The 56,533-nt window shown below is 69.6% G+C and carries 50 protein-coding genes (2 of these 50 cut by a window edge); 15 read left to right on the top strand and 35 right to left on the bottom strand.

Going from position 1 to position 56,533, the window contains the following annotated elements; translation table 11 throughout:
• From IBL26_RS03205 to IBL26_RS03195, 3 genes are all read left to right on the top strand, one after another.
• Positions 1-140 carry the end of a DUF2585 domain-containing protein gene (locus IBL26_RS03205; RefSeq protein WP_187782996.1) on the top strand. Its footprint begins 445 nt before the window's first position, so the window shows 140 of its 585 coding nt (coding positions 446-585); the start codon falls outside the window, past its left edge; it ends in the stop codon at positions 138-140.
• A gap of 157 nt (positions 141-297) precedes the next feature.
• Positions 298-2,598 carry a molybdopterin-dependent oxidoreductase gene (locus IBL26_RS03200; protein WP_187782995.1) on the top strand — a complete coding sequence of 767 codons (2,301 nt, stop codon included), beginning with the start codon at positions 298-300 and terminating at the stop codon, positions 2,596-2,598.
• Positions 2,598-4,184, top strand: coding sequence for a PhoX family protein (locus IBL26_RS03195; protein ID WP_187782994.1), 1,587 nt, complete (start codon positions 2,598-2,600; stop codon positions 4,182-4,184). The genes IBL26_RS03200 and IBL26_RS03195 overlap by 1 nt, the downstream gene beginning before the upstream one ends.
• Before the next feature lie 32 nt (positions 4,185-4,216).
• Here the strand turns inward: IBL26_RS03195 and IBL26_RS03190 are convergent, their stop codons facing one another.
• Together IBL26_RS03190 and nhaA are read right to left on the bottom strand one after the other, a co-directional pair.
• Positions 4,217-4,576: an MmcQ/YjbR family DNA-binding protein gene (locus IBL26_RS03190; protein WP_187782993.1), complete on the bottom strand. Its 360-nt coding sequence runs from the start codon at positions 4,574-4,576 to the stop codon at positions 4,217-4,219.
• Entirely contained in the window at positions 4,569-5,732 is a 1,164-nt protein-coding gene (gene nhaA / locus IBL26_RS03185; protein ID WP_187782992.1) for a Na+/H+ antiporter NhaA, read from the bottom strand. Before nhaA ends, IBL26_RS03190 begins: the two co-directional genes overlap by 8 nt.
• 141 nt (positions 5,733-5,873) lie before the next feature.
• Here nhaA and IBL26_RS03180 point away from each other — a divergent pair, with 141 nt between their 5' ends.
• The 3 genes from IBL26_RS03180 (at position 5,874) to IBL26_RS03170 (ending at position 8,689) form a co-directional block, all read left to right on the top strand.
• On the top strand, positions 5,874-6,923 hold the full coding sequence (locus IBL26_RS03180; protein WP_187782991.1) for a phosphotransferase: 1,050 nt from the start codon (positions 5,874-5,876) through the stop codon (positions 6,921-6,923).
• Positions 6,924-6,934: 11 nt separating this feature from the next.
• Positions 6,935-8,248, top strand: a complete 1,314-nt coding sequence (locus IBL26_RS03175) for an aspartate aminotransferase family protein (protein ID WP_187783076.1) — start codon at positions 6,935-6,937, stop codon at positions 8,246-8,248.
• Positions 8,249-8,458: 210 nt separating this feature from the next.
• Positions 8,459-8,689, top strand: a complete 231-nt coding sequence (locus IBL26_RS03170; protein WP_187782990.1) for a hypothetical protein — start codon at positions 8,459-8,461, stop codon at positions 8,687-8,689.
• Positions 8,690-9,086: 397 nt separating this feature from the next.
• Here IBL26_RS03170 and IBL26_RS03165 read toward each other — a convergent pair whose 3' ends face one another.
• From IBL26_RS03165 to IBL26_RS03145, 5 genes are all read right to left on the bottom strand, one after another.
• A complete protein-coding gene (locus IBL26_RS03165; RefSeq protein WP_187782989.1) occupies positions 9,087-9,788 on the bottom strand; it encodes an ABC transporter ATP-binding protein in 702 nt (233 codons plus the stop codon).
• Positions 9,788-10,543, bottom strand: coding sequence for an ABC transporter ATP-binding protein (locus IBL26_RS03160; RefSeq protein ID WP_187782988.1), 756 nt, complete (start codon positions 10,541-10,543; stop codon positions 9,788-9,790). Before IBL26_RS03160 ends, IBL26_RS03165 begins: the two co-directional genes overlap by 1 nt.
• Positions 10,540-12,387 (bottom strand): ABC transporter permease, encoded by a 1,848-nt coding sequence (locus IBL26_RS03155; RefSeq protein WP_187782987.1) that lies wholly within the window; start codon positions 12,385-12,387, stop codon positions 10,540-10,542. Before IBL26_RS03155 ends, IBL26_RS03160 begins: the two co-directional genes overlap by 4 nt.
• Positions 12,388-12,393: 6 nt before the next feature.
• Positions 12,394-13,632, bottom strand: coding sequence for an ABC transporter substrate-binding protein (locus tag IBL26_RS03150; RefSeq protein WP_187782986.1), 1,239 nt, complete (start codon positions 13,630-13,632; stop codon positions 12,394-12,396).
• Between the two features lie 166 nt (positions 13,633-13,798).
• Entirely contained in the window at positions 13,799-14,983 is a 1,185-nt protein-coding gene (locus tag IBL26_RS03145) for an aminotransferase (protein WP_187782985.1), read from the bottom strand.
• A gap of 183 nt (positions 14,984-15,166) precedes the next feature.
• On the opposite strand from IBL26_RS03145, the gene IBL26_RS03140 reads away from it, so the two are divergent.
• Together IBL26_RS03140 and IBL26_RS03135 are read left to right on the top strand one after the other, a co-directional pair.
• The gene (locus IBL26_RS03140) at positions 15,167-15,946 is read left to right on the top strand and encodes a response regulator (RefSeq protein ID WP_241748945.1); all 780 of its coding nucleotides are present in this window, start codon (positions 15,167-15,169) and stop codon (positions 15,944-15,946) included.
• Between the two features lie 7 nt (positions 15,947-15,953).
• Positions 15,954-17,294, top strand: a complete 1,341-nt coding sequence (locus IBL26_RS03135) for an ATP-binding protein (RefSeq protein WP_187782984.1) — start codon at positions 15,954-15,956, stop codon at positions 17,292-17,294.
• Positions 17,295-17,372: 78 nt separating this feature from the next.
• Here IBL26_RS03135 and IBL26_RS03130 read toward each other — a convergent pair whose 3' ends face one another.
• The 4 genes from IBL26_RS03130 to gltX all read right to left on the bottom strand — a co-directional run bounded on the left by IBL26_RS03130 (position 17,373) and on the right by gltX (position 21,536).
• Positions 17,373-18,143, bottom strand: coding sequence for a DUF6065 family protein (locus IBL26_RS03130; RefSeq protein WP_187782983.1), 771 nt, complete (start codon positions 18,141-18,143; stop codon positions 17,373-17,375).
• Positions 18,144-18,443: 300 nt separating this feature from the next.
• Positions 18,444-18,905 carry a hypothetical protein gene (locus tag IBL26_RS03125; RefSeq protein WP_241748944.1) on the bottom strand — a complete coding sequence of 154 codons (462 nt, stop codon included), beginning with the start codon at positions 18,903-18,905 and terminating at the stop codon, positions 18,444-18,446.
• A 36-nt stretch (positions 18,906-18,941) separates the two neighbouring features.
• On the bottom strand, positions 18,942-20,135 hold the full coding sequence (locus IBL26_RS03120; protein ID WP_187782981.1) for a M20 aminoacylase family protein: 1,194 nt from the start codon (positions 20,133-20,135) through the stop codon (positions 18,942-18,944).
• A 12-nt stretch (positions 20,136-20,147) separates the two neighbouring features.
• Positions 20,148-21,536 (bottom strand): glutamate--tRNA ligase, encoded by a 1,389-nt coding sequence (gene gltX, locus IBL26_RS03115; protein WP_187782980.1) that lies wholly within the window; start codon positions 21,534-21,536, stop codon positions 20,148-20,150.
• A gap of 110 nt (positions 21,537-21,646) precedes the next feature.
• On the opposite strand from gltX, the gene IBL26_RS03110 reads away from it, so the two are divergent.
• Positions 21,647-23,857, top strand: a complete 2,211-nt coding sequence (locus tag IBL26_RS03110) for a ComEC/Rec2 family competence protein (RefSeq protein ID WP_241748942.1) — start codon at positions 21,647-21,649, stop codon at positions 23,855-23,857.
• Positions 23,858-24,017: 160 nt separating this feature from the next.
• Here IBL26_RS03110 and lexA read toward each other — a convergent pair whose 3' ends face one another.
• From lexA to IBL26_RS03070, 8 genes are all read right to left on the bottom strand, one after another.
• A complete protein-coding gene (gene lexA, locus IBL26_RS03105; protein WP_187782979.1) occupies positions 24,018-24,746 on the bottom strand; it encodes a transcriptional repressor LexA in 729 nt (242 codons plus the stop codon).
• Between the two features lie 101 nt (positions 24,747-24,847).
• Complete coding sequence (locus IBL26_RS03100) at positions 24,848-26,053, bottom strand: molybdopterin molybdotransferase MoeA (RefSeq protein ID WP_187782978.1); 1,206 nt, start codon at positions 26,051-26,053, stop codon at positions 24,848-24,850.
• A gap of 1 nt (position 26,054) precedes the next feature.
• The gene (gene moaC, locus IBL26_RS03095; protein WP_367615360.1) at positions 26,055-26,546 is read right to left on the bottom strand and encodes a cyclic pyranopterin monophosphate synthase MoaC; all 492 of its coding nucleotides are present in this window, start codon (positions 26,544-26,546) and stop codon (positions 26,055-26,057) included.
• Between the two features lie 2 nt (positions 26,547-26,548).
• Complete coding sequence (gene trpC / locus IBL26_RS03090) at positions 26,549-27,355, bottom strand: indole-3-glycerol phosphate synthase TrpC (protein ID WP_187782977.1); 807 nt, start codon at positions 27,353-27,355, stop codon at positions 26,549-26,551.
• A 66-nt stretch (positions 27,356-27,421) separates the two neighbouring features.
• The gene (gene trpD, locus IBL26_RS03085; protein WP_187782976.1) at positions 27,422-28,438 is read right to left on the bottom strand and encodes an anthranilate phosphoribosyltransferase; all 1,017 of its coding nucleotides are present in this window, start codon (positions 28,436-28,438) and stop codon (positions 27,422-27,424) included.
• Positions 28,435-29,043: an anthranilate synthase component II gene (locus IBL26_RS03080; protein WP_187782975.1), complete on the bottom strand. Its 609-nt coding sequence runs from the start codon at positions 29,041-29,043 to the stop codon at positions 28,435-28,437. Before IBL26_RS03080 ends, trpD begins: the two co-directional genes overlap by 4 nt.
• A 13-nt stretch (positions 29,044-29,056) precedes the next feature.
• Positions 29,057-30,565: an anthranilate synthase component I gene (gene trpE, locus IBL26_RS03075; protein WP_187782974.1), complete on the bottom strand. Its 1,509-nt coding sequence runs from the start codon at positions 30,563-30,565 to the stop codon at positions 29,057-29,059.
• Positions 30,562-32,469: a peptidyl-prolyl cis-trans isomerase gene (locus tag IBL26_RS03070; protein WP_187782973.1), complete on the bottom strand. Its 1,908-nt coding sequence runs from the start codon at positions 32,467-32,469 to the stop codon at positions 30,562-30,564. The genes trpE and IBL26_RS03070 overlap by 4 nt, the downstream gene beginning before the upstream one ends.
• A 126-nt stretch (positions 32,470-32,595) precedes the next feature.
• Between IBL26_RS03070 and tpiA the strand changes: the two genes are divergently transcribed.
• Together tpiA and IBL26_RS03060 are read left to right on the top strand one after the other, a co-directional pair.
• Entirely contained in the window at positions 32,596-33,342 is a 747-nt protein-coding gene (gene tpiA / locus IBL26_RS03065; protein ID WP_187782972.1) for a triose-phosphate isomerase, read from the top strand.
• Positions 33,343-33,397: 55 nt separating this feature from the next.
• Entirely contained in the window at positions 33,398-34,837 is a 1,440-nt protein-coding gene (locus IBL26_RS03060; protein ID WP_367615359.1) for a dipeptidase, read from the top strand.
• Positions 34,838-34,926: 89 nt separating this feature from the next.
• On the opposite strand, the gene IBL26_RS03055 is transcribed toward IBL26_RS03060, so the two are convergent.
• The 13 genes from IBL26_RS03055 to hutC form a co-directional block, all read right to left on the bottom strand.
• Positions 34,927-35,994 carry a threonine aldolase family protein gene (locus IBL26_RS03055; RefSeq protein ID WP_187782971.1) on the bottom strand — a complete coding sequence of 356 codons (1,068 nt, stop codon included), beginning with the start codon at positions 35,992-35,994 and terminating at the stop codon, positions 34,927-34,929.
• Positions 35,995-36,030: 36 nt separating this feature from the next.
• The gene (locus tag IBL26_RS03050; RefSeq protein WP_187782970.1) at positions 36,031-36,261 is read right to left on the bottom strand and encodes a hypothetical protein; all 231 of its coding nucleotides are present in this window, start codon (positions 36,259-36,261) and stop codon (positions 36,031-36,033) included.
• A gap of 39 nt (positions 36,262-36,300) precedes the next feature.
• Positions 36,301-36,783 carry a type II toxin-antitoxin system RatA family toxin gene (locus IBL26_RS03045; protein ID WP_187782969.1) on the bottom strand — a complete coding sequence of 161 codons (483 nt, stop codon included), beginning with the start codon at positions 36,781-36,783 and terminating at the stop codon, positions 36,301-36,303.
• Positions 36,783-37,865 carry a lipoyl synthase gene (lipA, locus tag IBL26_RS03040; RefSeq protein ID WP_241748940.1) on the bottom strand — a complete coding sequence of 361 codons (1,083 nt, stop codon included), beginning with the start codon at positions 37,863-37,865 and terminating at the stop codon, positions 36,783-36,785. Before lipA ends, IBL26_RS03045 begins: the two co-directional genes overlap by 1 nt.
• Positions 37,866-37,973: 108 nt before the next feature.
• A complete protein-coding gene (gene lpdA / locus IBL26_RS03035) occupies positions 37,974-39,368 on the bottom strand; it encodes a dihydrolipoyl dehydrogenase (protein WP_187782968.1) in 1,395 nt (464 codons plus the stop codon).
• A 16-nt stretch (positions 39,369-39,384) separates the two neighbouring features.
• The gene (locus IBL26_RS03030; protein ID WP_187782967.1) at positions 39,385-39,873 is read right to left on the bottom strand and encodes a GNAT family N-acetyltransferase; all 489 of its coding nucleotides are present in this window, start codon (positions 39,871-39,873) and stop codon (positions 39,385-39,387) included.
• Positions 39,870-41,216: a pyruvate dehydrogenase complex dihydrolipoamide acetyltransferase gene (locus IBL26_RS03025; protein WP_187782966.1), complete on the bottom strand. Its 1,347-nt coding sequence runs from the start codon at positions 41,214-41,216 to the stop codon at positions 39,870-39,872. The genes IBL26_RS03030 and IBL26_RS03025 overlap by 4 nt, the downstream gene beginning before the upstream one ends.
• A gap of 14 nt (positions 41,217-41,230) precedes the next feature.
• Positions 41,231-42,646, bottom strand: coding sequence for a pyruvate dehydrogenase complex E1 component subunit beta (locus IBL26_RS03020; protein WP_187782965.1), 1,416 nt, complete (start codon positions 42,644-42,646; stop codon positions 41,231-41,233).
• Between the two features lies 1 nt (position 42,647).
• Positions 42,648-43,706, bottom strand: a complete 1,059-nt coding sequence (pdhA, locus tag IBL26_RS03015; RefSeq protein ID WP_277817283.1) for a pyruvate dehydrogenase (acetyl-transferring) E1 component subunit alpha — start codon at positions 43,704-43,706, stop codon at positions 42,648-42,650.
• 270 nt (positions 43,707-43,976) lie between these two features.
• Positions 43,977-45,161: an imidazolonepropionase gene (hutI, locus tag IBL26_RS03010; protein ID WP_187782964.1), complete on the bottom strand. Its 1,185-nt coding sequence runs from the start codon at positions 45,159-45,161 to the stop codon at positions 43,977-43,979.
• Positions 45,161-46,666, bottom strand: a complete 1,506-nt coding sequence (hutH, locus tag IBL26_RS03005) for a histidine ammonia-lyase (protein WP_187782963.1) — start codon at positions 46,664-46,666, stop codon at positions 45,161-45,163. The genes hutI and hutH overlap by 1 nt, the downstream gene beginning before the upstream one ends.
• Positions 46,663-48,339, bottom strand: coding sequence for a urocanate hydratase (hutU, locus tag IBL26_RS03000; protein WP_187782962.1), 1,677 nt, complete (start codon positions 48,337-48,339; stop codon positions 46,663-46,665). Before hutU ends, hutH begins: the two co-directional genes overlap by 4 nt.
• A gap of 14 nt (positions 48,340-48,353) precedes the next feature.
• The gene (gene hutC, locus IBL26_RS02995; RefSeq protein ID WP_241748937.1) at positions 48,354-49,085 is read right to left on the bottom strand and encodes a histidine utilization repressor; all 732 of its coding nucleotides are present in this window, start codon (positions 49,083-49,085) and stop codon (positions 48,354-48,356) included.
• A gap of 65 nt (positions 49,086-49,150) precedes the next feature.
• Between hutC and IBL26_RS02990 the strand changes: the two genes are divergently transcribed.
• On the top strand, positions 49,151-50,530 hold the full coding sequence (locus IBL26_RS02990) for a formimidoylglutamate deiminase (protein ID WP_187782960.1): 1,380 nt from the start codon (positions 49,151-49,153) through the stop codon (positions 50,528-50,530).
• On the top strand, positions 50,527-51,372 hold the full coding sequence (locus IBL26_RS02985) for a GNAT family N-acetyltransferase (protein ID WP_187782959.1): 846 nt from the start codon (positions 50,527-50,529) through the stop codon (positions 51,370-51,372). The genes IBL26_RS02990 and IBL26_RS02985 overlap by 4 nt, the downstream gene beginning before the upstream one ends.
• A 38-nt stretch (positions 51,373-51,410) precedes the next feature.
• Here IBL26_RS02985 and IBL26_RS02980 read toward each other — a convergent pair whose 3' ends face one another.
• From IBL26_RS02980 to IBL26_RS02970, 3 genes are all read right to left on the bottom strand, one after another.
• Positions 51,411-52,436, bottom strand: a complete 1,026-nt coding sequence (locus IBL26_RS02980) for a dipeptidase (protein ID WP_187782958.1) — start codon at positions 52,434-52,436, stop codon at positions 51,411-51,413.
• Between the two features lie 180 nt (positions 52,437-52,616).
• The gene (locus IBL26_RS02975; protein WP_187782957.1) at positions 52,617-54,194 is read right to left on the bottom strand and encodes an ABC transporter substrate-binding protein; all 1,578 of its coding nucleotides are present in this window, start codon (positions 54,192-54,194) and stop codon (positions 52,617-52,619) included.
• 167 nt (positions 54,195-54,361) lie between these two features.
• On the bottom strand, positions 54,362-55,447 hold the full coding sequence (locus IBL26_RS02970; protein WP_187782956.1) for a serine hydrolase domain-containing protein: 1,086 nt from the start codon (positions 55,445-55,447) through the stop codon (positions 54,362-54,364).
• A gap of 109 nt (positions 55,448-55,556) precedes the next feature.
• On the opposite strand from IBL26_RS02970, the gene msrA reads away from it, so the two are divergent.
• Both msrA and IBL26_RS02960 read left to right on the top strand, forming a co-directional pair.
• Positions 55,557-56,114, top strand: coding sequence for a peptide-methionine (S)-S-oxide reductase MsrA (gene msrA / locus IBL26_RS02965; RefSeq protein ID WP_187782955.1), 558 nt, complete (start codon positions 55,557-55,559; stop codon positions 56,112-56,114).
• Between the two features lie 255 nt (positions 56,115-56,369).
• Positions 56,370-56,533: the beginning of a GntR family transcriptional regulator gene (locus IBL26_RS02960; protein WP_187782954.1), read on the top strand. Its footprint extends 583 nt past the window's final position; only the first 164 of its 747 coding nucleotides appear in the window; it begins with the start codon at positions 56,370-56,372; its stop codon lies beyond the right edge, outside the window.

Raw genomic sequence — 56,533 nt, 5'->3', positions numbered from 1 at the left:
GGCTGCCGGTCTGGGTCTCGGTCGGGCTTGGCGTGGCGATGGAGCTGGTGGCGCTGCTGGTCATCCGGGACAACCTGACGCTCAACGTACTGATGCTGCTCTGGCCGGTGGACGCCATCCGCGTCTGGCAGGCGGGCTGACCATCCACGCTGCCGGCCCCGGCGCGTAGCCGCCAGGGCCGGAAATGGCGGCAGGCGGCAGGTCGCGCGGGCAAACATGGCATGGGCGCGCGATCGCGGCTTCTACCGGCGCGGCGCACGGCTTAAATCTGCCCGACGCGCGCAGGAGACGTCCGCCATGGCCGAGATCAAACCGCATTCCGCCCATTGGGGCGCCTTCGATGCCGTGGTGGAGAATGGCCGCGTCACCGGCGTGCGGCCCTTCGCGCTGGACCCGTATCCCGGCGCGCTGATCCAGTCGGTGCCGGATGCGGTGCATTCGAAGGTGCGGATCGACCAGCCCTATATCCGCGCCGGCTGGCTAAAGGGCGAGCGGCGCGGCGCCACCCGCGGCGGCGACGCCTTCGTGCCCGTGTCCTGGGACAAGGTGACGCGCATCCTGGCCGAGGAGGCCGGCCGCATCCGCGCCGAACATGGGCACACCTCCATCATGGGCGGTTCCTATGGCTGGTCCTCCGCCGGGCGGTTCCACCATGCGCGCAGCCAGTTGCAGCGCTTCCTGGGGCTGGGCGGCGGCTACACCACGCAGGTGACCAACTACTCCTACGGCGCCGGCATGACGCTGATGCCGCATATCGTCGGCACCAACGACATCATGCAGGGCCCGGTGACGGACTGGCCCAGCATCGCCAAGCACACCAGGCTGATGCTGTGCCTGGGCGGGCTTCCGCTGAAGAACGCTCTGGTCACCGCTGGCGGTGCCGGCGCGCATGAATACGTGCCCTGGCTGAAGCAGGTGGCTGCGGCGGGCGTGCGCTTCGTCAACATCTCGCCCTTCAAGGGCGATACGCCGGACTTCCTGGATGCCGAGTGGATTCCGATCCGCCCGAATACCGACACCGCGCTGATCCTCGGCATGGCGCACGCCATCCTGGCGGCGGGGCTGGAGGACCGGGACTTCCTGGCCACGCGCTGCGTCGGCTGGGACAAGCTGCGCCCCTACATTCTGGGTGAGACGGACGGTACGCCGAAGACGCCGGAATGGGCCGCCGCCATCACCGAGGTGCCGGCCGAGACCATCCGCCGGCTGGCGCTGGAAGCCGCCGGCGTGCCGACGATGCTGACCGCCACCTGGTCCATCCAGCGCGCCGAGCATGGCGAGCAGCCCTGGTGGATGCTGGTGGCGCTGGCCGCCATGCTGGGCGGCATCGGCCAGCCGGGCAGGGGCGTTGCCTTCGGCTATGGCAGCCTGAACGGCATGGGCACCCCGCGCTGGGAACTGCCTTCCGTCTCCCTGCCCGCCACGCGCAACCCGGGCGGCGTCGCCATCCCCGTGGCGCGGGTGACGGAGTTGTTCGAGCGTCCGGGCGAGATCCTGCAATATAACGGCCGGGATATCGTGCTGCCGGATATCCGCATGATCTGGTGGGCCGGCGGCAACCCGTTCCATCACCACCAGGACCTGAACCGCATGCTGCGCGGCTGGTGCCAGGCGGAGACCATCGTGGTGCAGGAACCGTGGTGGACCTCCCCGGCGCGCCACGCCGACATCGTATTGCCGGCGACGACGACGCTGGAGCGGAACGACATCGGCTCCTCCTCCCGCGACCGTTTCATCCGCGCCATGCACCAGGCCATCCCACCCATCGGCCAGGCGCGCAACGACCACGACATGCTGGCGGACATCGCCGAGGCCAGCGGCTTCCGGGACCGCTTCACGGAGCAGCGCAACGAGGATGCCTGGCTGCGCCACATGTACGACCGCTGGCGCACCGCCTGCGGCCGCATGGGCTTCGACGCGCCGGATTTCGACCGCTTCTGGGCGGAAGGCCATGTCGAGGTGCCGCGCCCGGCCGAGGATTTCGTCCTCTTCGGCGATTTCGCCCGGGACCCGGAGGCGCACCCGCTGAACACGCCCTCCGGCAAGGTGGAGTTGTTCTCCGAGACCATCGCCGGCTTCGGTTATGAGGAGATCGGCGGCCATCCGGAATGGAAGGCGCCGCAGGAGTATCTCGGTGGCGCGCTGGCGCAGCGCTTCCCGCTGCACCTGTTGTCCTACCAGCCGGCCACGCGCCTGCATGGGCAGCTGGACCAGGGGCGTGTCGCCGCCGCCAGCAAGATCCAGGGGCGGGAGCCGATGCTGATGCACCCGTCCGAAGCCGCCGCGCGCGGGCTGCGGGATGGCGATGTGGTGCGGGTGTTCAACGACCGCGGCGCCACCCTGGCGGGCTTGCGCGTCTCGGACGGCATTCGCCCCGGCGTCGTCGCCATGGCCACCGGCGCGTGGTGGGACCCGGTGGGGGACGGGCTGGACCGCCACGGCAACCCGAATGTGCTGACGGCGGATCTCGGCACCTCCCGCCTCGGCCAGGGCTGCGCGGCGCAATCCTGCCTGGTGCAGGTGGAGGCGTTCACCGACGCCCTGCCGCCCCTGACCGTGACCGAACCGCCCGCGCGGCTTGAGGAAGTCCTGGCCTGATGCTCTCCCGCCGCCTGCTGCTCGGCAGCGTTGCCGCGCTGCCGCTGCTGCCCGCCGCCGCGCGGGCGCAGACCACCACGCTGGACATGCCGCCCCAGGCGCTGCCGGTGAAGCTGGATGACAGCGTGGCCCCCGGCTACCGCCGCGCCGTGGCGATGCGGTGGGGGGACCGGGTGATGTTCGACGCGCCCGACTGGAACCCGGCCAGCCCGACGCCGCAGGCCGCCGCCACCCAATTCGGCTGGGATGCGCGGCTCTGCGCCATCGTCACGCCGCCTGCAGCGGCGGATGGGGTGCAGCGCGCCATCCTGGCCATCGCCCACCCGACGGTGGAGGCGGCGATGGCCTTCCCCGACGGGCGGGACCGCCCCGCCGTGGCCGCCGCGATGCAAGGCGCCACGTTGCTGAATGTCGAGGCACGCGGCCAGGCTTGGCTGGTGACCGATGGCGGCTACCAGTCCCGCCGGCTGACGGCGGACACCCTGTGCTGCATCACCGGCCCGGCCGCCGCCAGTGTCGGCGACGTGGTGCAGGGCCTGCTGGCCGTCAGCGGTGGTTGCGCCACCCCCTGGGGCAGCCTGCTGCTGGCCGAAGGCGACCCGGCACCCTGGATCAGCCGCCTGCGCGGCCTGGATGCCCGCTTTACCGACGGCACCCGCTTCGGTTGGGTGGCGGAGCTGGACGCGGCCGACCCCCAGGCCATCCCGGCCAAGCGCACCGCCCTGGCGCGCTTCCCGCGTGGCGACGTGGCGGCGGCTCTGACGCGCGATGGGCGCGCCGTGGTCTACCTCAGCGACCACCGCGCTTTCGGCCACCTGTTCCGCTTCATCTCCACCGGCCCGGTGACGGAGCCGGATGCGCTGGATAGCGGCACGCTCTCCGTCGCGCGGCTGGAAGGGCAGGGCATCGCCTGGGCGCCGCTTCCCGCCGGGGCCGAAACCCTGTTGAACCCGGTAGCCGCCGCCAGCCAGGCCGGCGCCACTTCGTTCGACCTGCCGGCGGGGCTGGCAGTCGATCCGCGTTCCGGCCGCCTCTATCTCGCCTGCCAGGGCAATGCGGCGCGGCGGCCGGACCAGGTGGATGCGCTGAACCCGCTGGCCGGCAGTTCCTCCGGCCATGTCATCGAGTTCGCGCCTGCGGGCGGCGACCATGCGGCCGACCGCGCCGCCGCCAGCCTCCTGCTGGTGGGCGGCCAGCCGCCGCAGCGCTTTGCCGCGCTACGCAGCGCCTGGCCGGATGCGCCCGCCACCCTGGCAGTGGACCCGCGCGGCCGGTTGTGGATCGGCACCGACCATGGCGGGCGCGTCGGCCAGGCGCCGGACACGCTGTATGGCTGCGATACGGATGGGCCGGGCCGTGGCTTCCCGCTGCCGCTCTATGGCGCCCCGCGTGCCGCCGGCATGGGTGGCGCGGCGATGACACCGGATGGGCTGGCACTGTTCGCCGTGGTGCGCCGCCCGGGTGCCGAGCCGGACGCCAGCTTCGCCCGGCCCGCGACCCGCTGGCCGCAATTCGACCCCGCGCTGCCGCCGCGCAGCACCGTGTTGGTGCTGTCCCGAGAGCAGGGCGGCCTCATCGGCGGCTGACATGCGGGTTGGACCGGCCGGCCCTTCCCAGCTCAGCCTTCTTCCGGCACCAGCACGGCCAGACGGCGTGGGGCGATGAGGCGGTAGCTGCGGCGGACCAGCGCCGCCACTTCCGCCCAGTCCGTCCCGGCATTCATGCGGATGCCCACCCAGCCTTTCGGCCCCAGATAGGGCGGGGCGAAGAAGCGGTCCGGCGCCGCTTCGATTAGAACGGCCTGGCTGCCGCGCGGTGCCTTGACCCAGACGGCTTGCCCGTCCTGCTTCAGCCCTTCGCGCCCCGGCGCCATGGCGAAGATCTTGTCCCGCACCCGGAAGGTGGGGGCGTCCCAGGTCGTCCGCTCCTCCGCTTCCGGCAGCGCCAGGCAGATGCGGCGCAGGCGGGCCTCAGACATGGTGCCGCGCCGGTGGCGCCGTGAACAGGACGAGGCAGCCCAGGATGCCGGCGAGCGCCGAGCCGCCGATGATGCCGAACTTCACCTCGCTCTGCAGAAGCGGCGAATCCGCGAAGGCCAGCAGGCCGATGAACAGGCTCATGGTGAAGCCAATGCCGCAGAGCAGCGCCGTGCCCAGCATGTGCTGCCAGCGCGCGCCCATCGGCATCGGCGCGACGCGCAGCCCCACCATCAGCCCCACCGCGCCCATCACGCCGATGACCTTGCCCAGCAGCAGCCCGAAGCCGACGCCGAGCGTCAGCGGCGCCAGCACCGTCTCCATCCCCGCGCCGGCGAAGGAGACGCCGGCATTGGCGAAACCGAAGATGGGTACGATGACGAAGGCCACCGGCCTCTGCAGCACATGTTCCAGCGACAGGAGCGGGGAGGCATCGCCGGCGCGCATCGGGATGGTCAACGCCAGCAGCACGCCGGCGATGGTGGCGTGCACGCCGGATTGCAGCACCAGGAACCACAGCACCACGCCCAGCAGCAGGTAGGGCCATAGCACGCGCACGCCGCGCAGGTTCATCGCCACCAGGATGGCCAGCACGGCGGCGGCGCCCAGCAAATGCGGCAGGGACAGCGCGCCGGAATAGAACAGCGCGATGATCACCACGGCGCCAAGATCGTCGATGATGGCCAGCGCCGCCAGGAACACCTTCAGCGATGCCGGTACGCGCGGGCCGAGCAGCGAGAGCACGCCCAGCGCGAAGGCGATGTCCGTCGCGGTCGGGATGGCCCAGCCGCGCATCGCCACCGGGTCCGCCCGGTTGAAGGCGACGTAGATGAGCGCCGGCACCAACATGCCGCCCATGGCCGCCACGCCCGGCAGGATGCGGCGGGACCAGCTGGAGAGCTGGCCTTCCAACATCTCCCGCTTAATCTCCAGCCCGACGAGCAGGAAGAACACCACCATCAGCCCGTCATTCACCCAGTGGGAGACAGAGAGCGGGCCCAGATAGGCGTGGAGCGCCGCGAAGTAGCCCGGTGCCAGTGCCGAGTTGGCGACGATGATCGCCAGCGCTGCGAAGCCCATCAGGACCAGCCCACCGGATGCTTCCGAATTCAGGAAGTTGCGAAGCGTGGACAGGGCATGCGGGCGGCGCGGGTTCATCCAGTCTCTCCAACAACGGCAGCACCGGGGTAGCAGCGGGCCGGACGCCGGGCCAGCCTAAACGGGCCGCCCGGCTTGCACCGGCGCCGATTGGCCCCGAGACTGTCCGCGCCGCCCGAAGAGCAAGGACCGACCGCCCCAATGCCCCCCGCCGCTTCACTGGACTTTTTGGGAGAGGTGCTGGACGCGCCGCCCCCGCCTGCCTCGGCCGCGGATGCCGTGGCGCTGGCGCGCGAGCATTTCGGCCTGGAGGTGGCGGCAAAGCCGCTGACCGGGGAACGCGACCGCAACTTCCACCTGCGGGCCACCGACGGTGCCGAATACGTGCTGAAGGTGGTGCATCCCGGCGAGGACCCGGCGGTGACCGACTTCCAGAGCCAGGCGCTGCTGCATCTGGCGCAGGTGGCGCCGGACCTGCCTGTGCCGCGCGCGCACCTGCCGCTGGCCGTGCGGTGGGAGGTGCCGGGCCAGCCATCGCGGCTGGTGCGGGTGTATTCCTGGCTGCCCGGCCGGCCGCTGCACCTGGCCGCGCCCGGCCCCGCGCTGCGGCGGGAGCTCGGTACGCTGCTGGCGCGGCTGGGGCAGGCGCTGGAGGGCTTCAGCCACCCGGCGCAGAACCATGTGTTGTTGTGGGACATCCAGCACGCCGCCCGCGTAAGGCCGCTGCTGGCGCATCTGGCCGATAAGGCGCAACGCGCGATCCCCGAGCGCCTGCTGGATGTGTTCGAGCAGCAGGCGGTGCCGGCGATGCGGACGCTGCGCAAGCAGGTCATCCACAACGATTTCAACCCGCACAACGTGCTGGCGGACGCGGTGGACGATACGCGCATCGCCGGCGTCATCGATTTTGGCGACATGGTCCATGCGCCGCTGGTGCAGGACCTGGCCACCGCCTGCGCCTACCACGTGCAGCCGCAGGGCCACCCGTTGGACGGCCCGGCCGAGATCGCCGCCGCCTTCCACGCCGTGCGCCCGCTGCTGAAGGAGGAGCTGGACATCCTGTTCGACCTGCTGGCGGTGCGCGCCGTCATCAGCGTCGCCATCAGCGGCTGGCGGGCGCAGAAGCAGCCTGAGAACGCGCCGTACATCCTGCGGAACTATCCGACGGCCTGGGCCGGGATGGAACGCCTGGCCGCCATCCCGCGCGAGGAAGCCCGCGCCATCTTCCACGCCGCCTGCGGAAGGAACTGACGACCGTGACGATGATCAATGCTTTCGATGCCAAGGCCACCAACGGCATCGCCCCGCGCGAGCAAGCGCTGATCGAGCGGCGGCAGAAGCTGCTCGGCCCCGCCTACCGCCTGTTCTACGCCAAGCCGGTGCATGTGGTGCGGGGGGAAGGCGTCTGGCTCTACGACCCGGACGGCAATGCGTATCTGGACGTGTACAACAACGTCGCCAGCGTCGGGCATTGCCACCCGCATGTGGTCGCGGCTCTGTCCCGCCAGGCGGCGACGCTGAACACCCACACGCGCTACATCAACGATGTGATTCTCGACTATGCCGAGAAGCTGCTGGGCTATTTCCCGCCCGAGCTGTCGCACGTCATGTTCACCTGCACGGGCAGCGAGGCCAACGACCTCGCCTACCGCGTGGCGCGCAGCTACACGGGCGGCACCGGCTTCATCGTCACGCAGCTGGCCTATCACGGCGTGACGGTGGCGATTTCGGAGATGTCGCCCTCGCTCGGCAATGGCATCCAGCTCGGCCCGAATGTCCGCACCGTGCCGGCGCCGGACCTGTACCACGCCAACGGCCAGGATGTGGGCGAGGCGTTCGCGGCGGCCGTGCGCGCCGCCATCGCGGACATGCGGGAAGCGGGCATCAAGCCGGCGGCCCTGCTGGTCGATACCATCTTCTCCAGCGACGGGGTGTTCGCCGACCCGCCGGGTTTCCTTGCGCCGGCGGTGGCGGCGATCCGGGAGGCCGGCGGCCTGTTCATCGCCGACGAGGTGCAGCCGGGCTTCGGCCGCACGGGTGAGGGGATGTGGGGCTTCCAGCGCCACGGTATCCTCCCGGACCTGGTGACCATGGGCAAGCCGATGGGCAACGGCCACCCGATCGCCGCCATGGTGGCGAAGCCCGAGATCCTGGACGCCTTCGGGGAGCGCACCCGCTACTTCAACACCTTCGGCGGCAACCCTGTCTCCTGCGCCGTCGGCCAGGCGGTGCTGGAGGTGATCGAGGGTGAGAACATCATCCAGAACGCGCGGGACACCGGTGCCTATCTGCGCGACGGATTGCGGGCCCTGGCCACGCGCCACGAGGCCATTGGCGACGTACGTGGCGTCGGGCTGTTCATTGGCGTGGAACTGGTGAAGGACCGCGCCACCCGCGCCCCGGATGGCGAGATCACCGCCAAGCTGGTGAACGGGTTGCGGGAGCGCCGGGTGCTGATCAGCGCCGCCGGGCCGCATGCCAACGTCCTGAAGATCCGCCCGCCGCTGGTGTTCCAGCGCGAGCATGCCGACCGGTTCCTGGAGGCGATGGAAGCCACCCTGGCCGAGATTGCCTAGGGCATGTGACCGCCGCCGGTCGGACCGACCGGCGGCAAGGAGCCTGGCAGCCCGGGCCTGTGAGCGGGCCACTATGGGACGGCTACGCTCCAGCCGCTTCTTGACGTCGCCCGGGTGGTTTCTGGTAGTCTGATCACAGAAACGCGAGGAGAACAAAGCCAGCACGCTCGATGCTTGACGGCAATGTTCGTGCTATGTTCTGTTCCCTGTATGCCGCAGTCACCTGCCTTCTCCCTCGCTACTCCCCCGCTGCGGCAGCGGCCGCATTGGCCGGCCCGCGCAGCCTGGCAGGTCGCGCGGGCAACCCCCCTCCGCCGGCTCCGCCAGGCCCTTTGGAACTTCCGCGTCCACCCGCTGCTGCGGGAAGGGATGCTGGGCGGTATTCTCGGCATTGCCGCCGCCTGGCTCGCCGCCTGGGCCGCGCTCTGGCTGACATCTTGAGGCATTAGGCCGCTCTGCCGGAGGCCTTTCGTTAACCGTAATTCACGCAAACTGCGGCCTTATTGCCGGGTTAGCGTTCGGTTGATCAGAAAGGGAGCCATCGGTGCAGAGACGCAGCCTATTGTTCAAATTCGCCGCTGCATTAGGGCTCACGACCGCCGCCACGGTGGCGACGAGCACGGAAGCCGAGGCCCAGCCGGGGCCGCCGCATCGTCACCGCCGCCGCTGGCGCCGCCCGCCGCCACCCCCGCCGCCGCGTCACCGCCGCCGGCACTATCCGCCGCCGCCGCCGCGCCGCCACTGGTAATGTAACGACGCGCCGCCTCAGCCTGGCAGCCCCGGTCGTTGGCTGTCCATCCTGTGGCGGCGCGGCGTCGTGTCTGCCCGGCCCGAGGCGTCAGACCGAAAGGTAGCGCGCCCGAACCTCGTCATCCGCCATCAGCGCCGCCATGCTGGCGGTATGGCGCAACTGCCCGGTCTCGATCAGGCAGGCACGGTCCGCCACCGCATTCGCGAAAGCGAGGTTCTGTTCGGAAAGCAGGATCGACAGCCCCTCCCGCTTCAGTGCCAGGATGGCCTCGGCCATACGCTCCACCACCACCGGGGCCAGGCCTTCCGAAGGCTCATCCAGCAGCAACAGGCGCGGGTTGCCCATCAGAGTGCGGGCGATGGTCAGCATCTGCTGTTCCCCGCCACTCATCCGCCCACCCGGGCGCCGGCGCATCTCGGCCAACACAGGGAACAGCGTATAGGCGCGTTCCGGGTTCCAGCCCTGGCTGCCGGCGGGTGCGGCGCGGCGGCCGACCTCCAGGTTTTCCTCCACGGTCAGCTCGGCGAAGATGCGGCGGTCCTCCGGCACGTAGCCGATGCCGGCGCGGGCGATCTCGAACGATGCGCGCCCCGCAAGGTCCTTGCCATCCAGCAGCACCTGCCCGGCGCTCGGCGGCACCACGCCCATGATGGCCTTCATCGTCGTGCTCTTGCCGGCGCCGTTGCGGCCTAGCAGGCACACCACCTCGCCCTGCGCCACGTCCAGCGAGACGCCGTGCAGAATATGCGCCCGGCCGTAATGCGCGTGCAGCCCGTCCACCCGCAGCATCAATGCACCCCGCTCTGACCGAGATAGACGTCGCGCACCCGCGCATCGGCCCGCACCTGCTCCGGCGTGCCGCCGGCGATCAGCTTGCCGCGGTCCAGCACCAGGATGCGGTCGGCGTGGCCGAACACCACGTCCATGTCGTGCTCGGTGAACAGCACGGCGATACCGGCGTCGCGGGCGATGCGGGCGGTCAGCGCCATCAGCCCGGCGCGTTCGGCCGGGGCCATGCCGGCGGTGGGCTCGTCCATCAACAGCAGGCGCGGCTCGTTAGCCAGGGCGATGGCCAGTTCCAGCCGCTTCAGGTCGCCATAGGCCAGCACGCCGCAGGGCCGCCCGGCCTGTTCCGCCAGCCCGACGCGGGCCAGGGCGGCCGCGGCTTCCGCCACGAACTGCGCCGCCGCCGGCCGCCACAGCCCGAACAGGCGCCGGTGGTGGGACAGCAGCGCCATCCGCACATTGTCCAGCACCGTCATCGACGCGAAGGTGGCGGTAACCTGGAAGGTGCGGCCGACCCCCAGCCGCCACACGATGCGTGGCGCCAGCCCGGTGATGTTCCGCCCCAGCAGGTGCACGCTGCCGGCCTCCGGGCGGATCTGGCCGTTGAGCATGTTGAAGCACGTGCTCTTGCCGGCGCCGTTGGGGCCGATCAGCGCCAGCATCTCCCCGGCCTGCACGGCCAGCGAGACGCCATCCACCGCCGCCACGCCGCCCCAGGATTTGCGCAGGCCGTTGGCTTCCAAGACCGGGGTCGTCATGCGCGGTCGTCCTCGCGCCGCCGCAGCGCACCGGCCAGGCCGCCGGGGAAGAACAGCACCAGCGCCAGGATGGCCACGCCCAGCACCAGCCGCCACAGATCGGAAATCCGCACCAACTGTTCCTGCAGCCCGCTATAGGCCACGGCGCCCAGCAGCGGCCCCAGCACGGTCTGCACCCCGCCCAGCAACACCATCACCAGCGCATCGACGCTGCGCGGGATGCCGAGGAAGGAGGGGAACACGCTGCCCTTGCCATAGGCGAACAACGCCCCCGCCATGCCGGCGGCGGCCGCCGCGATGGCGAAGCCGACCCAGCGCACCCGCAGCGTATCGATGCCGATGGCTTCCGCCCGCAATGGCGAATCCCGCTGCGCGCGCAGCGCCATGCCGAACGGCGCGTATAGCAGCCGGCGCAGCAGCACCACGCCCAGCCCGCACAGCGCCAGCGCCAGGTACCAGAATACCAGCTTGCCCCGCGCCCATTCACTGGGCCAGACGCCGAGGATGCCGTTGTCGCCACCCGTCACTTCCACCCACTGGAAGGCGGTGCTCCAGGCAATTTGCGCGAAGGCCAGCGTCAGCATGGCGGAATAGACGCCGGAGAGCCGCACGCAGAACCAGCCGAACACCAGCCCGACGATGCCGGCGGCGAAGGGGGCGAACACCAGCCCGACTTCCATCGGCGCCGCGAAGTGCTTGGCCAGCAGGGCGGCGCCATAGGCCCCGGCGCCGAAATAGGCGGCGTGTCCGAAGCTGGCCATGCCGCCGGGACCCATGATCAGGTGCAGGCTGGCGGCGAACAGCACCATCATCGCCATGTCGGCCATGACGGAGAGCGCGTAGTCGCCCAGGAAGGGCGGCAGCACGACCAGCAGCACCAGCGCCACGGCGCCCGCCTGCACCAGCCAGCGCGGCGCGCGCGGCAAGGGTGGGGATGGCACGGCGGCCGGCAGCAGGCCGGACGGCTTGCGCCCCAGCAGCCCGTGCGGGCGCAGGACCAGCACGGCCGCCATCACCAGGAAGGCCAGCACCAGCGTGATGCGGGGGAAGACCAGGATGCCGAAGGCGTGCAGCTCACCGATCAGCAGCGCGGCCAGGAACGCACCGCCCAGGCTGCCCAGCCCGCCGATGACGACGATGACGAAGGCCTCGACGATGACGGCCATGTCCATGTGCAGGTTCACCGCCTCACGCGGCAATTGCAGCGCGCCGGCCAGCCCGGCCAGCGCCGAGCCGAGTGCGAAGACGCTGGTGAACAATCGCCGCTGATCGACTCCCAGCGCCGCCACCATCTCCCGATCCTGCGTGGCGGCGCGAAGCAGGATGCCGAATCGCGTGCGGTGGAACAGCAGCCACAGCAGCCCCAGCATCACCGGGCCGACGCAGATCAGGAACAGCTCATAGCGCGGGAAGCGCAGGCCGAGGATCTCCGTCGCGCCCCGCAGCAGCGGCGCACGCGGCCCCAGCAGATCCTGCGGTCCCCAGATTAGCAGGGCGATATCCTGCACGACCAGCACGACGGCAAACGTCGCCAGCAGCTGGAACAATTCCGGCGCGCGGTAGATCCGCCGCAGCAGCAGGAATTCGATGGCGGCGCCGATCAGCCCGGTGGCGAGCGCCGCCAGCAGCACCCCGCCCCAGAAGCCGAAGAAGCCCCCGAGTTCCGCCAGCGGCCCGTGGCTGGTGAGTGTCCAACCCAGATAGGCGCCCAGCATGTACAGGCTGCCATGGGCGAAATTGACGATGCGGCTGACGCCGAAGATCACCGTCAGCCCGGCCGCCACCAGGAACAGGGAGGACGCGCTGGCCAGCCCGTTCAGCGCCTGGACGATCAGCGAGTCCAAATCGTGCTACCCCTGCGGACGCCAGCCCCGGACCACGTCATCCGCCGGCAGGTAGTTGGCGCCGTCGGCGTAGCGCCAATCCACCATGCCGCCAATGCGGCCGTTCAGCTTGGTGCGGCCGACGAAGCAGCCTAGCGTCGCCTGGTGGTCGATCTTGCGGAACTCTACCTCGCCGGTGCCGTAGGCGGTGGGGTAGCGGATGCCTTCGAACGCATCGACCATCGCTTCCGTCTGCGTGCTGCCGGCCTTCTTCAGCATGGCGGCGATGGCCAGCACCAGGTCGTAGCCGACGACGGAGCCGCATTTCGGCGCCTCGTTGAAACGCTTGCGGTAGGCTTCGCGGAAGGCGGTGTGCACCGGGTTCTCCAGCGAGTCGCGCGGGTAGCCGGTGACGATCCAGCCTTCGGGGCATTCCTCCCCCAGTGGCTCCAGGTACTCCGGCTCGCCGCTCAGCATGGAGGCGACGGTGCGGTTCTCGAACAGCCCGCGCGTATTGCCCTGGCGGACGAAGTTGGTGAGGTCCACGCCAAAGGTGACATTGAAGATGGCATCCGGCCGCATCCGCTCCAGCGCCTGCACCGTCGCGCCGGCATCGATGCGGCCGAGGGCGGGGAACTGCTCGCCGACGAACTCGACATCCGGCTTGGCCTTCTGCAGCAACTCGCGGAACCAGCGCACGGCGGACTGGCCGTACTCGTAGTTGGGCGCCACGGTGGCCCAGCGCTTCGCGGGCAGCTTGGCGGCTTCTTCCACCAGCATCGCGGCCTGCATGTAGGTGCTGGGGCGCAGGCGGAAGGTGTAGCGGTTGCCCTTGGACCAGACGAGCGCGTCCGTCAGCGGCTCACCCGCCGCGTAGAGGATTTTGTTCTGCAGCGCGTAATCACCCAGCGCCAGCCCGACATTGGAGAGATAGCCGCCGGCGATGAAGGCCACTTTCTCGGCGTTCACCAGTTCACCGGCGATGCGGATGGCGTCTTCCGGCTTGCCGGCATCGTCCCGGTGCAAGGTCTCCAGCGGGCGGCCGTTGATGCCGCCGGCGGCGTTGATCTGCTCCTGCGCCAGGATCCAGCCGTTGCGGTAGGGGCCGAGGAAGGCGGGCTGCGCGGTGTAGGAATTGATCTCGCCGATGCGGATGGGGCCACTGCCCTGGGCGACGGCAGGCCGCGCCAGGGCATGTCCCGCCACGCCCGCGGCCAGGCCGCCCAGCAGCATGCGGCGACGGAGGGAGAGGAGGCTATCGGACATCGCGGTCTTCCTTTTACGGACGCCACCCATCGCGCCATCCGGCATGGATGACAAGATGGTCGGAATGCGATCCCTGGCAGCCTGAGCAGCCGCAACCGGGCATCGCAAAAGCAGGCACGAGCTTAGTCCGTGGCCGCCGGGGGTGCACCCGCCGCCGGACCGCCATTCAGGCCGGGACTGCACCCAGGGCGGCGAGCCGGGCCGGCATGGCGGCCAGTGCGCTTTCCTCGGCATTCGCGAAGGCTAGCCGCAGGTGCCGCTGCTGCCCCGGGCCGAAGAACGGGCCGGGCAGGCTGAGCAGGCCCTGGGTGGCGGCGAGGGCTTCGGCCGTCCGCAAGGCATCCGGCGCGCCGTCCGGCAGGCGCAGATAGGCGAAGTAGGTGCCCAGCGCGTCGATCTTCCACTCCGGCAACTGCGCCATCGCGGCGCGGAAGGCGCTGGCGCGCCCGGCCATGATGGCACGGTTGCCGGCGCGCCAGTCCCGCAAGGCCGGGATAGCCCAGGCCAGGGCCGCCTGGGCGGGGCGGGCGGGGCAGATCTGCATGGTGTCCAGCACCTTCGCCAACTCCTTGCGGAAGGCGCCGCCCGCCACCACCGCGCCGACGCGATGGCCCGGGATGCAGTAGGACTTGGCGAAGGAATAGAGCTGCACCACGCCGTCTCGCCATTCCGGGTCCTGGAACAGGGTGTGCGGCGGCGTGCCGGCCTCGGGCAAGAAGTCGCGATAGGTCTCGTCCAGCACCAGCCAGATGCCACGCGCGCGACAGATCTCGGCGATGCGGGCGATGATGGCGGCCGGGTAGATGGCGCCGGTCGGGTTGTTGGGGCTGACCAGCACCACGGCCCGGGTCCGCGGGGTCAACGCCGCCGCCAGCCGCTCCGGGTCCGGCACGAAGCCATCCTCCGCGCGGGTCTCGAAGGGCTGGGCCTCGATGCCCAGCAGCTCCAGTGCCATACGGTGGTTGAAGTACCAGGGGGTGGGCAGCAGCACGGCATCGCCGCTGCCGGCCAGCACTGTCATGGCCATGGTGAAGGCCAGGTTGCAGCCGGCGGTGATGGCGACATCGCCGGCCGAGAAGGGGGCGCGGTAGAACGCCGTCAGTTCCCCCGCCAGCGCTTCCCGCAAAGGCTCATCGCCGTCGATGGCACCGTAGCCGGCGCAGGCGCGGCTGCCGGCGGCGCTGGACAGCCGTTCCAGCATCTCCGGATGCGGCGGATAGCCGGGCACCGCCTGGGTCAGGTCGATCATCGGCCCGGCCGCGCCGGCATAGCGGGCGGCCCAGGCACGGGCGGCGGGAATGGGCGGCGCGTCGGTGGCCGCCACGCGGGCGGAGAGGCGGAAACTCGGCATGATGCGGCGCAAGGTGGCAGGAAACCGGCCCGGCGCCAACCGGTCTGCTCGCCAACCGGCTACGCCCGAAGCTTCGCGGCGAAACTGACCGAAATGATACGAATGGAAACCCGGTACAGTCTGGCAAAATCCTGTTACAATAGCCTCCGACGCCCACACTATATCGAGGCTATGGTCGAAACCATGGAACCGCCTCCGCACATCCTCGTCGTCGATGACGACCGGGAAATCCGTGATCTGCTATCGAAATTCCTCGAACGGCAGTCCTGTCGCGTCACCGCCGCGCGCGATGCGCGGGAGGCCCGCCGGCTCTGGCCGCTCGGCCGGTACCACCTCGTGGTGCTGGACCTGATGCTGCCAGGCGAGTCCGGCCTGGATTTCGCCCGCTGGCTGCGGGCGCAATCGGATGTCCCCATCGTCATGCTGACGGCGATGAGCGAGGAGACAGACCGCATCGTCGGGCTGGAACTGGGGGCGGACGACTACGTCGCCAAGCCCTTTAACCCGCGCGAATTGCTGGCCCGCATTCGCGCCGTGCTCCGCCGCGCCAATGGCGAGAGCGGCAGCAGCCAGGAGCCGCCGCCCAAGGCGATCCGCTTCGCCAACTGGACGCTGGAGCCCGCCCGCCGCCGCCTGCTGAACCCTGACGGCGTCGAGGTGCCGCTGACCGGTGGCGAGTATGAGTTGCTGATGGTGCTGGTGGAGCGCCCCAACCGCGTGCTGACGCGCGACATGCTGATGGACCTGCTGCGCGGCCGCCAGGCCGGGCCGTTCGACCGTGCCATCGATGTCGCCGTCTCACGCCTCCGCCGCAAGCTGGAGGATGACGGGCGCAACCCCAGCCTGATCAAGACGGTGCGCGGCGGCGGATACGTGCTGGCCGCCACCGTGGACAAGAGCGAGCGCACCGACGACGCCGCGCAGGAGCCTGCCGGGGAGCCTGCCCGGGACGCCATCGGGTGACCTGCGCATGATGCGACGCTTCCTGCCGCGCAGCCTGGCCGCCCGCACCGCCGTGTTTCTCAGCCTCGCCCTGATGCTGGTGCAGGGGGCGGGGCTGACCATCCATGCGCTGGACCGTGTGGACGTGCAGCGCCTGGGCGTCTCACGCGAGATCACGGCACGCGCCTTCGGCATCTGGCGCACCATGCTGCTTGCCCCGCCCGACCGGCGAGAGGCCATGCTGTTTGATATCGAGATGCCGGACGGGCTGGCGGCCGACATCGCCGAATACCCGGCGGTGCGCCCCGGCATGCCCCGCGCGCCGCTCTCCCTGGTGCGACTGTTCCAACTGGACCTCATCGCCTCCAGCCCGCCGCGCTTCCGGCCGCGGGAGGCGCTGGTGGCCGCCGCGCCGCGCCCTGGCACCCTGGTCGTCGCCATGCGGCTGCCGGACGGGCCATGGTTGAACATGTGGCTGACGCTGCCGCCGCCGCGCCCCTGGCATTCCGAGACCTTCCTGATCGCCTTCGCGCTGATGACCGGCGCGGCGCTGGCGCTGATTCTGTGGGCGGTGCGGCGGCTGACCCGCCCGGTTTCCGCCCTGGCCCGCGCCGCCGACCGGCTGGGCCGTGACGTGAACGCGCCACCTCTGCCGGAGGACGGGCCGAGTGAGGTGGCCACCGCCGCCCGGGCCTTCAACACCATGGCGGAGCGCATCCGCCGCTTCGTCGGCGACCGCACGCAGATGCTGGCGGCCATCGGCCACGACCTGCGCACTCCCATCACCCGTCTGCGGCTGCGCGCCGAGTTCCTCGACGACGACGAGCAGCGCCGCAAAATGCTCTCCGATCTCGATGAGATGGAGGCGATGGTGAACGCCACCCTGGCCTTCGCCCGGGACGATTCCGCCACCGAGCCCTCAGTCGCGCTGGACCTGGCCGCCCTGTGCCGCACCGTGCTGGACGAAGCCGCCGACGCCCGCCCGGAACTGCCGCCGGAGGCGATTGCCTATGAGGGGCCAGACCGCCAGCGCATCCGTGGCCGGCCGATCGCGCTGAAGCGGGCGCTGGCCAATCTGGTGAACAACGCCCTCAACTACGGCGGTAATGCCTGGGTGACGATGGAGCAGCCCGCCAACGGCCTGCTGACCCTGCGGGTGGAAGATAGTGGCCAGGGTATCCCCGAGGAATCCCTGGAAGCGGTGTTCCAGCCTTTCCGCCGGCTGGAGACCAGCCGCAACCGGGAGACCGGCGGCACCGGACTGGGCCTGCCGATCGCCCGCAACATCCTGCGGGCCCATGGCGGCGATGTGGTGCTGCGAAACCGGGCGGAAGGCGGCCTTTCCGCCGTGGCGACGCTGCCGGTCTAGAGCGTGGTCGCCACAGGTCCGATCAGGCGGAGGCGCGTTTCGCGCGTATCCGCCGCCCTCGCGCATGGCGAGTAAGCGCTAAGTCCCGCCTTCGCCGTCCGGCGCCGGAAAGGGCAGGGCGTGTAAGCGGGTGGTGTGGCCGTGTTGGGCCATCATCCCTGCCGGGCACTGGCCGCGATGGTAATGCCGCTGCCAGCCCTCCGCCCGCGCCGCGCTGCCTTCCTGCTGCAGCGCCGCGTTGAAGCTGCCGCGCGCTTCCCGCCAGGTGTGGTGCGCGGCGTGCAGGTCCGGCTCATCGGCCAGCACGCGGGTTTCCGGCCGGGTCTGGCGGACAATGTCGCGCGGCACGGGGAAAAAGAAGCAGATCGGCTCCCCTGCCTGGAACCGTACCGAGTGAAAGGGGCGGGTAAAGCGCCAGTTCATGGTGAAGGTCATCGGCGCCCAATCGGCCTCCACCACGCCGGATAGCGGGGCGATGCCGTCCTTTGGTTGGTTCGGCGGGCCGGACACCCAGAGATTCATGCCCGGCGGCGTACGCAGCAGCGCATCGATATGGAAAGTGAGGATGCCGGAGCCGAAATGGCTGACCGGCGCCGGCCCTTCCTGGTGCAGGAACTTCAACGCGATGTCGTCCGCGCGGTCTCCGCCGTTCCACACCGCATCGAAGGTGTTCTCCCCCAGCACCACCCAGCCATGGCTATTGGCGATGGTCAGCGGCAGGCAGCGATAGGCGAAGGATTGCGGCGTGGCATCCATCCAGTCCCGCCGCACCGGCGCGGGCTGAATGCGCGGCAGAGGCCGGTCCAGCCTGTAGGCAATCAGCCGGCGGTCTGGGGCATCGGTGGCCATTCTGGCCTCCTCCTCGCGGTGTCGTCTCCACGAAGGATAGTGCCTGGCGCTTAAACTTTGCTGAACGGGCGGACGATGGCGGGGGGAAGGCCTTGCGGTGTGGCGCCCAGCCTATGGCCGTGGGATGAAGTAAGGTCGATGCAAAGATGTCGCTATAAAAAGCAAATTTTGGGATCTCGAAGATAATTCAAACCTGCCGTTGAAGGCGAAGTCCTATAATTCCGTCCCAGCACGCGCATCCCGGAAACCGGCAGAAAAAAGGAGGGTCCGGGGAATTCCTTCCCCGGACCCTCTTCCTCCTCAGGGCATGCAGCGCTTCAGAGGCGAGGGAAATTCCTCGCAATCCGGGAAGACGATCTCGTTGTCACCCCGGCGCTCGACGCGCAGGGTGTTCGGGTCGGCGCAGCCGAAGCCGACGCCCGGCGGCACGCGGCCGCCCTGGGTGGGGCCGACCGGCACCAGGCGGAAATCGACGCCGGTGGGCGTGGCGGTCGCGGTTTCCACCAGCCGCTGGCGGAAGGTGATGTCCAGCGGCGAGCTGCGCAGGATCACGTCCCGGGTGAACACCACGCTGGGCTGGCCCAGGCAGGCCGCGCCCTGGGTTTCTGTCGCGGGGAAGATGCCGCCGGTCCAGGTGCCGTAGAGCCAGGCATGCGGCGGGCCGGCCGGGGCGGGGGAGGCAGGCTGCTGCGCCTCGCCCGGGTGGAGGGTGGCCGTGGCGAGCACCGCGCCCAGACCCAGCATGATCGCCCAACGCCGCATACCGTGCATCCTTCTCTCCTCTCCCGGCACAGGCGCTTAGCGCGCCTCGCCCATCTCCTGCTGCACCAGGCTGACCCAGTAGCCGACACCGTAGGGAATGGCGTCGTCGTTGAAGTTGTAGGTGGGCGTGTGCAGCCCCTCGGAGGTCGCGCCGCCGGCGCCCTGGCCCATGAATACGAAGGAACCGGGGCGCGCTTCCAGCATGAAGGCGAAATCCTCGCCGCCCGTCACCGGCGCCGCGTTCGGCTCCACCTTGTCGGCGCCGACCAGCGCGGTGGCGGCGGCGATGGAGGTGACGGTCTGCTCCGGGTGGTTGAACAGCGCGGTGGTGCCGCGGCGGTAGCTGGGCTCGGCGGTGCAGCCGAAAGTGGCGGCCACGCTGTGCGCCAGCTCGCCGATGCGGCGCTCCATCAGGTCCCGCACCTCGGGCAGGTAGCTGCGGGCGGTGCCGCCGATGCGCATCTTGGCCGGCATGACGTTGGTGGAGCCGAAAGCACCGCCCTCGATCGCGCCGACGCTGATGACGGCGGCTTCCACCGCGGCCACGTTGCGGCTGACGATGGTCTGCAGCGCCATGATGAACTGCGCCAGCACGATGGTAACATCGGTGGAAAGGTGCGGCGTCGCGCCGCCATGGCCGCCGGTGCCGCTGAAGGTGACTTCCCAGCCGTCGCTGGCGGCCAGGGACGGGCCGGTGCGGGTGGCGAACTGGCCCAGCGGCAGGCCCGGCTGGTTGTGCAGCCCGTAGACGGCATCGACCGGGAAGCGCTCGAACAGCTTGTCCTTCAGCATGGCGACGGCGCCGCCGCGGCCTTCCTCGGCCGGCTGGAAGATGAAGTGGACGGTGCCGCCGAAATCCGGGTTCTGGGACAGGTACTGCGCGGCGCCCAGCAGCATGGTGGTGTGGCCGTCATGCCCGCAGGCATGCATCTTGCCCTGGTTGGCGGACGCGTAGGGCAGGCCGGTCGCCTCATGGATCAGCAGCGCGTCCATGTCCGCGCGCAGGCCGATGGCGCGCTGGCCGGGCAGGCGTCCCTTCAGCGTGGCGACGACGCCGGTCTTGCCGACGCCTTCCGTCACCTCCAGGCCGAATTCCTTCAGCTTGGCGGCGACGAGGGCGGCGGTCCGCTCCTCCTCCATGCCGATCTCGGGATGGGCGTGGATATCCTGCCGGATCGCAGCCAGTCCGGGCTGCAGGTCACGCAGGGAGGTGAGGAGCGTTTCGTTCATCTTGGATTTCCCTCAGGCGGCAGCACGGATACGGGCGAGCGCCTCGCCCTTGCCGAGCGCGAACAACACGGCGTCGATCGGCGGCGACTGGGTGCTGCCGGTCAGCGCGGCGCGCAGCGGCTGCGCCACGGCGCCCAGCTTGATGTCCTTCACCTCGGCATAGTCGCGCAGCCACTTGTCCAGGTCCTCGCGCTCCCACGGCGCGTCTTCCAGGAACTCGGCCAGGTCGCGCAGGCGCGCCTTGGCGTCGTCGGTCAGCTGCGCCTGCGCCTTCGGCTCGAAGGTCAGGGGGATGCTGGCTGTGGCGAAGCCGCACATGTCGGCGGCTTCCACCAGCGTGCGGGCGCGCGGCATGATGTCCGGCATCAGGGCGCGGATGGTGCTGACGGCGCCTTCCGGCAACGGGCCACGCCCGCGCAGGATGGCGAGCACGTCGCCCGTCACCGCATCCGGGTCCTTCTGGCGCAGGTACTGGGAATTCAGGTGCGTCAGCTTGGCGTAGTCCATCCGGCTGGCGGCGCGGCCGACATCCTTCAGGTCGAACAGCTCGATCGCACGCTCACGCGGCACGAACTCCTCGTCCCCATGACCCCAGCCGAGGCGCAGCAGGTAGTTGCACACCGCTTCCGGCAGGAAGCCCTGCTCGCGGAATTCCAGCGCGCCCACGGCGCCGTGGCGCTTGGAGAGCTTGGCGCCATCCGCGCCATGGATCAGCGGGATGTGGGCGAAATGCGGCCGCGTCCAGCCCATGGCGTCGTAGATCAGCGCCTGGCGGAAGGTGTTGGTCAGATGGTCGTCGCCGCGGATGACATGGGTGATGGCCATGTCGTGGTCATCGACCACCACGGCGTGCAGGTAGGTCGGCGTGCCGTCCGAGCGCAGGATGATCAGGTCGTCCAGCTCGCTGCACTGGACGCGGACATCGCCCTGCACCAGGTCGCGGATCACCATCTCGCCCTCACGCGGGGCCTTGATGCGGATGGAAGGCTTTACGCCGGCCGGGGCCTCGGACGGGTCGCGGTCGCGCCAACGGCCGTCGTAGCGGGGCGGGCGCTTCTCGGCGATCGCCTTCTCCCGCATCTCCACCAGCTCCTCGGCGGTGCAGTAGCAGTGATACGCCTTGCCGGCGGCCAGCAGCTCATGCGCAACTTCGGCATGGCGGGCTTCGCGCTCGCTCTGCATCACCGGCGGTTCGTCGGGGCTGAGGCCCAGCCAGTCCAGGCTCTTGAGGATCTGCTCGACCGCTTCCTGGGTGCTGCGGGCCTTATCGGTATCCTCGATCCGCAGCAGGTACTGGCCACCGTGGTGCCGTGCGAAGAGGTAATTGAAGAGCGCGGTGCGCGCGCCCCCGATGTGCAGATACCCGGTCGGGGAGGGTGCGAAGCGGGTGCGTACGGTCATAGGGCTCAGCCAAATTCCTTCGAGCCCATCGGCTCGCGAGATTTCCTCAGGACCTCTGCTTCTACCATGCACCACCTCTGCTGTAGAGTGCGCGTGGAGGTTGAATATCGATGCAGGCCCTTGCCGCGCTTCGCGTGAAACTGCTGTGGCCGGCCGGGATGGAATGGCCGGCCTGGGTGGCCGCGCCCCTGCGCTGGGCGGCGCTGCTGCATGGCCTGTTGGCGCGGGAATGGCAGCGCCTGCCGCTCTGGCTGCCGGTGGCGATGGGCGCTGGCGTCGCCGCCTATTTCAACCTGCTGGAGGAACCGGGGACCGGCTGGCTGTGGTTGCCCTGGCCGTTGCTGGCGCTGGCGGTGCTGCTGCTGTGGCGCTTCCCGCTGGCGGCCTGGGCCACCGGCCTGGCCGGCGCGGCGGCGCTGGGCTTCGCGCTCGCCGCTTGGCACACCGCCCGCCTGCCGCCGCCCCTGGACCTGCCGAGCAAGGCGGTAATGCTGGAAGGCGTGGTCGAGGATGTCGATGCATTGCCTGAGGGCGTGCGCGTCACCCTGGCCGCCGCGCGGCTGGGCCCGGGCGAGCCCATCCTGCCCCGGCAGATCCGCATCCGCCTGCGCACCAACGACCCGCTGCAGCCGATGCCGGGGGACCATCTGCGGGTGCGCGCCCTGGTGCGGGAACCGGCGATGCCGGCCCACCCCGGCGCCTGGGACTTCCAGCGCACCGCCTTCTTCCAGGGCCTCGGCGGCTCCGGCTTCGCGCTCGGCAGTGCGGAGCGGCTGGGGGAGCCGGAGCCGGCCTCGCCTTTTGCGCGTCTGCGCCGGGTGATCGAAGGCCGCATCACCGCGCAGATCCCGGGCGGGGCCGGCGCGGTGTCGTCCGCGTTGATCACCGGCTCGCAGACCGGCATCCCGAAGCCGGACATGGCGGCGATGCGGGATTCCGGGCTGGCGCACCTGCTTTCCGTCTCCGGCCTGCATATTGCCGTGGTGATGGGGCTGGGTTTCGGCGTCATCCGCTTCCTGGTGGCGCTGGTGCCATGGCTGGCGCTGCGGGTGGACAGCAAGGTGGTGGCCACGCCGGGCAGCCTGTTACTCGGCCTGGGCTATGTGCTGCTGACCGGCGGGCAGGTGCCCATGCTGCGCAGCTTTGCCATGGCGGCGGTGGTAACGCTGGGGGTGTTGATCGGCCGCCGGGCGCTCTCCCTCCGCACCCTGTCCGTCGCCGCCTTCGCCGTGATGGCCATCCAGCCGGCGGCACTGACCGGCCCATCCTTCCAGATGAGCTTCGCTGCCGTGATGGCGCTGATCGCCGGCGCGGAGTGGAGCGGCCCGGCCATGGCGCGCTGGCGGGCGCAGAAGGGCTGGTGGCGCAAGCCGGCCATGCTGCTGATCGGCCTGACCTTCACCTCCATCCTCGCCGGGCTGGCCACCACTCCCTACGGGCTGCACCATTTCGGCCGCCTGCAGCTCTACGGCGTCGCCGCCAACGCGGTGGCGATCCCGCTGACCTCCATCCTGGTGATGCCGGCGGGCATGGCCGCCGTGGCGCTGATGCCCTTCGGGCTGGAAGCCTGGCCGCTGATTCTGATGGGCTGGGGGGTGGAGGGCACCTTGCTGGTGGCCCGTACCGTCGCGGCCTGGCCGGGGGCGGCCATGTTGGCGGCGCCGATCCCGGTCTGGGGGCTGATCCTCACCACCTTGGGCATGCTGTGGCTGTGCCTGTGGCAGCAGCGCTGGCGCCTGCTGGGGGTGCCGCTGATGCTGCTGGGCATCAGCTCCGCCGCCTGGGTGACGCCGCCAGACATTTTGGTGTCGTCCGACGCGCGGCTGATCGCATTCCGCACGGCCGAGGGCGTGGTGCTGCAACGGGCCAGCGGCGCCTCCGCCCTGGTACGGGAATCCTGGCTGCGCGGCTGGGGGGAGGAAGGCGCGAGCCTGCTGCCCGCGGCCGGCGATGCCGCCGGCGGCGCCATCCATTGCGATGCCGCCACCTGTGCCGTGCAACTGGCGGCGGACGGGCCGAAGGTACTGCTGCTCCGCCCGCAGAAGGCCCGCAGGGGCGAAACCGCGGCACCCTTGCAGGCACAGCCCTATTGCGGCCAGGCCGCCCTGCTGCTCTCGCCGGAGCCAATCCGTGGCCGCTGCCGGGGGGTGGTGTCGGTGGACCGCTTCAGCGTCTGGCGGAACGGGCCGCACGCTATCTGGCTCTCGCCGGAAGGGGTTCGTATCGTCACGGACCGCGACTGGCGCGGTGCGCGCCCCTGGGTGCCGCCGCAGCCGGTACCAGCCTGGCAACGGGCGGCGGCCACGCCCGAGGCGCCATAAAAAATGTCCGCTGCCAGTGAAGGCAGCGGACATGGTCTCGACAGGGTCTGAGCGCGTTCAGAGCATGATGCGTTCACATTCGTTCACCCACCATGCTCCGAGTTTTTGTTTGATCGCGTGATTCAGGCTTTTCGGTGATTTCACCTCAAGCCATCACGCTCTAGTAGCGGCGCAGCAGCCCGATCAGCTTGCCCTGCACCTTGACGCGGTCCGGGCCAAAAATGCGCGTCTCATAAGCTGGGTTGGCCGCTTCCAGCGCGATGGAGCTGCGATGGCGGCGCAGCGTCTTCAGCGTCACCTCGTTCTCATCCACCAGCGCCACGACCACGTCGCCATTCTCGGCGACCTCGCCCCGGCGGATGATGACGGTGTCGCCGTCCAGGATGCCGATGCCGGTCATGGAATCACCGGAAACTTCCAGCGCGTAGTGTTCGCCAGAGGCCAGCAGGGCCGCCGGAACTTCGACACTGCTGCCCTGGTCCCGCAATGCCTCGATCGGCTGGCCGGCGGCGATACGGCCGTAGAGCGGCAGATGTACCGCAGCGGCTTCCGCCGCAGCGCGCTGCACGCCGGGCAGGTTGGGGGCGAAATTGCCGCGGATGACGTTGGTGGGCATGGACGGTGCGGCGAGGGCCGAGGTCCGCGCCATCGTCTCCCCCGGGCTCTGCTTCAGGCCTTCCGGCAGGCGCAGCACTTCCAGCGCGCGGGCGCGGTGAGCGCGGCGGCGCAGGAAGCCGCGTTCCTCCAGGGCCGTGATCAGTCGGTGAATGCCGGACTTGGAGCGCAGGCGAAGCGCTTCCTTCATCTCCTCGAACGATGGGGAGAAGCCGGTATCGCGTAGGTGACGGTCGATAAACATCAGCAGTTCGTGCTGCTTGCGCGTCAGCATACGGCGAATTCCCTGTTTGCATCCCGGCGAACAAACCGGAAACCTATAGGGGATGTTCTACGAAAGTTCTCGTGACCGGGTCAACCATGATTCGGGCCTCATCAAAGGCCTAGCTCACTCAGGACGATGACTTCCACAGCAGCGCCGGCCGCCAGGGCAGGGGCGTGGGGTGCGCGTAACAGCAGCGCATCCGCCCTCGCCATGGTCTTCAGCATGGAACTGTCCTGCTTCGGAAAGGCTGCGGCCAGCAGCATGCCATCGTCGGCGGTGGAAAGGCGAGCGCGCATATATTCGGCCCGCTTGTCGTTCTCCGCCAGCGGCTCGGCCAGTCGGGCCGGGCGCAGCGGCGGCAGCAGGTTCGGCCGGCCACCCAGCGCGGCGATCGCCGGCCACAGGAACACGATGCCGCAGACCAGGCTGGATACCGGGTTGCCCGGCAGGCCCATCAACGGCGTCTCGCCCAGGCGGCCCCAGATCAGCGGCTTGCCCGGCCGCATGGCGATCTGCCAGAAATCCAGTTTGAAACCTTCCGGCAGCAACGCTTTCTGCACCAGGTCATGGTCGCCGACGCTGGCGCCACCGGTCGTGACCAACAGGTCGCAGCCGCGCGCTGCGCGCCCGGCCTCGGCAATGGCATCGACGTCATCGCGTGCTATCGGCAGCACCAGCGGCACGCCGCCCGCTGCCCGCACCAGCGCCGCCAGCGCATGCGCGTTGGAGGAGACGATGCCACCGGGGCCGACTGGCTCGCCCGGCAGGGAAATCTCGTCGCCCGTGGCCAGGATGCCGATGCGCGGGGCGCGATGCACGCTGAGCCAGGGGTGGTTGCCGGCAGCGGCAAGGCCGATGTCGCGCACCGTCAGCCGGTGGCCGGCGGGCAGCAGTGTCTCGTCGGTCGCGAAGTCCAGCCCGGCCGGGCGAATCCAGCGGCCGGCGCGAACCGTCTCCTTCACCAGGACCGACTGGCCGGCAGCGTCGGCGTCTTCCTGCAGCAGGATGCCGTCCGCACCGGCCGGCACCACGGCGCCGGTGAAGATCCGCACGGCCTCGCCCGGGCCGACACTGCCGGGGAAGGGGTGGCCAGCCGGCGCCGTGCCGGCCAACGTCAGGCGGGTACCCTCCACCGCATCGGCGGCACGCACCGCATAGCCATCCATGGCCGAGACATCGGCCGGCGGCTGGGTCAGCCGCGCCTGCACCGGGGCCGCCAGGACCCGGCCCCAGGCCTCGGAAAGCGCCACGGTCTCGGCACCAACCGGTTCCAGCGCGCCCAGGATACGGGTACGGGCTTCCTCGACGGAGAGCATCTCAGGCGGTTTCCCCTGGCGCTTCCCAAAGGCCGGACTTGCCGCCTTCCTTGCGGACCAGCCGCACGGCCTCCACCCGCATACCGCGGTCGATGGCCTTGCACATGTCGTACACCGTCAGCGCAGCGACGGTGACGGCGGTCAGCGCCTCCATCTCCACCCCGGTCTGGCCGGTCGTCTTGGCCATCGCCTCGATCTCCACCGCATCCGGCGCCACCGGCACCAGCTCCACCTTCACGGAGGAGAGCGGCAGCGGGTGGCAGAGCGGGATCAGGTCGGATGTCCGCTTGGCGCCCATGATGCCGGCCAGCCGGGCGACGCCGAGCACGTCGCCCTTGCCGATGCCGCCGGCACGGATGGTCTCCAGCGTCTCCGGCGCCATCACCACGCGGCCACGGGCGATGGCGATGCGAGTGGTGGACGCCTTGGCCGAGACGTCGACCATCACGGCCTTCCCCTCGGCGTCGAAATGGGTCAGGCCGGACTGCGCCACGGTCAGGCTTCGACCATCTCGCGCGCGGCGGCCGTCAGGTCCGGCTGGCGCAGCAGGTGCTCGCCCACCAGGATGCAGCGGGCGCCGACATCGGCCATGCGGCGCACGTCGGCGGCGTTGCGCAGGCCGCTTTCCGCCACCGGGATGCGGTCGGCCGGCACCATCGGCACCAGCCGCTCGGCGGTGGCCAGGTCGGTGCGCAGGCTGCGCAGGTCGCGGTTGTTGATGCCGATCAGGCGGGTGTTCAGGCCCAGCGCCCGCTCCAGCTCCTTCTCGTCATGCACTTCGGCCAGCACGGAGAGGTCCAGGCTGCGGGCCACTTCCTCCAGCTCCCGCGCCTGGGCGTCGGACAGCGCGGCCATGATCAGCAGGATGCAATCGCCGCCCATCGCGCGGGTCTCGAACACCTGCCAGGGGTCGATCATGAAGTCCTTGCGCAGCACCGGCAGCTTGCAGGCGGCGCGGGCCTCGATCAGGTGCTGCGGCTCGCCTTGGAAGAACGGCGCGTCGGTCAGCACGGAGAGGCAGGCGGCGCCGGCGGCCTCGTAGGCGCTGGCGATGGCGGCGGGCTCGAACGGATCGCGGATCAGCCCGCCGGAAGGGGAGGCGCGCTTGATCTCGGAAATCAGGCCGATCCGCCCGTCGGCCACGGCATTGCACAGCGCGCCGGTGAAGTCGCGCGGCTTGCCGGCATCCTTCGCCTGCTTCTCGATCTCGTCCAGCGGCGTGGTGGCCGCGCGGTTGCGGACCTCCACTTCCTTGTCGGCGAGGATACGAAGCAGCGTGTCGGGGAGGGTTGTCGCGTTCATCCGTCTCGGTCTTTCCAGCGCATCGGGCGCGCTCGGTTCAAATGGCAGCACGGCTTGTCAGGGTGCTCAGGCGGCTGGGTTGGTGGCGGCGCGCAGGTGTTCCAGCACGGCCAACGCCGCGCCATCGTCGATGGCCCGCGCCGCGCGCTGCGCCGCGGTGCGGAGATCGGTCGTTTCGCCGGCGACCACAAGGGCCGCCGCCGCATTCAGCACCACGCAATCCCGATAGGGGCCATGCACGCCTTGCAGCAGCGCCACCAGCGCCTCGGCATTCTCGGCCGGCGTGCCGCCCAGCAGGGCTTCCACCGGGGCGGCGGGCAGGCCGGCATCCTCCGGCGTGATGGTGAAGGCGCGGATCTGGCCGTCCTTCACCTCCACCACGTCGCTGGGGCCGGCGAGCGTCAGCTCGTCCAGGCCCTGGCCATGCACCAGCCAGGCGTGCTCGCTGCCGGTGCGGGCCAGGGTCTCGGCCATCGGGCGCAGCCATTGCGGGGCGAAGGCGCCGGTCATCTGCCGCTTCACCCGGGCCGGGCTGGTCAGCGGGCCGAGCAGGTTGAAGATGGTGCGGGTGCCCAGCTCCACGCGCGGGCCGGCGGCGTGGCGCAGCGCGGCGTGGTGGCGCGGCGCGGCCAGGAACACCATGCCAACCTTGCGGAGCACCTCCGCCAGCGCCGGGATCGGCAGGTCCAGGTTGATGCCCAGCGCTCCCAGCACGTCCGACGCACCGGATTTGGACGAGAGCGCCTTGTTGCCGTGCTTGGCCACCGGCACCCCACAGCCGGCCGCGACGAAGGCGGCGGCGGTGGAGATGTTCAGCGTGCCGATATTGTCCCCGCCAGTGCCGACGAGGTCGATCGCATTGGGGGGCGCGTCGATGGCCGTCATGCGCGCGCGCATGGCGCGAACGGCGCCGGTCATCTCGGCCACCGTCTCGCCCCGCACGCGCATCGCCATCAACATGCCGGCGATCTGCGCGGGGGTGGCCTCGCCTTCCATCAGGATGCCGAAGGCGTCCTCGGCCTCCCGCTCCGTCATGGTCTCGCCCAGCGCCAGCCGCGCCAGGATCGGCTTGAGCGACATCATGTGGCGCTAGCTTCGTTGCGCGCGGGCAGCGTGACGCCGGACATGGTCAGGAAGTTCCGCAGGATGTCGTGCCCGTGCTGGCTGGCGATGCTTTCCGGGTGGAACTGCACGCCCCAGATCGGCAACTCGCGGTGCGCCAAGCCCATGATCAGCCCGTCGCTGGTCCAGGACGTGGCTTCCAGCGCGTCCGGCAAGCCGTCCCGCCGCACCACCAGGGAATGGTAGCGGGTGGCCTTGAACGGGTCCGGCAGGCCGGCGAACAGGTCGGTGTTCCGGTGCCGCATCTCCCACACCTTGCCGTGCACGGGGGTGGGCGCCCGCTCCACGATGCCGCCGAAGGCCTGGCCGATGGCCTGGTGGCCGAGGCAGACGCCCATTAGCGGCACGCCGGCCTTGGCGGCGGCCGAGATCAGCGGCAGGCAGATGCCGGCCTCGTTCGGCGTGCAGGGGCCAGGAGAGAGCAGGATGGCTTCCGGCTTCAGCTCCAGCGCTTCCTCCACCCGCAGCGTGTCATTGCGGCGGACCTCGATCTGGGCGCCGAGGTCACCCAGGAAGTGGTACAGGTTGAAGGTGAAGCTGTCGTAGTTGTCGATCAGCAGGATCATGGCGCTGCGTCCTTCAACGGCGGCCGGCGGCGAAGCGCACGGCTTCTTCCGCGGCGCGCACCAGGCCGCGCGCCTTGGCCCGCGTTTCCTCATACTCGGCCATCGGGTCCGAATCCGCCACCACGCCGCAGCCGGCCTGGACGTGCATGACGCCGTCCTTCACCAGCGCGGTGCGCAGCGCGATGCAGGTATCCATGCCGCCATCGGCGCCGAAATAGCCGATGCCGCCGGCATAGAGGCCGCGCCGGGAGGGCTCCAGCTCCTCGATGATCTGCATGGCCCGTACTTTCGGCGCGCCGGAGAGCGTGCCGGCGGGGAAGCCGGCGGAGAGGGCCTCCAGCGCCGTCAGCCCGCCGCGCAGCTTGCCGCGAACCTCGCTGGCGATGTGCATGACCTGGCTGTAGCGCTCGATATTGAAGCTCTGCGTCACCTTCACCGAGCCGATCTCCGACACGCGGCCGACATCGTTGCGGCCGAGGTCGAGCAGCATCAGGTGCTCGGCGCGTTCCTTCTCATCGGCCAGCAGCTCGCGCTCCAGGGCCAGGTCCTGCTCCGGCGTCGCGCCGCGCGGGCGGGTGCCGGCCAGGGGGCGCACCGTCACCTCGCCATCGCGCAGCCGCACCAGGATTTCCGGGCTGGCGGCCACCGCTGCGTAGCCGCCGAAATCGAAATACACCAGGAACGGCGCCGGGTTGATCCGCCGCAGCGCGCGGTACAGAGCGAAGGGCGGCAGCGCGAACGGGATGGAGAAGCGCTGGCTGGGCACCACCTGGAACACGTCGCCAGCGCGCACGTATTCCTTCGCGCGCTCGACGACGTCGAGGAACTCCGCCTGGGTGAAGTTGCTGGAAGGCTCGGCCAGCGGCGGCAGGTCGGCCGGCGGGGCCGGGCGCGGCACTGGGCGGTCCAGCGCCGCCTCGGCTTCGTCCAGGCGAGATTGCGCGGCGGCCCAGGCGGCATTCGGCTCCGCCTCGCCCGGCCACACGGCTGTGCAGAGCGTCATGGTGTCCCGCACATGGTCGAAGACGATGACCAGGGTGGGGCGGATCATCACCGCGTCGGGGATGCCCAGCACGTCCGGCTTCAGGCTCGGCAGCTGCTCCATGTGCCGGACCATGTCGTAGCCCAGATAGCCGAACAGCCCGGCGCAGATGGGCGGCAGCCCGGCCGGCAGCGGCAATTGCGCCGCCTCGATCTGCTCGGCAAGGCTTTCCATCACCGGCTTGTCGATCGGCTGGAAGGCGTGTGGGGCGGAGAGGGCGTGGCGGTTGATCTCGGCCTTGCCCTCCCGGCAGCGCCAGACCAGGTCCGGTGCCATGCCGATGGCGGAGTAGCGGCCGCGCGCGGCCCCACCCTCAACGCTCTCGAACAGGAAGGCGTTGGGCTGGTTCTGCGCCAGCTTCAGGAAGACGCCGACAGGAGTATCCAGGTCCGCGACCCGCTCCCGCCAGAGCACCTGCCCCTCGCCGGCCAGCAGGCCAGCGGTGAAGGCGGCGAGATCCGGGCTGCGGAGAGCGTTCATCGGTTGGTGACCTGTCCCATCAGGGTCGGGTTGAAGGTGACGTTGGCGCTGCGACGCAGGGCTTCCAGGTACTGGGCCTCCAGGTCGTTCAGCATCGCCTGCTCCACTTCGGAGCGGACGCGGCCAAGCGCCAGCGGGTCGGCATCCGGGTTCACCCGCAGCACGTCCACCACCTGGCCGACGACGAAGCCGTCGGCGGCCTGGGCCATGGTGGCCTCGTTGGGGGCGGTGTCGAACAGCGGGGCGAGCAGCTCCGGCGGCGGCGAGTTGCGGCCGTCGCCCTGGGCATCCGGCTGGCGGGCGAAGGGGCCGACGCGGCGCGTGGCCAGGCCGGCTTCCCGGGCGGCGTCCACCAGGGTCTTGCCGCCGCGCACGGCGCCGAGCAGGGCGGCGGCGCGCTCCTCCTGGCTGCGGCGGCGGGCATCGGCCAGATAGGCGGCGCGCACCTGGTCCTGCACCTGTTCGAAGGGCTTCAGCGCGGCGGGGATGACTTCCTGCAGGTCGAAGGCGAACAGCCCGACCTGGCCGGCTTCCGCCAGCCGCGGCGCGCCACCGGTCTCGGCGGCGAAGATGGCGCGCAGCGCGATGTCCCGCGCCCCGGCATCCAGGTGGATATTGGCGGGCGTGCCGTCCTGCTGCGTGCCGCGCGCGTCGATGGTGACGGCGGCGACCGGCAGGGCGTAGCGCTGGCCGACCTCGGCCAGGGTGGCGCCGCTGGCGAGCGCGTCCTCGACCTCGTTGGCACGCTCATAGGCGATGTCGGCGGCGCGCTCGTTCTTCAGCTGCGCGGTCACCTCGGTGCGGGCGTCCTCGAAGCTGCGGGTGGTGCCGGCCTCGATATTGGTGACCTTGATGACGTGCCAGCCGAACGGCGTCTGCACCGGCGCGCTGACGCCATCCGCCGGCAGGGCGAAGGCGGCCTCGGCCAGTTCCGGCACCGGCAGGGAGGCACGGTCCATCACGCCGAGGGACAGGGCCTGGCCGCCATCGGCGTGGGCCGCCGTCTCGATGGCGGCGAATTCGGCGCCGCCGCGCCATTCGGCGGCGATCTTGTCGGCGGCCTCGCGGCTCTGCATCACCGCCTGCTCCAGCGTGCGGCGCTCGGGCGTCTCATAGGCGCCGCGATGCGCCTCGTAATAGGCGCGCAGGTCTTCCTCGCTCGGGTTGATCTCGGCGGCGACCGTGGCGGGGGAGAGGGTGGCGACCGTCACCTTGCGGTATTCGGGGGCGGAAAACTGGTTCGGGTTGTTCTCGTGGTAGCGGCGCAGCTGCGCGTCCTCCGGCACCGCCGGTTCCGGCGCATCGGCGAAGGGCAGCGTCACCAGCTCGGCCACGCGGCGCTCCTGCTGCCACATCAACAGCGGCTTGATGATGCCGTCCGGCCCGGCGGCGCCGGAGCGCACGGCGCCCACCAGCTGCTGCCGCTCCAGGTCACCCTGCAGCAGGCGCAGGAATTCCTGCTCGGTCAGGCCGTTGCTGCGCAGGAAGCTCTCCAGCGCGATGCGGTTGAAGCGGCCATCCGCGCCCTGGAAGGCTGGGATGCCCCAGACATAGGCCTGCAAGGCCTGGTCCGGCGCGATGACGCCGAGCCGCGCGGCCTCCTGCCTCTGGACACGGTCCATCACCAGGCTCTCCACCGCCTGGCGGGCGATGGCCTGCGACATCTGCGGCGTGATCTCGAAGGACCCACCCAGCTGGCGCTGGATGCGGGTCGTCTCCCGCCGCGCGGCCATCTGGGCCTCGGGCAGCTCGATCCGGTCCTTGTTGACGCGGGCGAGCGAGGTGTCGGAGCCGAAGTTACGGACGATATCCTCGATGCCCCAGATGGCGAAGGACAGGATCAGCAGCAGGAAGAGGCCCTTGGCGAACCAGGTTCCGGCAAGGCGGCGCAGTGCAGTGAGCATCGTATTCCACAAGAAGAGGAAGCGGGGCGGACCATAGGGAAAAGGGGGACGGTTGCCAAACCCTGCCGTCACGGGTAGCGCCGGGGATACGGTTCGAATCACCCGGATACTTCGAGAGGAAGCCCGATGACCCCTGGCGTACGCCCCCTGATCGCCGGCAATTGGAAGATGCACGGGACCCTGGCCTCGGTGCGGGAGCTGGCTGCCGGCGTTGCCGCCGGCCAGGCCTCCGGTGCCGACCTGCTGGTCTGCCCCGCCTTTGTCCACCTGTCGGCGGTAGCCGAGACGCTCGGTAGCGGCTCGGTCGCCCTTGGCGCGCAGGATTGCCACGCCAACCCCAAGGGCGCGCATACCGGCGATATCTCGGCCGCCATGCTGGCCGACCTGGGCGTCCGCTTCGTCATCCTCGGCCATTCCGAGCGCCGGGCCGACCATGCGGAGAGCGATGCGGTGGTGCTGGCGAAGGCCGAGGCGGCGCTCACCAGTGGCCTGACCCCCATCGTCTGCGTGGGCGAGAGCGAGGCGCAGCGAGTCTCCGGCGAGGCGGAGGACGTGGTCGCTGCGCAGTTGGCCGGCAGCCTGCCGGAGGGATTCGCGGCCGCCGGCGGCGTGGTGGCCTATGAGCCGGTCTGGGCCATCGGCACCGGCCGTACGCCGACCGAGGCAGATATCGCCGCCATGCACGCCCGCGTCCGCGCGGAACTGGAGCAGCGCTTCGGCGCCGCCGGCAGCACGCTGCGGATTCTCTACGGTGGCTCGGTGAAGCCGGGGAATGCCAAGGCCATCCTGGCGCTGCCGCATGTCGATGGCGCGCTGGTGGGCGGCGCCAGCCTGGTGGCCGGCGACTTCCTGGGCATCGCAGCGGCGGCCTGAGGCTACGGGGCCGGGGCGGCGGCGGCCGCCGCCCCGGGAACCGGCGCCAGGTCTCTTGCCTGATGCCGCCAAGCGGCGCGACACTGCCGCCATCATGCCGAACGCACAGATCGAACAGGTCCTCGCCACGCTCGACGCGGCCCGGGCCGAGACCGAAGCCAGCCTCCTCGCGTGGCTGCGCATCCCCAGCATCAGCGCCCAGTCGGCGCACGCGCCCGATTGCCGCGCCGCCGCCACCTGGGTGGGCGAGCAACTGGCCGAGCTCGGCTTCGAGGTTGGGCTGCGGGAGACGCCGACGCATCCGGTGGTGATCGCCACCCATCCCGGCCCCCAGGGTGCGGACGTGCCGCATGTGCTGATCTACGGCCATTACGACGTGCAGCCGCCGGAACCGCTGGAATTGTGGACCAGCCCGCCCTTCGAGCCGACCATCGTCGAGGGCCCGCATGGCCGCCGCGTGGTGGCGCGCGGCGCGGTGGACGACAAGGGCCAGTGCCTGACCTGGCTTGCCGCCCTGCGCGCCTGGAACACCGTGGCCGGCGGCCCGCCGGTGCGCCTGACTATCGTGGTGGAGGGCGAGGAGGAAGTCGGCAGCCCGAACCTGGATGCCGTGTTGCAGGCCGAGAAGGATTTCCTGAAGGCCGACGTGGCGCTGATCAGCGACACCGGCATGTGGGAATTCGGCGTGCCGGCGCTGACCGTCAGCCTGCGCGGCATGGTGTATGTGCAGATCGACCTGCGCCTGGGCGCGCGGGACCTGCATTCCGGCCTGTTCGGCGGCTCCGCCGGCAACTCCCTGAACGTGCTGACCAAGCTGCTGGGCGAGCTGAAGGACGAGGATGGCCGCATCCAGATCCCCGGCTTCTATGACGGCGTGATCGAGCCCGGCGCTAACCAGCGCGCCGCCTGGGATGCGTTGGGCTTCGACGAAGCCGCCTTCCTCGGCAGCCAGGGCCTGTCCGTGCCCAGCGGCGAGAAGGGCCGCTCGGCGCCCGAGCGCATGTGGGCGCGGCCGACCGCCGACATCAACGGCATCTGGGGCGGCTATATGGGCGAGGGCTCCAAGACCGTCATCGCCTGCGAGGGCCATGCCAAGCTGTCCTGCCGCCTGGTGCCGGGGCAGGAGCCGGCGAAGATCATCGAGGGTATCCGCCAGTTCGTGAAGGCACGCATCCCGGCCGATGCCAGCTTCGAGTTGCAGGTCTTCGCCAGTACGCCGGGCCTGTCTGTGCCTACCGAATCGCCGTTCCTGGATGCGGCGCGGGCCGTGCTGGCGGAAGAGTTCGGCAAGCCGGTGGTGCTGTCCGGCGGCGGCGGCTCCATCCCCGTGGTGGAGAGCCTGAAGCGCATCCTGGGGCTGGACAGCCTGCTGATGGGCTTCGGCTTGCATGACGACCAGGTGCATAGCCCGAACGAGAAGTTCGAGCTGGCCTGCCTGCATTCCGGTGCGCGCAGCCACGCGCGGCTGCTGGCACGCCTGGGCGGCAAAGGCTGAATTCAGCCTGAGATGGGCTGACGAAAAAGGGCTGGGGAATTGCTTCCCCAGCCCTTTCCTGTTCCTCCAACGATGAAAGCGTTCAGCGCTTACGCTTTCGCCACTTCCGCACGAATCAGGCCGAGGGTCTCCTCCACCATCGCGGCCGTGACATCCAGGTGCAGGCAGGCGCGGATGCGGCCGCCCAGCATGGAGATCTGCACGCCCTGCAGACGCAGCGCCTTCACCAACTCGGCGGAGGCGAGGCCGGTGCCGGCGGGGTCGAAGAACACCAGGTTGGTATCCGGCTCCTCCACCGCGATGCCGGGGATCTGCCGCAAGCCGCGGGCGAGGGCCTTGGCGTTGGCATGGTCCTCGGCCAGGCGGTCGATGTGATGGTCCAGCGCATAGAGACAGCCGGCGGCGCAGATGCCGGCCTGCCGCATCGCGCCGCCCAGGCGCTGCTTCCAGCGCCAGGCGGTGTCGATGAATTCGGACGAGCCGGCCAGCACGGCGCCAAGCGGCGCGCCGAGGCCCTTGGTGAAATCCAGCCACACCGAATCGAAGCCGGCCACCATCTCCTTTGCCGGGATGCCGGTGGCAACGACGGCGTTCATCAGCCGGGCGCCATCCATGTGCGTGGCCCAGCCTTCTTCCCGCGCCACGGCCACCACCGCATCCAGTTCCGCCTGCGGCCACACGGCGCCGCCACCGATATTGGCCGTCTGCTCGACTTCCAGCAGGCTTTGCGGCGGCGCGTGGCGGGTGCGGGGGCGGATGGCGGCGCGCAGCGTCTCGGCGCTGAACATGCCGCGCGCGCCCTGCAATGGATGGATCTGCGTCCCCGCCAGCGCGGCATGCACGCCGCCTTCGCTGGAGAGGATATGCGCCGTCTCATGCGCCAGAACCTCGTCGCCCGGGCGGCAATGGGTGACGATGGCGATGACGTTGCACATGGTACCGGAGGGCAGGAAGATCGCCGCCTCCTTGCCCATCAGGCCGGCCATGCGGTCGCACAACGCGGTCACGGTCGGGTCGTCGCCGAACTGCTCGTCACCCACCTCGGCGGCCATCATCGCATCGCGCATCGCCGCGGTCGGGCGGGTCTGCGTATCCGAATACAGATTGATGCGAACAGGCGGCGCACCGACAGGCGGGCGGGCAGGGGCATGGACCATGAATGCGATAACCCTCGTGGTGGAGGGCGGGGCTGGTCAGTCGGCCAGGGCCCGCCAGAATTGCTTCCAGGCCTGCCGCAGCACCATGAGGCCCGCGACAATGGCCAGCAACTCTAGCGCCAGCCGGACATAGGTCCAGAGCTCGGCGTCCGTATCCGGCATCCAGTCCAACCATGCCTTGTCGGCCTGGCGAAGTTCCAAAAGCGTTGGAAGCACCCAGAACAGGGCGACCAGAGAAAGGACGAGCAGGGTCAGGTATTTGCGCACGATGACGCCAACATGACCGAAATCTTAGACTTGGGCACTTCAACTGCGCGTGGCTGGGTTCCCCGGCGCGACGGCGGCGGTCGCCGCCGTGTTGCGGCCGTACAGTGCCATCGCCCGCCGCTCGAAGCTCCGCACCATCAGGCGGACGGCTTCGTTGAACACGACGCCGATGACCGCTTGCAGCAGGGCGCTGCGAAATTCGAAATCGACGAAGAAATCGACCTCGGTGCCGCCTTCGACCGGCGTGAACTTCCAGGTGTTGTTCAGGTAGCGGAAGGGGCCGTTCTCATACTGCACGCGCACTTCATGCGGGCGGTTGAGCTGCACGCGGGAGCGGAAGGTCTCCCGGAACATCTTGAAGCCAATGGTCAGGTCGGCCAGCAGCTCGTTGCCGTCCTGGCTGACAACGCGCGCGGCGACGCACCAGGGCAGGAATTCCGGGTAGCGGCGGACGTCCGCCACCAGATCGTACATCTGTTCCGGCGTATAGCGGAGGATACGCTTCTCGGCGTGCGTGGGCATCAGGCCGCGCGCAGCTTGGCGTTCCGCGCATCGCGCAGCGCGGCGAAATCCCGGTCGGCATGGTAGGAGGAACGGGTGAGGGGTGTGGCCGAAACCAGCAGGAAGCCCTTGCCGCGCGCCATGCGGGCGTAATCCTCGAATTCAGAAGGCTCGACGAAACGGTCCACGGCAGCGTGCTTCACCGTCGGCTGCAGATACTGGCCGATGGTGAGGAAATCAATGTCGGCGCTGCGCATGTCGTCCATCACCTGCAGCACCTCGATCCGCGTCTCACCCAGCCCGACCATGACGCCGGACTTGGTGAAGATGGACGGGTCCAGCTCCTTCACCCGGTCCAGCAGCCGCAGGGAATGGAAGTAGCGGGCGCCGGGGCGGATGCTCGGGTAGAGCTTCGGCACCGTCTCCAGGTTGTGGTTGAACACATCCGGCCTGGCCGCGACCACCACCTCCAGCGCGCCATCCTTGCGCAGGAAATCGGGGGTCAGGATCTCCACCGTCGTCTCCGGCGCAGCCAGGCGGATGGCGGCGATGACCTGGGCGAAATGCTGCGCCCCGCCATCCTTCAGGTCGTCCCGGTCCACGCTGGTGATGACGACGTGGCGCAGGCCGAGCTGCGCCACGGCGTCGGCCACCCGTCGCGGCTCATCCGCATCCAGATGCTTCGGCATGCCGGTGGTAATGTTGCAGAAGGAGCAGGCGCGCGTGCAGATCTCGCCCATGATCATCATGGTCGCGTGGCGCTGGGACCAGCACTCGCCGATATTCGGGCAGGCGGCTTCCTCGCATACCGTGACGAGGTTGTTGTCGCGCATCAGCTTGCGCGTCTCGTGATAGATTGGGTGCGTCGGCGCCTTAACGCGAATCCAGTCAGGCTTGCGCTTGATCGGATTGTCCGGGCGGTGCGCCTTCTCGGGGTGGCGCAATTGCTTCCTGGCTTCGGGCTCCGGCGGCACGGCGGCGTTGGCCGCCTGCAGATGCGCGGGCAGCGCGACGGAGGGCGAGACCTCCACCGGCTTCGGGATGCCGCCGGCGTTGGAAACCGCGCCACCGGCCCGGTGATCGATCAGGATACGCGTGGCCATTCGGAACCCCGGTACAATGCGGATGGCGGCGTCGGACTGTGCCCCATCCCCTTCTATATGTGCAATCAGGGCCCGGATGCGAGGCGCATCCGGGCCCTGGCCGCCACCTTAGATGTGGATCACCCGGCCAAAGGCATCAAGCACCGACTCATGCATGGCTTCCGAGACCGTGGGGTGGGGGAAGACGGTGTGGATCAGCTCCGCCTCCGTCGTCTCCAGCGTCCGGGCGATGGTGTAGCCCTGGATCATCTCGGTAACTTCCGGCCCGACCATGTGAGCACCGAGGAGGGCGCCGGTCTTGGCGTCGAACACCGTCTTCACGAAACCCTCGGGCTCGCCCATGGCGATGGCCTTGCCGTTGCCGATGAAGGGGAAGCGGCCGACCTTGACCTCGTGCCCGGCTTCCTTGGCCTTGGCTTCCGTCAGGCCGACGGAGGCCACCTGCGGCCGGCAATAGGTGCAGCCCGGGATGTTGGAAACATCCATGGCATGCGGGTGCAGGCCGGCAATGGCCTCCACCACCACGATGCCCTCATGGCTCGCCTTATGCGCCAGCCAGGGGGCGCCGGTCAGGTCGCCGATGGCGTAGACGCCGTCCTCGCCGGTGCGGCCATACTCGTCGGTGACGACGTGGGTCTTCTCGACCTTAATCTTGGTGCCTTCGAGACCCAGATTCTCCACGTTGCCGACGATGCCGACGGCGGAGATCAGGCGATCGGCGACGATCTCCTGCACCTTGCCGTCCACTTCGACGATGGCGGAGACGCTGTCGCCGTTCTTGCGGACGCCCTGCACCTTGGCGCCCACCAGGATCTTCATCTTCTGCTTCTCGAAGGACTTCTTCACGAAGGCCGAGACCTCCGCGTCCTCCACCGGCAGCACGCGGTCCATCGCCTCGATCAGCGTGACCTCGGCGCCCATGTTCAGGAAGAAGGACGCGAATTCGCTGCCGATGGCGCCGGAGCCGATGACGATCAGCTTCTTCGGCATGATGTCCGGCGCCAGGGCCTCGCGGTAGGACCAGATCAGCTTCCCATCCGGCTCGATTCCCGGGATGACGCGGGCGCGCGCACCGGTGGCCAGGATGATGTTCTTGGCCTCGATCTCCGCGACCGGCTTGCCGTCCTTGGCGACGGAGAGCTTGCCCTTGCCGGCCAGCTTCGCGTGGCCATCGAACACCGTGACCTTGTGCTTCTTCAAAAGGCCCTTCACACCGGACGAAAGCTGGCCGGCGACCTGCCGGGACCGCTTCACCACCTTCGCGAAGTCATATTTGATGTTCTCGGCGGAGAAGCCGAACTGGTCCAGATTGTGCAGCAGGTGGTTGATTTCGCTGGCCCGCAGCAGCGCCTTGGTGGGGATGCAACCCCAGTTGAGGCAGATGCCGCCCAGATGCTCGCGCTCAACCAGCGCGACCTTCATCTTCAGCTGCGATGCGCGGATGGCGGCGACGTAGCCGCCGGGGCCGCCACCTACCACCACCAGGTCGAACTGCTCGGCCATGTCTGTCTTGTCCTCGTCAGCCTTCGGCGGCCAGCGCGTGCAGCGCCTCGCCTGTCAGGCGTTGATCGGTCCATTCATCCTGCCCGACCGCGCCGATCCGCCGGTAGAAGGCGATAGCAGGCGCGTTCCAGTCGAGCACATTCCATTCAACCCGGGCATGGCCATCGGCCACCGCGCGCTTCGCGACTTCCTGGAAGAAGGCACGACCGATGCCGAGGCGCCGGTGCTCCGGCGCCACGAACACATCCTCGATCCAGAGGCCGCCGCGGCCGGTGAAGGTGCTGAAAGTGTCGTACCACAGGCAGAAGCCGATGGGCTCGCCATCGGCTTCCGCGATCAGGCCTTTGACCTTCTTGCCGGCCAGGGCGCCGTAGAAATCCTGCGCCGTGGCCTTCACCTCGTTTCCCAGGTTCTCGTACTCCGCCAGGGCGGTGACGAGACGGAGAACCGTCTCGGCATCGCGCGGCCTGGCGTCGCGCAGCGAGAAACCGGGATGCCGGCTCACAGCATCAGGCTCAGCGGGTCCTCGACCACCGCCTTGAAGGCGGCGATCCACTCGGCGGCCAGCGCGCCATCGACGGCACGGTGGTCGACGGAGAGGGTGCAGGTCATCACCGTGGCGATAGCCAGCGCGCCGTTCTTCACCACCGGGCGCTGCTGCCCGGCGGAGACCGCCAGGATGCCGGCCTGGGGCGGGTTCACGATGGCGGCGAAATCCTTCACGCCGAACATCCCCATGTTGGAGATGCTGAAGCCGCCGCCCTGGAACTCCTCGGGCTTCAGCTTGCCGGTCTTGGCGCGTGCCGCGAGGTCCTTCATCTCGTTGCTGATGGCGGCAAGGCCCTTCTGGTCGGCCTTGCGCACGATCGGGGTGATCAGCCCATCGGGGATGGACACGGCCACCGAGATATCGACGTCGTGGTACTGGAGGATCGCCTCATCGGTCCAGGTCGCGTTCACGGCCGGCATCATGCGCAGCACGCGGGCTGCCGCCTTGATGACCAGGTCGTTGACCGAGAGCTTGAAGGCGCCCGGCCCGTCCTTCGGCGCGCGTGCGTTGAGGTCGGCGCGCAGCTTCAGCAGCGCATCGATCTCGATATCCATCGTCACGTAGAAATGCGGGACGGTGGCTTTGCTCTCGCTCAACCGGCGCGCGATGACCTTGCGCATGCTGCTGTTCGGCACAGCGGTATGCGGGGCGGTGATCGTGGGCGCGACGGGCTTCGGCGCCGGCGCGGCAGACGGTGCCGGGGCGGCAGCAGCCTGGGACTGTGCCGCGGGCGCGGCGGCCTGCTTCGGCGCGCTGGAGGCACCTTCCACATCGGCCTTCACGATCCGGCCGTTAGGGCCGGAACCCTGAATGCCGGACAGGTCGATGCCAGCCTGCTGGGCGATGCGGCGCGCCAGCGGGGAGGCGAAGACGCGGCCGCCCTGCTCGGCGGCCGGCTTGGCCTCGCCCTTGTTCTCGATGGCGGTGGCCGCCTTCGGCTCCTGCTCACCGGGTCCGGTCAGCGGTTTGCTGTCGGGCGACATTTCCTGCTTCGGCGCCGAACCGCTGTCCTGCTTCGGCGCTGCCTTGGGGGCGTCGCCGGAGGGAACGGCCTCGCCTTCCTCGACCAGGATGGCGATGGTGGCGTTCACCGCCACGCCTTCCGTCCCGTCCTTCACCAGGATCTTGCCGAGGATGCCTTCATCCACGGCTTCGACTTCCATGGTGGCCTTGTCGGTCTCGATCTCGGCGATCACGTCGCCGGCCTTGACCGCTTCGCCCTCTTTCTTCAGCCAGCGTGCCAAAGTCCCCTCCGTCATGGTGGGGGAGAGGGCGGGCATCAGGATGTTGGTGGCCATCGTCCCGCTTCCTCTTACTTCTTGTAGGTCACGCTTTTGGCGGCATCGACCACGTGGTCCACGGTCGGCAGCGCCAGCTTCTCAAGATTCGCCGCGTAGGGCATCGGCACGTCCAGGCCCGCCACGCGCACCGGCGGCGCGTCCAGGTGGTCGAACGCGTGCTCGATGACCTGCATCGCCACCTCGGCGCCGATGCCGGAGAAGGCCCAGCCTTCCTCGACGGTGACGAGGCGGTTGGTCTTCTTCACCGAATTCACGATCGTCTCGGTATCCAGCGGGCGGATCGAGCGGAGGTTGATGACCTCGGCATCGATGCCTTCCTCGGCCAGCTTCTCCGCCGCCTTCAACGCCAGCCCGACCTCGATCGAGAAGGCGACGATGGTGACGTCCTTGCCGCGGCGCTCGATCTTCGCCTTGCCGATCGGCAGGATGAAGTCGTCATCCTCCGGCACCTCGAAGCTCTGGCCGTAGAGGATCTCGTTCTCCAGGAACACCACCGGGTTGGGGTCGCGGATCGCGGCGCGCAGCAGGCCCTTAGCGTCGGCCGCGGACCACGGTGCCAGCACGCGCAGGCCGGGCACATGGGCGTACCAGCTGGCGTAACACTGGCTGTGCTGGGCGGCCACGCGGGCGGCGGCGCCGTTCGGGCCACGGAACACGATGGGGCAACCCAGCTGGCCACCGGACATGTACAGCGTCTTGGCGGCGCTGTTGATGATGTGGTCGATGGCCTGCATCGAGAAGTTGAAGGTCATGAACTCGACGATCGGGCGCAGGCCCGACATCGCCGCGCCGACCGCCATGCCGGTGAAGCCGTGCTCGGTGATGGGGGTGTCCACCACGCGCTTCGGGCCGAACTCGTCCAGCAGGCCCTGGGAGACCTTGTAGGCACCCTGGTACTGCGCGACTTCCTCGCCCAGCAGGAACACGGTGTCGTCGGCACGCATTTCCAGCGCCATCGCGTCGCGCAGCGCTTCGCGGACGGTCTGGGTCTTGGTCGGGCCCCAGTCCTTCTCGGGCTCCTGCTCCGGCCCCTTGGCCTGCGCGGCGGAGCCTTCGCCCTTCGCGGCACCCTTGGCGGCCACGGCGCCATGGTCCTCGGCCTGCTTGGCCACCTCGGCCGTCTCGCCACCCGCCTTGGTGGCGTTGGACACCGGCTGCTGCGGGCCGCCGGCAGCGTTCTTGCTGTCACCGCCATCCAGCTCGGCAATGGCGGAATTCACCGCCACGCCTTCCGTGCCCTCGGCCACCAGGATCTTGGTGATCTGGCCTTCGTCGACGGCTTCCACTTCCATGGTCGCCTTGTCGGTCTCGATCTCGGCGATCACGTCACCGGCGGCGACGGTGTCGCCTTCTTTCTTCAGCCAGCGCGAAAGCTTCCCCTCGGTCATGGTGGGGGAGAGGGCGGGCATCAAAATCGTCGCACCCATCTCAGCGGGCCTCCACCAGGATATCGGTCCAGAGCTCTTTCTCGTCGGGCTCCGGGGACGTCTGCGCAAACTCGGCGGCGTCGGCGACGATGGTCTTCACCTTGTCGTCCACCGTCTTGATCTTCGTCTCGTCCATCCCGCCTTCCAGCAGGATCTTGCGGATGGTCTCGATCGGGTCGTGCTGCTCGCGCATCTTCTGCACTTCCTCGCGCGTACGGTACTTCGCGGGGTCGGACATCGAGTGGCCGCGGTAGCGGTAGGTCTTCATCTCGAGGATGTAGGGGCCGTTGCCCTCGCGGCAGTAGGCCACGGCGCGCTCGCCGGCCGCCTTCACCGCCTGCACGTCCATGCCGTCCACCTGCTCGCCCGGGATGCCCCAGGGCGTGCCGTCCTTGGAGCGGTCCTTGGAGGCGGAGGCGCGCTCGGCGCTGGTGCCCATGCCGTACTTGTTGTTCTCGATGATGAAGATGACCGGCAGCTTCATCAGGGCGGCGAGGTTGTAGCTCTCGAACACCTGGCCCTGGTTGGCCGCGCCGTCGCCGTAATAGGTCAGGCAGACGGAGCCGTCGTTGCGGTACATGTTGGAGAAGGCCAGGCCGGTGCCGATGGAGACCTGCGCGCCAACGATGCCGTGGCCGCCGTAGAAGCCCTTCTCGCGCGAGAACATGTGCATCGAGCCGCCCTTGCCGCGGGAGTAGCCACCCTCGCGCCCGGTCAGCTCGGCCATCACGCCGCGGGACTCCATGCCGGTGGCCAGCATGTGGCCATGGTCGCGGTAGGAGGTGATGACCTGGTCGCCCGGCTTCAGGCACATCTGCATGCCGACGACGACGGCTTCCTGGCCGATATACAGGTGACAGAAGCCGCCAATGAGGCCCATGCCGTAAAGCTGGCCGGCCTTCTCCTCAAACCGCCGGATGAGGAGCATGTCGTTGTAAGCCTGGAGCAGCTGCTCCTGCGTCAGACCCTCGTTTTTCAGGGGAGGGGTCTTCAAGGAAGAAGGCGCCGGCCCCGGCCTGCCGCTACGCTTGGTGGTGCCTGCTTTGGCGCCTTGGACCATACGGCTGCTCCTGACTTTCATGGCGGGTGCCGCGCGGAATTGGCGGCGCCGCTGCCACGCAAATACGTGGCGTCAGGCCGAACTGCAAGCATCTCGAATACGCTAACTTATTGATGCTGCGCTGCAATATGGCGATTAACCGAATCTCGGTTAAAGTTTTCGCGGGTCTTGTATAAGATACTTCTTTGCATTCGCCAATGCCCGCAAGTTACCTGTCGCGTTGTTCTAGAAGCTTAAATGCGGGCGAACTGTAATGCCCGCCGACATTGCTCATGCGCCGCCGACGACACGGCCAAGGCAAGGGTTGCCGCCGAGCCAGTAGCAGAGCTCCGCCGGACGGCCGATTCCGAACAGCGCCAGGTCGCACCGTGCGCCGGCACGCAGCACGCCCCGATCCTCCATCCCCAGCGCCGCGGCGGCGTGCCGCGTCACGCCCAGCAGGGCTTCTTCCACCGTCAGGCGGAACAGCGTGCAGCCCAGGTTCAACATCAGCAGCAGGGATCGGGCGGGGGAGGAGCCGGGATTCATGTCGGTGGAGAGCGCCATCCGTACCCCCGCCGCGCGCATGGCGGCGATGTCGGGGTGGCGGGCTTCCCGCAGGAAGTAGGTGGCGCCGGGCAGCAGCACCGCCACGCTGCCGGCCGCCGCCATCGCCCGCAGGCCCTCCGCGCTGGCATATTCCAGGTGGTCGGCGGACAGGGCGCCGTACCGCGCGGCCAGCGCCGCGCCGCCGAGGTCGGAGAGCTGGTCCGCGTGCAGCTTAACCGGCAGGCCGCGCGCGCGTGCGGCACCGAACACCCAGCCGGTTTCCTCGGGCGAGAAGGCGATGCCCTCGCAGAACGCATCCACCGCGTCGGCCAGGCCAATGGCGGCCGGCACGATGTCCTGCGCCACATGCCGGGCGAAGGCCGCCGTGCCGCCTTCATAGCCGGGCGGCACCGCATGGGCGGCTAGTAGGGTGGTGGCCACCGTCACCGGCTGGGTCTCGCCCAGGCGGCGGGCGACGCGCAGCATCTTCAACTCGCTCTCCAGGTCCAGCCCGTAGCCGGACTTGATCTCGACGGTGGTGACGCCCTCGGCCAGCAGCCCCTGCAGGCGCGGCAGCCCGGCCTCGTACAACTCGTCCTCGCTGGCTGCCCGCGTGGCGCGGACACTCGAAAAAATGCCGCCGCCGGCGCGGGCGATCTGCTCGTAGGTGGCGCCGGCCAGCCGCTGCTCGAACTCGGCGGCGCGGTTGCCGCCGAAGACGAGGTGGGTATGGCAGTCGATCAACCCCGGCAGCACCCAGGCGCCGTTGCAATCCACCGTCTCCGCCGCCGGGCCCGGCAGTTCGGTCCGTGGGCCGACCCAGGCTATGCGGCCATCCTTTGCCGCGACGGCGCCGTCCTCGATGATGCCCAGGCCGGGGCCATCCATGGTGGCGAGGTGGGCGTTCAGCCAGACGCGGTCGAACATCAGCCGCGCCCTTCCGCCAGGGCGGCGAAGTCGCCGGCCTCCACCAGGGCCTTCACCGCGGCGATGTCCGGCGCCATGTGGCGGTCCTCGTCCCACGGCGCCGCCTGCGACCGTACCATTGCCACCGCCTGCTCGACGGGCGGGGAGGAGGTGAGGGGACGGTGGAAGCCGATGCCCTGCGCCGCCGCCAGCAGCTCGATCGCCAGGATGCCGGCGGTGTTGTCCGCCATCTCCGCCAGCCGCAGGGCCGCGCCGGTGGCCATGCTGACATGGTCCTCCTGGTTGGCGCTGGTCGGCATGCTGTCGACGCTGCGCGGATGCGCGAGCGACTTGTTCTCGCTGGCCAGCGCCGCCGCCGTCACCTGCGCGATCATGAAGCCGGAGTTCAGCCCACCTTCCCGCACCAGGAAGGCCGGCAGGCCGGAGAGCACCGGGTCCGTCAGCAGGGCGATGCGGCGCTCGGCCAGTGCGCCGATCTCGGCCACCGCCAGGGCGATGTTGTCCGCAGCGAAAGCCACAGGTTCCGCATGGAAATTGCCGCCGGAGAGCACCTCGCCCTCCGCCGTCACCAGCGGGTTGTCGGTCACGGCATTGGCTTCCCGCTGCAGCACCGTGGCGGCGTGCGCCAGCTGGTCGGCGCAGGCGCCCATGACCTGGGGCTGGCAGCGCAGGCAATACGGGTCCTGCACACGGGTGTCGCCGGTGCGGTGGCTCTCGCGGATGGCGCTGCCGTCCAGCAGGCGGCGCAGCGTGGCGGCGGCCTCGATCTGCCCGGGCTGGCCACGCAGGGCATGGATGCGCGGGTCGAACGGCGTGTCGGAGCCGCGCGCGGCGTCGACGCTCATCGCCCCGGCGGTCAGGCCGGTGTGCAGCAGGTCCTGCGCCTGGAACAGCCCCACCAGGGCCAGCGCTGTCGAGACCTGGGTGCCGTTCAGCAGCGCCAGCCCTTCCTTCGGCCCCAGCGCGACGGGTGGCAGGCCAGCAAGCCGCAGCGCCTCGGCGCCCGAGACGGTCGTGCCTTCCACCCGCGCCTGGCCCTCACCGATCAGTACCAGCGACAGATGCGCCAGCGGTGCCAGATCCCCCGAGGCACCGACGGAGCCCTTGGCCGGAATGGCCGGCAGCACCCCGGCATTGAGCAGGCCCAGCAGTGTCTGCACCACCACCGGGCGCACGGCGGAGGCACCGCGGGCCAGCGACATCGCCTTCAGCGCCAGGATCAGCCGCACCACCGGTTCCGGCATGAAGCTGCCGATGCCGGCGGCATGGCTGCGCAACAGGTTGAGTTGCAGCTTTGCCAGGTCGGCACTGCCGATTCTCTGGCTGGCCAGCTTGCCGAAGCCGGTATTGACGCCGTACAGCGCCTCGCCCGAGGCGATGCGCGCGGCCAGTGCGGCGACGGATTGTTCCAGCGGCGCCTGCCAGCCTTGCGGCAGCTCCAGCGCCTCGCCCTGCATGATGGCGCGCAGTTGCGCCAGCGTGGCGGAACCGGGGGCGATGATCATGCCGCACCGCCGATCATCGGCAGGTCCAGCCCGAATTCCCGCGCGCAGTCGATGGCGATGTCGTAGCCCGCATCGGCGTGGCGCATCACGCCGGTCGCCGGGTCGTTCCACAGCACACGCTTCAACCGCCTGGCCGCATCCGACGTGCCATCGGCGACGATGACCATGCCGGCATGCTGCGAATACCCCATGCCGACGCCGCCGCCATGATGCAGCGACACCCAGGTGGCACCGGACGCCGTGTTCAGCAGGGCGTTAAGAAGCGGCCAGTCGGAGACGGCATCCGATCCATCCTTCATCGATTCCGTTTCCCGGTTGGGAGAGGCGACGGAGCCGGAATCCAGGTGGTCGCGGCCAATGACGACGGGGGCGGAGAGCTCGCCCTTCGCTACCATCTCGTTGAAGGCCAGGCCCAGGCGGTGCCGCTGCCCCAGCCCGACCCAGCAGATGCGCGCGGGCAGGCCCTGGAAGTGGATGCGTGCCTCGGCCATGTCCAGCCAGCGGTGCAGGTGCTTGTCGTCCGGAATCAGCTCCCGCACCTTCGCATCGGTCTTGCGGATATCCTCCGGGTCGCCGGAGAGCGCGGCCCAGCGGAAGGGCCCGACGCCGCGGCAGAACAGCGGGCGGATATAGGCCGGCACGAAGCCGGGGAAGCCGAAGGCATCGGCCAGGCCTTCATCCTTCGCCATCTGGCGGATGTTGTTGCCGTAATCCATGACGACGGCACCCAGCTTCTTGAAGTCCAGCATGGCCTGCACATGCGTCACCATGCTGCGCTTGGCGGCTGCGGCCACGGCGGCCGGGTCGCTCTCCCGCTTCGCTTCCCAGTCGGCCAGGGTCCAGCCAGCGGGCAGGTAGCCATTGGCGGGGTCGTGCGCGCTGGTCTGGTCGGTCACGATGTCCGGCACCACGCCGCGCCGCACCAGTTCGGGGAAGATCTCGGCGGCATTGCCCAGCAGGCCGACGCTGATGGCCTTCTTCTCGCTGGTAGCGCGCTGGATGATGGCGAGCGCCTCGTCCAGCGTCTCTGCCCGCTGGTCGACATAGCCGGTTTCCAGCCGCTTCTCGATGCGGCTGGGCTGGCATTCCACCGCCAGCACGCAGGCGCCCGCGAAGACGCCGGCCAGCGGCTGCGCCCCGCCCATGCCGCCCAGCCCGGCGGTGAGAATCCAGCGCCCGGCGAGGTCACCGCCAAAATGCTGGCGCCCGGCCTCGGCGAATGTCTCGAACGTGCCCTGCACGATGCCCTGCGTTCCGATATAGATCCAGGACCCCGCGGTCATCTGGCCATACATCATCAGGCCCGCGCGATCGAGCTTGGTGAAGTGTTCCCAATTCGCCCAGGCGGGGACGATGTTGGAGTTGGCGATCAGCACGCGCGGCGCATCCGCATGCGTCTCGAACACGCCCACCGGCTTGCCGGACTGCACCAGCAGCGTCTGGTTCTCCTCCAGCCGCTTCAGGGTATGGACGATGCGCTCATAGCTGTTCCAGTCCCGCGCCGCACGGCCGATACCACCATAGACGACCAGCTCGCCCGGGCGTTCGGCGACCTCGTCATCCAGGTTGTTCATCAGCATCCGCATGGCGGCTTCGGTGGTCCAGTGCTTCGCGCTCAGCGTATTGCCGCGTGGGGAGCGGATGGCGGGGGCGTTACGGAAACGATCCTGCATGGGTCTGGCTTCTTTCAACGCAAGGCACCGCCGAGGCGGTAGCGGCTTCCGGGATGGGTCAGCCACGCCCGCGTCGCCACCATGCGGCGGGACCAGGTGCGGCGGTGGATCAGCAGGCAAGGCTCGTCGGGCGTGATGGCCAGCGCGGCGATGGTGGCGGCATCCGGGCGGATGGACTCCACCACATGCTCCACGCGCTCCGCGGGGGCGGCGGCCATCAGGTGGGCGTAGGGGGTCGTGCGGGTGAAATCCTGCACCAGGTAGTCAGGCGCGATCACTGGATTCACAAAGCGGTCTTCCAGCTGCACGGGCACGTCGTCTTCCAGGTGCACCATGCGGCTGTGGAACAGCGGGCTGCCCTCCGGCAGGCCGAAGGCCACGGCCAGCGCCACATCCGCCACCCGGCGTTCCAGCACCTCCACCCGCGCCGTGTGGCGATGGCCGCGTTCGGTGATTTCCTCGGCGATGTCACGCAATTCCAGCAGCGCCGATTGCGGCGGGCCGCCGGCGACGAAGGTGCCGACGCCCTGCACGCGCTTCAGCAGCCCGGCATCCGCGAGTTCCCGCAATGCGCGGCCAACGGTGACGCGGGAATGGCCGGTCAGCTTCACCAGCTCGTTCTCGGATGGCACGCGATCGTCGGGGGACCATTCGCCGCTCCGCACCCGATCCAGGATGAAGCTCTTGATCTGCTGGTAGCGGGGGGCGGTGGGGTCGCTGTCCGGCTGCATCATGGGGCGAAGCATGGTTGTATTGACAACCCTCGTCAACAGGGAAACCATGCCACTCCACCGGACAGGATGCCCCGGCCATGCCGCGATTCCACGCTGCTTCCGCCCTGCTGCCCCAAGGCTGGGCGCATGACGTGCTGGTCGAGGCCGATACCGCCGGCACCATCCTCGCGGTCACCCCCGATGCGCTGGCTGGCGAGGCGCAGCGCCTGGCAGGCGCGGTCATCCCCGGCGTGCCCAACCTGCATTCCCATGCCTTCCAGCGCGCCATGGCCGGGCTGGGCGAGCGCCGCTCCCCGCCCGAGGCGCGGGATGCCGAGGGTGGCGAGGATTCCTTCTGGACCTGGCGGCAGACGATGTACCGCTTCGTCCACCGCTTCACGCCGGAGGATGCCGAGGCCGTCGCCGCCCAGCTCTACGCCGAGTGCCTGGAATGGGGCTTCACCAGTATCGCCGAGTTCCACTACCTGCATCATCAGCCGGATGGCACGGCCTATGCCGCACCCGCCGAGATGGCACTGCGGCACCTTGAAGCCGCGCGGCAGGCAGGCATTGGCATCACGCTGCTTCCCAGCCTGTACCGCCACGGCGGCATCTTCGGCAAAGACCCGGTCCCCGGCCAGCGGCGGTTCCTGAACGACCTTGATGGCTACTGGCGCATTGTCGAGGACATCCGCGCCTCCATCGCCGGCGATGCCCAGGCCGGGCTCGGCCTCGCGCCGCATTCGCTGCGGGCGGTGACGCCGGGAATGCTGGCCGAGGTGGCGCGCTTCGACGGCCCCATCCACATCCACGCCGCCGAGCAGCGGCGGGAAGTGGCCGAATGCCTGGCCGTCACCGGTGCCCGCCCGGTGGAATGGCTGCTGGCCAACATGCCGCTCGATGCGCGCTGGTGCCTGATCCACTCCACCCACATGACGGAGGCGGAGGCCGAAGGCCTGGCCCGCAGCGGCGCCGTCGCCGGGCTGTGCCCGACCACGGAAGCCTCGCTGGGCGATGGCATCTTCGGCTACGCCGCCTACGCGAAAGCGAATGGCCGGTTTGGTTTCGGCACTGACAGCCATGTCGGCACCTCGCCGCGGGACGAGATGCGCCAGTTGGAGACCAGCCAGCGCCTCGCCCACAACGCCCGCTCCGTGGCGACCGATCCCGTCCACCCACATCCCGGCCGCAACCTGCTGGATGCGGCGCTGCGGGGCGGCACCCAGGTCAGCGCCCGCCCCATCGGCGCCATCGCCCCTGGAATGCGCTGCGACCTAATAGAGTTGGATCCGGCGCACCCCGCCCTGGTGGGCCTAAGCGAGGATAGCCTGCTGGATGCCTGGGTGTTCAGCGGCCAGGCCAACCCGATCCGCAGCGTCGTCGCCGGTGGTCGCGTCGTGGTGGCCGATGGCCGCCATGTCGACCGGGAGCGCATCGCCACACGCTTCCGCGCCGCGATGCAGCGCCTGACGGCATGAGCGTCGACATCCGCGCCGCCACGCGCACTGAACTGGACCAGATGATGAACTGGGCGGCAGCGGAGGGCTGGAACCCGGGCCTGAACGACGCCGATGCCTTCTGGGCCGCCGACCCCGGCGGCTTCCTGCTGGCCGAGGATGCCGGGGGCATGGCCGCCTGCATTTCCGCCACCCGCTACGGCACTGGCTTCGGCTTCATTGGCTTCTACATCGCCCGGCCGGAACGGCGCGGCCAGGGGGTTGGCCTCGCGCTGTGGCGGCGGGCGATGGAACACCTGTCGGGCCGGGTGGTCGGGCTGGATGGTGTGGTGGCGCAGCAGGCCAACTACCGCAAATCCGGCTTCCAGCTGGCGTGGCGGAATGTCCGCTACACCGCGCTATCACCGCGCCTGGTCGGTGACGGCGGCGGGGCAGGGCAGGTAGTGCCGGCGGCAACGCTGCCCTTCGCCGCGTTGGCGGCGCTGGATGCCAGCGTCTTTCCCACGCCGCGCGACGCCTTCCTGCGCGCCTGGATCGCCGCCCCTGGCCATCGGGCGCTGGCCGTGATGCGGGATGGCGCGGCCGTGGGCTTCGGCGTGCTGCGCCCCTGCCGAGACGGCGCCAAGATCGGCCCGCTGACGGCCATGGACGCCGCCGCCGCGCGCAGCCTGTTCGATGCACTGGTGGTAGGCATCGACGGGCCCATTAGCCTCGACTTGCCGGAGCCGAACGCGGAAGCCGTCGCCCTGGCCGAAGCGGCGAGGATGCAGCCGGTATTCGAGACGGCGCGGATGTATGCCGGCCCGGCGCCGGCGGTGATGCGCCACCGCATCTTCGGCGTCGCCAGCTTCGAACTGGGCTGAAGGCGGCGGAGACGGCCACCGCCTTCAGGCGGCCGGGCTCAGCTGCCCGCCGCCACGCCTTCCGCCATGCGCATGCAGCGCAGGAAGTTGCCGGCCCAGAGATGCGCGATCTTCGGCGCGTCATAGCCACGGCGCATCAGCTCGGCCGTCAGGTTGGCGCTGTCCGCCGCGCTGCGCCAGCCCTCGACGCCGCCGCCGCCATCGAAGTCGGAAGACAGGCCCACATGCTCCAGCCCGATCCGCTTCACCGCGTAGTCGATGTGGTCGGCCATGTCGGCCACGCTGGCGCGGTAGCGGCCATCGGCATCCGGGTTGCGCAGGAAAGCCGGCACGGCGGTGATCTGCACCACGCCGTTGACGGAGGCGACCGCGTCCAGCTGCTCGTCATCCAGGTTACGGGGGTGGTCGCGCAGCGCCCGGCAGCATGTATGCGTCGCCACCACCGGGGAGCGGGAGAGGCTCACCGCCTGCATCATCGCGCTCTTCGCGACATGGGAGATATCGACCAGCAGGCCCAGCGCATTCATCTCGGCGATCGCGGCGCGGCCGAGGTCGGAGAGCCCGCCATGCAGCGTCGGCCCATCGCCCAGCGAGGCCATCGGGATAGCGGAATCGGAGAGCTGGTTGTGCCCGTTATGCGTCAGCGTGACGTAGCAGGCGCCCAGCCCGCGCCACAGCGCCAGGCGGGAGAGATCGTCACCCATCGCGTAGCCGTTCTCCACCGCCATCAGCACGGAGGTGCCGCCTTCGGCCCGGGCGAACTCGACGTCGGTGGAGCGGCTGGCGATGCGCCGGTCGCCGCCTGATGCGGTGGCACGGATGGCGCGCAGCATCGCCTCGGCCCGCTGGGCGGCGGCGGCGAAGCCCTCTGGCGTACGTAGGCCCTGTGGCAGGTAGGCGGCGAAGACCACCGCCTTCAGCCCGCCCGCCGTCATCTTGGGGTAGTCCACGCAGCGGTTGGTCTCGCTGCGCGGGTCCGGGGTCTCCGGCCAGGGGATGTCGACATGTGTATCGAGCGTCAGCGTCGCCGCGTGAAGTTCGGCCGGCTTCAGGGTGTCGGGCATCGGTGCGGTCCGGGACGTTATGTCAGGTGAAAGGCTTCGCCCCGGCGTGCCGGGCCGTCAACACCCTCGCTTCGGTTGTCAGCCAGACTTTACAGGCAGCGTGGCCCTGACAAAGCAGGAAGGTTGGTCCTGAGCCGGCCACCGAGGCCACACTGTGGGTGGAACGTGGCTCCATGGGGCTCACGCCGATTTCTCGATGTTCCAGAACAGCGAGACGGGGCTAGGCACCATGCCCGTCACCTTCCGGTTGAAGGCGTTGGGAATGAAGTACTGGCCGAGCGGGATGACCGGCGGTTCCTGGAACGCCAGCGCCTGCATCTGCCCCGCCACGCCGCGCTGCTCCTCCACCGAGGGGGCGGAGAACCAGCTATCTCGCAGCGCTTCCATCCGCGGGTTGGGGGAGGTGCCGTAGAGATGCAGGTGGCTGACCGGATTGGTGATCCACAGCCCGCCCCAGGCGACGCAGTAGGCGTGCCACGTCCCGCGCTCGGCGGCGCCGGCGGCCAGCGCGCGGCTGGAGACGCTGCCCCAGTCCAGGCTCTGGTAATCCACCGTCAGGCCGATCTCCTGCATCATCTGCCGCGCCACGGGCGACATGGCGGCGGCGGAGGCCAGGTCGGTCGCCGCCATCTGGATGATGGTCTCGCCCTTGTAGCCGGACTGCTTCACCAGCTGCCTGGCGCGCTCCACGCTGCGCGGGCCGGTAATAGCCTCCATCCCGGCCGGGCTGGCGGCAGGGGAGCCGGGCAGGAAGAAGCCGACATCGTCGCGATACAGGCTGGGCTCGCCGCCGACGATGGATTGCATGTAGTCGCCCTGCACCGTCGCGGGCAGCAGGGCACGGCGCAGCGCCGGGTTGTCGAAGGGCGGCGCGCTGACATTCAGCCGTAGCTCGGACCAGAAGCCGAAGGGGTCCAGCGCCTGCACCTGCAAATCCCGCCGCCCGCGGATGGTGGGCAGCAAATCGGCCAGCGGTCGTTCCAGCCAGTCGACCTCGCCGGTCTGCAGCGCCGCGATGGCGGTCGCCGGGTCCGGCATGATCTTCCACTCGATGCGTTCCAGCTTCGCCACCTTGCCGCCGGCCCACATGTCCGGCTTCTCCTGCCGGGGCACATAGCGCGGGTTGCGGGCGAACACGGCGGACGCCCCGGCCACCCATTCATCCTGCTTGAAGATGAACGGGCCGCTGCCGGTGAAGTCGGTGACGGCGGCGCTGGCCGGGGTGGCGGCCACACGTTCCGGCATGATGAAGCAGGAGGTGGCGCCGAAGCCGTAGAGTAGCTGGTTGTAGGGTGCCTTCAGCCGGATCTCGAACGCGCGGTCGTCCACCGCGCGCATCTCCTGCAACTGCGCGGCGAGGCGGCGGCCGAACAGGTCCCGCTGCGCCCAGCGGTTGATGGAGGCGACGCAGTCGGCCGCGCGCACCTTCTCCCCATCATGGAACAGCAGGCCCTCGCGCAAGCGGAAGCGCCAATGCAGCTTGTCGTCCGAGAGCTCGTAGGATTCCACCATCTGCGGCTGCGGCACCAGCTTGCTGTCCAGCGCGAACAACTGGTCCCAGATCGCCATCGCCGCCGTCAGGGCGATCAGCGCGCTGGACTGCAGCGAGTCTAGCGTGTGCAGGTTGGCATGCGGCACCAGCCGCAGCGTGCTGGCCGCCGACTGGGCCAAAGCGGGCCGGTGCAGCAACCCGGCGGAGGCCAGGGCGGCACCGCCCAGCAGGGCGCGGCGGGGAAAGGCATTCGCGGAACCAGGCATGGCCGACCTTCCGGATATGGCCAAGCCAGCGTGCAGCACTCTCCCCGGCGTCTACAAGCCGCTTCGTCCGGGCACGGTCACCAACGATGTACGGGGTGACCGTGCTTCTGCATTCCACGCGTGCGGGTTGCCCGGCGTTCGGCCAACCGGCGCCAGGCGACCGCGCGTCAGGCCTTGATGGCGGCTGTCACCTTGGCCAGGGCCTGGGCATGCACCGCAGGGTTCAGCCAGCGGAACACCGCCGCCACTTCGTGCTTCGGGTCGATCCAGATGATATTGCCGCCGGCGCCCTGCGCGAAGAAGCTCTCGCGGCTGACGCCGGGGAAGCGCCCCTGGCCGTTCAGCCACCACAGCAGCCCGTAATCCTTGTTCAGCGCGCTGGGGGTGGTGCAGGCGGCGACCCAGCCTTCCGGCAGCACCTGGCGGCCGTTCCACAGGCCGTTCTGCAGCATCAGCTGGCCGATGCGCAGTTGGTCCTCCGCATGCGTCACCACGCCGCCGCCCCAATGGCCGCCGCCGGAGACCGACGGCATGCTCTGCCCATCGATCTCGACGAAGCTGGTGGAGTAGCCGTTCCACTGCCAATCCTGGCTGCCGCCAATCGGGTCCATGATCCGTTCGGCGAAGACCTGCGGCAGCGGGCGCCGGAAGCGGTGCAGCAGCGCCAGGGCCAGCGCGTTGACGCGGACGTCGTTGTATTCCCAGTAGGTGCCGGGGGTCTGCATCGGCCGGTCGCTGCCCTTCGGCCCGGTGCCCTCCCGCTTCAGGTCGCGCCCACGGTCGATGCGGTCGGCCTTGCCGAACAGGGTGCCTTCCCACTCGCTGGTCTGGTTCAGCAGCATGCGCCAGGTGATGGCGCCGTTATGCGGGCCGCTGAAGGCCGGGTCGCTGACGCTGGCGGAGACCTTCTCGTCCAGGTCCCGGATCAGCCCGTCGCTCAGCGCCAGGCCGGCCAGCAGCGCGATGTAGCTCTTGGCCACGCTGAAGGTCATGTCGGATTGCAGCGGGTTGCCCCACTGTGCCACGCGCTGGCCGCGCCGCAGCAGCACGCCGTTCGGCCCACCGCGCGGGAAGACCGGGCCGAGCACCTCGTTATCCGGCGCCGGCTCGAAATACCCGGCATCGAGATGGGTGCGGATATCGCGCGGGAAGGGCGAGTCATTCGCCTCGACGAACGCGATGGCGTCCGCCAGCGCGGCGGCATCGAAGCCGGCATCGGCGGGGGCGAGGGCAGGGAAGGTTTGGACGTTCATGCAGGCCACGGTGCCGCCAGGGTGGCGCGCCGACAAGAGGGGGGGGATGCGCGCACGGCCAAGGCGCACCATTTCATCCATCACTCCACATTTCGGACGGAGACCGCCCATGACCAACGACTCCACCCCGCAGACCGCCATCCTGGGCGGCGGCTGCTTCTGGTGCATCGACGCCGCGTTCCGGGACCTGCAAGGGGTGACCGAGGTGGTCTCCGGCTATGCCGGCGGCCATGTGGATCACCCGACCTACGAGCAGGTCTGCGGCAAGCAGACCGGCCACGCCGAGGTGGTGAAGGTGGTGTTCGACCCCGCCACGGTCAGCTACGCCGACCTGCTGCGGATGTTCTTCACCCTGCATGACCCGACCACTAAGGACCGCCAGGGCGCCGATGTCGGCCCGCAGTACCGCAGCACCGTCATGCCGCTGGACGAGACGCAGGAGCAGACCGCCCGTGCCGTGATGGCCGAACTGGAAGCCGCCCAGCTGTGGCCGGCGCCGATCGTCACCACCATCGAGCCCGCCGGGACGTTCTGGCCGGCCGAGCCCGAGCACCAGGACTACTTCACCCGCAACCCGTGGTCCGGCTACTGCCGTGCCGTGGTGGCGCCGAAGGTGGCCAAGTTCCGCAAGAGCTTCGCGAGTCGGCTGAAGTCGCACGCAGCGTGATGGGGTTATCCGGGGGCTGAATACGCGGACGGCGCCTGGGCTCTACAGCCCGGCGCCGTCAAACGCGCGTCCCATTACGGGATCTTCCTCCCCAAACTCGGCTTGCGGAAGCAGTCCCGAGAGGCCCCTTCTTAGCAGGTCTTATATAAGACACAAGTCTGATTCAGCTGCTGCCTTGATCAAGCCGCAAGGATCGGGAAAACACTGGGTGACGCCTGCGATGGCGGGCACTGCTGCTGGAAACCCATCACCGCCATGTCGACGAGCACGCCCACACCCCCGCCGGAGCGGCTCGATGCCCGCCCGCTCTATCAACAGGTCGAGTCGGTGCTGATTGGCAGGATTGCCAGCGGTGCCTGGCCCCCTGGCCATTCCCTGCCGGCGGAGCCGGAACTGGCGTCCGAGCTCGGCGTCTCCCA

The organism is Teichococcus aerophilus, from assembly GCF_014490485.1.
GTDB classification, from domain to species: domain Bacteria; phylum Pseudomonadota; class Alphaproteobacteria; order Acetobacterales; family Acetobacteraceae; genus Pseudoroseomonas; species Pseudoroseomonas aerophila.
Note: the sequence above shows the minus strand (reverse complement) of the source record. Positions and strands in the feature narration are given on the sequence as shown.

Excerpts from the sequence above, each read along its gene's own strand:
- IBL26_RS03200 (WP_187782995.1), top strand. The coding sequence starts at position 298 with ATGGCCGAGATCAAACCGCATTCCGCCCATTGGGGCGCCTTCGATGCC.
- IBL26_RS03195 (WP_187782994.1), top strand. The coding sequence starts at position 2,598 with ATGCTCTCCCGCCGCCTGCTGCTCGGCAGCGTTGCCGCGCTGCCGCTG.
- IBL26_RS03190 (WP_187782993.1), bottom strand. The coding sequence starts at position 4,576 with ATGTCTGAGGCCCGCCTGCGCCGCATCTGCCTGGCGCTGCCGGAAGCG.
- nhaA (WP_187782992.1), bottom strand. The coding sequence starts at position 5,732 with ATGAACCCGCGCCGCCCGCATGCCCTGTCCACGCTTCGCAACTTCCTG.
- IBL26_RS03180 (WP_187782991.1), top strand. The coding sequence starts at position 5,874 with ATGCCCCCCGCCGCTTCACTGGACTTTTTGGGAGAGGTGCTGGACGCG.
- IBL26_RS03175 (WP_187783076.1), top strand. The coding sequence starts at position 6,935 with ATGATCAATGCTTTCGATGCCAAGGCCACCAACGGCATCGCCCCGCGC.
- IBL26_RS03170 (WP_187782990.1), top strand. The coding sequence starts at position 8,459 with ATGCCGCAGTCACCTGCCTTCTCCCTCGCTACTCCCCCGCTGCGGCAG.
- IBL26_RS03165 (WP_187782989.1), bottom strand. The coding sequence starts at position 9,788 with ATGCTGCGGGTGGACGGGCTGCACGCGCATTACGGCCGGGCGCATATT.
- IBL26_RS03160 (WP_187782988.1), bottom strand. The coding sequence starts at position 10,543 with ATGACGACCCCGGTCTTGGAAGCCAACGGCCTGCGCAAATCCTGGGGC.
- IBL26_RS03150 (WP_187782986.1), bottom strand. The coding sequence starts at position 13,632 with ATGTCCGATAGCCTCCTCTCCCTCCGTCGCCGCATGCTGCTGGGCGGC.
- IBL26_RS03145 (WP_187782985.1), bottom strand. The coding sequence starts at position 14,983 with ATGCCGAGTTTCCGCCTCTCCGCCCGCGTGGCGGCCACCGACGCGCCG.
- IBL26_RS03140 (WP_241748945.1), top strand. The coding sequence starts at position 15,167 with ATGGAACCGCCTCCGCACATCCTCGTCGTCGATGACGACCGGGAAATC.
- IBL26_RS03135 (WP_187782984.1), top strand. The coding sequence starts at position 15,954 with ATGATGCGACGCTTCCTGCCGCGCAGCCTGGCCGCCCGCACCGCCGTG.
- IBL26_RS03130 (WP_187782983.1), bottom strand. The coding sequence starts at position 18,143 with ATGGCCACCGATGCCCCAGACCGCCGGCTGATTGCCTACAGGCTGGAC.
- IBL26_RS03125 (WP_241748944.1), bottom strand. The coding sequence starts at position 18,905 with ATGCGGCGTTGGGCGATCATGCTGGGTCTGGGCGCGGTGCTCGCCACG.
- IBL26_RS03120 (WP_187782981.1), bottom strand. The coding sequence starts at position 20,135 with ATGAACGAAACGCTCCTCACCTCCCTGCGTGACCTGCAGCCCGGACTG.
- gltX (WP_187782980.1), bottom strand. The coding sequence starts at position 21,536 with ATGACCGTACGCACCCGCTTCGCACCCTCCCCGACCGGGTATCTGCAC.
- IBL26_RS03110 (WP_241748942.1), top strand. The coding sequence starts at position 21,647 with ATGCAGGCCCTTGCCGCGCTTCGCGTGAAACTGCTGTGGCCGGCCGGG.
- lexA (WP_187782979.1), bottom strand. The coding sequence starts at position 24,746 with ATGCTGACGCGCAAGCAGCACGAACTGCTGATGTTTATCGACCGTCAC.
- IBL26_RS03100 (WP_187782978.1), bottom strand. The coding sequence starts at position 26,053 with ATGCTCTCCGTCGAGGAAGCCCGTACCCGTATCCTGGGCGCGCTGGAA.
- trpC (WP_187782977.1), bottom strand. The coding sequence starts at position 27,355 with ATGAACGCGACAACCCTCCCCGACACGCTGCTTCGTATCCTCGCCGAC.
- trpD (WP_187782976.1), bottom strand. The coding sequence starts at position 28,438 with ATGATGTCGCTCAAGCCGATCCTGGCGCGGCTGGCGCTGGGCGAGACC.
- IBL26_RS03080 (WP_187782975.1), bottom strand. The coding sequence starts at position 29,043 with ATGATCCTGCTGATCGACAACTACGACAGCTTCACCTTCAACCTGTAC.
- trpE (WP_187782974.1), bottom strand. The coding sequence starts at position 30,565 with ATGAACGCTCTCCGCAGCCCGGATCTCGCCGCCTTCACCGCTGGCCTG.
- IBL26_RS03070 (WP_187782973.1), bottom strand. The coding sequence starts at position 32,469 with ATGCTCACTGCACTGCGCCGCCTTGCCGGAACCTGGTTCGCCAAGGGC.
- tpiA (WP_187782972.1), top strand. The coding sequence starts at position 32,596 with ATGACCCCTGGCGTACGCCCCCTGATCGCCGGCAATTGGAAGATGCAC.
- IBL26_RS03055 (WP_187782971.1), bottom strand. The coding sequence starts at position 35,994 with ATGGTCCATGCCCCTGCCCGCCCGCCTGTCGGTGCGCCGCCTGTTCGC.
- IBL26_RS03045 (WP_187782969.1), bottom strand. The coding sequence starts at position 36,783 with ATGCCCACGCACGCCGAGAAGCGTATCCTCCGCTATACGCCGGAACAG.
- lipA (WP_241748940.1), bottom strand. The coding sequence starts at position 37,865 with ATGGCCACGCGTATCCTGATCGATCACCGGGCCGGTGGCGCGGTTTCC.
- lpdA (WP_187782968.1), bottom strand. The coding sequence starts at position 39,368 with ATGGCCGAGCAGTTCGACCTGGTGGTGGTAGGTGGCGGCCCCGGCGGC.
- IBL26_RS03025 (WP_187782966.1), bottom strand. The coding sequence starts at position 41,216 with ATGGCCACCAACATCCTGATGCCCGCCCTCTCCCCCACCATGACGGAG.
- IBL26_RS03020 (WP_187782965.1), bottom strand. The coding sequence starts at position 42,646 with ATGGGTGCGACGATTTTGATGCCCGCCCTCTCCCCCACCATGACCGAG.
- pdhA (WP_277817283.1), bottom strand. The coding sequence starts at position 43,706 with ATGGTCCAAGGCGCCAAAGCAGGCACCACCAAGCGTAGCGGCAGGCCG.
- hutI (WP_187782964.1), bottom strand. The coding sequence starts at position 45,161 with ATGTTCGACCGCGTCTGGCTGAACGCCCACCTCGCCACCATGGATGGC.
- hutH (WP_187782963.1), bottom strand. The coding sequence starts at position 46,666 with ATGATCATCGCCCCCGGTTCCGCCACGCTGGCGCAACTGCGCGCCATC.
- hutU (WP_187782962.1), bottom strand. The coding sequence starts at position 48,339 with ATGCAGGATCGTTTCCGTAACGCCCCCGCCATCCGCTCCCCACGCGGC.
- hutC (WP_241748937.1), bottom strand. The coding sequence starts at position 49,085 with ATGCTTCGCCCCATGATGCAGCCGGACAGCGACCCCACCGCCCCCCGC.
- IBL26_RS02990 (WP_187782960.1), top strand. The coding sequence starts at position 49,151 with ATGCCGCGATTCCACGCTGCTTCCGCCCTGCTGCCCCAAGGCTGGGCG.
- IBL26_RS02985 (WP_187782959.1), top strand. The coding sequence starts at position 50,527 with ATGAGCGTCGACATCCGCGCCGCCACGCGCACTGAACTGGACCAGATG.
- IBL26_RS02980 (WP_187782958.1), bottom strand. The coding sequence starts at position 52,436 with ATGCCCGACACCCTGAAGCCGGCCGAACTTCACGCGGCGACGCTGACG.
- IBL26_RS02975 (WP_187782957.1), bottom strand. The coding sequence starts at position 54,194 with ATGCCTGGTTCCGCGAATGCCTTTCCCCGCCGCGCCCTGCTGGGCGGT.
- IBL26_RS02970 (WP_187782956.1), bottom strand. The coding sequence starts at position 55,447 with ATGAACGTCCAAACCTTCCCTGCCCTCGCCCCCGCCGATGCCGGCTTC.
- msrA (WP_187782955.1), top strand. The coding sequence starts at position 55,557 with ATGACCAACGACTCCACCCCGCAGACCGCCATCCTGGGCGGCGGCTGC.